Source organism: Enterobacter cloacae complex sp. SHL009 (genome assembly GCF_049237205.1).
Lineage (GTDB): Bacteria > Pseudomonadota > Gammaproteobacteria > Enterobacterales > Enterobacteriaceae > Enterobacter > Enterobacter cloacae_M.
Map to the genome: position 1 here is coordinate 56,099 of NZ_JBMKIW010000003.1, position 56,595 is coordinate 112,693.

General features: G+C 56.0%; 55 protein-coding genes and 2 pseudogenes (1 of these 57 running past the window's edge). 22 read left to right on the plus strand and 35 right to left on the minus strand.

Annotated elements, in window-relative coordinates:
- Positions 1-9: 9 nt before the first annotated feature.
- The 16 genes and pseudogenes from ACOTZC_RS09000 to ACOTZC_RS09075 all read right to left on the minus strand — a co-directional run bounded on the left by ACOTZC_RS09000 (position 10) and on the right by ACOTZC_RS09075 (position 11,628).
- Positions 10-423 carry a hypothetical protein gene (locus ACOTZC_RS09000; protein WP_421635727.1) on the minus strand — a complete coding sequence of 138 codons (414 nt, stop codon included), beginning with the start codon at positions 421-423 and terminating at the stop codon, positions 10-12.
- A gap of 43 nt (positions 424-466) precedes the next feature.
- Positions 467-712, minus strand: a pseudogene (locus ACOTZC_RS09005) (hypothetical protein); the annotation flags it as partial.
- 312 nt (positions 713-1,024) lie between these two features.
- Entirely contained in the window at positions 1,025-1,543 is a 519-nt protein-coding gene (locus ACOTZC_RS09010) for a hypothetical protein (protein WP_421635728.1), read from the minus strand.
- Positions 1,540-2,076, minus strand: a complete 537-nt coding sequence (locus ACOTZC_RS09015; protein WP_421635768.1) for a lysozyme — start codon at positions 2,074-2,076, stop codon at positions 1,540-1,542. Before ACOTZC_RS09015 ends, ACOTZC_RS09010 begins: the two co-directional genes overlap by 4 nt.
- Positions 2,076-2,291, minus strand: coding sequence for a class II holin family protein (locus ACOTZC_RS09020; RefSeq protein WP_000286102.1), 216 nt, complete (start codon positions 2,289-2,291; stop codon positions 2,076-2,078). The genes ACOTZC_RS09015 and ACOTZC_RS09020 overlap by 1 nt, the downstream gene beginning before the upstream one ends.
- A 70-nt stretch (positions 2,292-2,361) precedes the next feature.
- Complete coding sequence (locus tag ACOTZC_RS09025) at positions 2,362-3,414, minus strand: DNA methyltransferase (protein ID WP_421635729.1); 1,053 nt, start codon at positions 3,412-3,414, stop codon at positions 2,362-2,364.
- Positions 3,415-3,584: 170 nt separating this feature from the next.
- Positions 3,585-4,187, minus strand: coding sequence for a hypothetical protein (locus tag ACOTZC_RS09030; RefSeq protein WP_349391373.1), 603 nt, complete (start codon positions 4,185-4,187; stop codon positions 3,585-3,587).
- Positions 4,188-4,334: 147 nt separating this feature from the next.
- Complete coding sequence (locus tag ACOTZC_RS09035) at positions 4,335-5,027, minus strand: bacteriophage antitermination protein Q (RefSeq protein ID WP_421635730.1); 693 nt, start codon at positions 5,025-5,027, stop codon at positions 4,335-4,337.
- Between the two features lie 21 nt (positions 5,028-5,048).
- Positions 5,049-6,110 (minus strand): DUF968 domain-containing protein, encoded by a 1,062-nt coding sequence (locus ACOTZC_RS09040; RefSeq protein WP_421635731.1) that lies wholly within the window; start codon positions 6,108-6,110, stop codon positions 5,049-5,051.
- Complete coding sequence (locus ACOTZC_RS09045; protein WP_421635732.1) at positions 6,107-6,799, minus strand: phage antirepressor KilAC domain-containing protein; 693 nt, start codon at positions 6,797-6,799, stop codon at positions 6,107-6,109. The genes ACOTZC_RS09040 and ACOTZC_RS09045 overlap by 4 nt, the downstream gene beginning before the upstream one ends.
- 14 nt (positions 6,800-6,813) lie before the next feature.
- Complete coding sequence (locus ACOTZC_RS09050) at positions 6,814-8,751, minus strand: DNA cytosine methyltransferase (protein ID WP_421635733.1); 1,938 nt, start codon at positions 8,749-8,751, stop codon at positions 6,814-6,816.
- Positions 8,744-9,631, minus strand: a complete 888-nt coding sequence (locus tag ACOTZC_RS09055) for a phage N-6-adenine-methyltransferase (protein ID WP_349391369.1) — start codon at positions 9,629-9,631, stop codon at positions 8,744-8,746. Before ACOTZC_RS09055 ends, ACOTZC_RS09050 begins: the two co-directional genes overlap by 8 nt.
- A complete protein-coding gene (locus tag ACOTZC_RS09060) occupies positions 9,628-10,482 on the minus strand; it encodes a conserved phage C-terminal domain-containing protein (RefSeq protein ID WP_421635734.1) in 855 nt (284 codons plus the stop codon). Before ACOTZC_RS09060 ends, ACOTZC_RS09055 begins: the two co-directional genes overlap by 4 nt.
- Positions 10,472-10,651: a DUF4222 domain-containing protein gene (locus tag ACOTZC_RS09065; RefSeq protein WP_058662305.1), complete on the minus strand. Its 180-nt coding sequence runs from the start codon at positions 10,649-10,651 to the stop codon at positions 10,472-10,474. The genes ACOTZC_RS09060 and ACOTZC_RS09065 overlap by 11 nt, the downstream gene beginning before the upstream one ends.
- Before the next feature lie 172 nt (positions 10,652-10,823).
- Positions 10,824-11,372 (minus strand): YmfL family putative regulatory protein, encoded by a 549-nt coding sequence (locus tag ACOTZC_RS09070; protein WP_349391367.1) that lies wholly within the window; start codon positions 11,370-11,372, stop codon positions 10,824-10,826.
- Positions 11,365-11,628 carry a helix-turn-helix domain-containing protein gene (locus ACOTZC_RS09075; RefSeq protein WP_192986517.1) on the minus strand — a complete coding sequence of 88 codons (264 nt, stop codon included), beginning with the start codon at positions 11,626-11,628 and terminating at the stop codon, positions 11,365-11,367. Before ACOTZC_RS09075 ends, ACOTZC_RS09070 begins: the two co-directional genes overlap by 8 nt.
- A gap of 97 nt (positions 11,629-11,725) precedes the next feature.
- On the opposite strand from ACOTZC_RS09075, the gene ACOTZC_RS09080 reads away from it, so the two are divergent.
- From ACOTZC_RS09080 to ACOTZC_RS09120, 9 genes are all read left to right on the plus strand, one after another.
- Complete coding sequence (locus ACOTZC_RS09080; RefSeq protein ID WP_032623258.1) at positions 11,726-12,421, plus strand: XRE family transcriptional regulator; 696 nt, start codon at positions 11,726-11,728, stop codon at positions 12,419-12,421.
- A gap of 718 nt (positions 12,422-13,139) precedes the next feature.
- Positions 13,140-13,511 carry a hypothetical protein gene (locus tag ACOTZC_RS09085; RefSeq protein WP_016247397.1) on the plus strand — a complete coding sequence of 124 codons (372 nt, stop codon included), beginning with the start codon at positions 13,140-13,142 and terminating at the stop codon, positions 13,509-13,511.
- 53 nt (positions 13,512-13,564) lie between these two features.
- Complete coding sequence (locus ACOTZC_RS09090) at positions 13,565-14,395, plus strand: YfdQ family protein (protein WP_252050816.1); 831 nt, start codon at positions 13,565-13,567, stop codon at positions 14,393-14,395.
- Between the two features lie 135 nt (positions 14,396-14,530).
- Positions 14,531-15,070, plus strand: coding sequence for an HD family hydrolase (locus ACOTZC_RS09095; RefSeq protein ID WP_252050817.1), 540 nt, complete (start codon positions 14,531-14,533; stop codon positions 15,068-15,070).
- Positions 15,058-15,255: a hypothetical protein gene (locus ACOTZC_RS09100; RefSeq protein ID WP_016247400.1), complete on the plus strand. Its 198-nt coding sequence runs from the start codon at positions 15,058-15,060 to the stop codon at positions 15,253-15,255. The genes ACOTZC_RS09095 and ACOTZC_RS09100 overlap by 13 nt, the downstream gene beginning before the upstream one ends.
- Positions 15,252-15,503 (plus strand): hypothetical protein, encoded by a 252-nt coding sequence (locus ACOTZC_RS09105; RefSeq protein ID WP_045892052.1) that lies wholly within the window; start codon positions 15,252-15,254, stop codon positions 15,501-15,503. Before ACOTZC_RS09100 ends, ACOTZC_RS09105 begins: the two co-directional genes overlap by 4 nt.
- A gap of 34 nt (positions 15,504-15,537) precedes the next feature.
- Positions 15,538-16,110 (plus strand): 3'-5' exonuclease, encoded by a 573-nt coding sequence (locus ACOTZC_RS09110; RefSeq protein ID WP_252050818.1) that lies wholly within the window; start codon positions 15,538-15,540, stop codon positions 16,108-16,110.
- Between the two features lie 34 nt (positions 16,111-16,144).
- Complete coding sequence (locus tag ACOTZC_RS09115; RefSeq protein ID WP_049106569.1) at positions 16,145-16,351, plus strand: hypothetical protein; 207 nt, start codon at positions 16,145-16,147, stop codon at positions 16,349-16,351.
- Positions 16,312-17,475 carry a site-specific integrase gene (locus ACOTZC_RS09120; protein ID WP_287820117.1) on the plus strand — a complete coding sequence of 388 codons (1,164 nt, stop codon included), beginning with the start codon at positions 16,312-16,314 and terminating at the stop codon, positions 17,473-17,475. Before ACOTZC_RS09115 ends, ACOTZC_RS09120 begins: the two co-directional genes overlap by 40 nt.
- 13 nt (positions 17,476-17,488) lie before the next feature.
- Here ACOTZC_RS09120 and ACOTZC_RS09125 read toward each other — a convergent pair whose 3' ends face one another.
- The 3 genes from ACOTZC_RS09125 to ACOTZC_RS09135 are packed head-to-tail and all read right to left on the minus strand — an operon-like array spanning position 17,489 to position 19,404.
- A complete protein-coding gene (locus tag ACOTZC_RS09125) occupies positions 17,489-18,145 on the minus strand; it encodes a hypothetical protein (RefSeq protein ID WP_252050820.1) in 657 nt (218 codons plus the stop codon).
- A 1-nt stretch (position 18,146) separates the two neighbouring features.
- Positions 18,147-18,488, minus strand: coding sequence for an STAS-like domain-containing protein (locus ACOTZC_RS09130; protein WP_252050821.1), 342 nt, complete (start codon positions 18,486-18,488; stop codon positions 18,147-18,149).
- The gene (locus ACOTZC_RS09135; RefSeq protein WP_252050822.1) at positions 18,481-19,404 is read right to left on the minus strand and encodes a hypothetical protein; all 924 of its coding nucleotides are present in this window, start codon (positions 19,402-19,404) and stop codon (positions 18,481-18,483) included. Before ACOTZC_RS09135 ends, ACOTZC_RS09130 begins: the two co-directional genes overlap by 8 nt.
- A 608-nt stretch (positions 19,405-20,012) precedes the next feature.
- Here ACOTZC_RS09135 and ACOTZC_RS09140 point away from each other — a divergent pair.
- A complete protein-coding gene (locus ACOTZC_RS09140) occupies positions 20,013-20,369 on the plus strand; it encodes a hypothetical protein (protein ID WP_023333137.1) in 357 nt (118 codons plus the stop codon).
- Positions 20,370-20,474: 105 nt separating this feature from the next.
- Complete coding sequence (locus tag ACOTZC_RS09145; RefSeq protein ID WP_248169887.1) at positions 20,475-21,035, plus strand: YceI family protein; 561 nt, start codon at positions 20,475-20,477, stop codon at positions 21,033-21,035.
- Here the strand turns inward: ACOTZC_RS09145 and ACOTZC_RS09150 are convergent.
- The 3 genes from ACOTZC_RS09150 to ACOTZC_RS09160 are packed head-to-tail and all read right to left on the minus strand — an operon-like array spanning position 21,027 to position 22,880.
- Entirely contained in the window at positions 21,027-21,818 is a 792-nt protein-coding gene (locus ACOTZC_RS09150) for an anti-sigma factor family protein (RefSeq protein WP_421635735.1), read from the minus strand. The genes ACOTZC_RS09145 and ACOTZC_RS09150 overlap by 9 nt on opposite strands.
- Positions 21,815-22,345 carry an RNA polymerase sigma factor gene (locus ACOTZC_RS09155; RefSeq protein WP_080337280.1) on the minus strand — a complete coding sequence of 177 codons (531 nt, stop codon included), beginning with the start codon at positions 22,343-22,345 and terminating at the stop codon, positions 21,815-21,817. Before ACOTZC_RS09155 ends, ACOTZC_RS09150 begins: the two co-directional genes overlap by 4 nt.
- 7 nt (positions 22,346-22,352) lie before the next feature.
- On the minus strand, positions 22,353-22,880 hold the full coding sequence (locus tag ACOTZC_RS09160) for a tetratricopeptide repeat protein (RefSeq protein WP_023294382.1): 528 nt from the start codon (positions 22,878-22,880) through the stop codon (positions 22,353-22,355).
- A gap of 760 nt (positions 22,881-23,640) precedes the next feature.
- Here ACOTZC_RS09160 and ACOTZC_RS09165 point away from each other — a divergent pair.
- The 4 genes from ACOTZC_RS09165 (at position 23,641) to ACOTZC_RS09180 (ending at position 39,468) form a co-directional block, all read left to right on the plus strand.
- A complete protein-coding gene (locus ACOTZC_RS09165; RefSeq protein ID WP_421635736.1) occupies positions 23,641-34,608 on the plus strand; it encodes a BapA/Bap/LapF family large adhesin in 10,968 nt (3,655 codons plus the stop codon).
- An 81-nt stretch (positions 34,609-34,689) separates the two neighbouring features.
- Positions 34,690-36,093: a TolC family outer membrane protein gene (locus ACOTZC_RS09170; RefSeq protein WP_059445672.1), complete on the plus strand. Its 1,404-nt coding sequence runs from the start codon at positions 34,690-34,692 to the stop codon at positions 36,091-36,093.
- Positions 36,090-38,288: a type I secretion system permease/ATPase gene (locus tag ACOTZC_RS09175; RefSeq protein WP_047173844.1), complete on the plus strand. Its 2,199-nt coding sequence runs from the start codon at positions 36,090-36,092 to the stop codon at positions 38,286-38,288. Before ACOTZC_RS09170 ends, ACOTZC_RS09175 begins: the two co-directional genes overlap by 4 nt.
- 10 nt (positions 38,289-38,298) lie before the next feature.
- Entirely contained in the window at positions 38,299-39,468 is a 1,170-nt protein-coding gene (locus ACOTZC_RS09180) for an HlyD family efflux transporter periplasmic adaptor subunit (RefSeq protein WP_316961381.1), read from the plus strand.
- A gap of 90 nt (positions 39,469-39,558) precedes the next feature.
- Here the strand turns inward: ACOTZC_RS09180 and ACOTZC_RS09185 are convergent, their stop codons facing one another.
- Positions 39,559-40,263: a helix-turn-helix domain-containing protein gene (locus ACOTZC_RS09185; RefSeq protein WP_239631213.1), complete on the minus strand. Its 705-nt coding sequence runs from the start codon at positions 40,261-40,263 to the stop codon at positions 39,559-39,561.
- Between the two features lie 96 nt (positions 40,264-40,359).
- Between ACOTZC_RS09185 and ACOTZC_RS09190 the strand changes: the two genes are divergently transcribed.
- The gene (locus ACOTZC_RS09190; protein ID WP_322408175.1) at positions 40,360-40,779 is read left to right on the plus strand and encodes a nuclear transport factor 2 family protein; all 420 of its coding nucleotides are present in this window, start codon (positions 40,360-40,362) and stop codon (positions 40,777-40,779) included.
- 2 nt (positions 40,780-40,781) lie between these two features.
- Here ACOTZC_RS09190 and ACOTZC_RS09195 read toward each other — a convergent pair whose 3' ends face one another.
- From ACOTZC_RS09195 to ACOTZC_RS09205, 3 genes are all read right to left on the minus strand, one after another.
- Positions 40,782-41,300, minus strand: coding sequence for a DUF6622 family protein (locus ACOTZC_RS09195; protein ID WP_163354235.1), 519 nt, complete (start codon positions 41,298-41,300; stop codon positions 40,782-40,784).
- 85 nt (positions 41,301-41,385) lie between these two features.
- Positions 41,386-42,567 carry a PLP-dependent aminotransferase family protein gene (locus ACOTZC_RS09200; RefSeq protein WP_045404689.1) on the minus strand — a complete coding sequence of 394 codons (1,182 nt, stop codon included), beginning with the start codon at positions 42,565-42,567 and terminating at the stop codon, positions 41,386-41,388.
- Positions 42,568-42,586: 19 nt separating this feature from the next.
- Positions 42,587-43,474: a LysR family transcriptional regulator gene (locus ACOTZC_RS09205; protein WP_126303012.1), complete on the minus strand. Its 888-nt coding sequence runs from the start codon at positions 43,472-43,474 to the stop codon at positions 42,587-42,589.
- Between the two features lie 97 nt (positions 43,475-43,571).
- On the opposite strand from ACOTZC_RS09205, the gene ACOTZC_RS09210 reads away from it, so the two are divergent.
- Complete coding sequence (locus ACOTZC_RS09210; RefSeq protein ID WP_126303013.1) at positions 43,572-44,174, plus strand: short chain dehydrogenase; 603 nt, start codon at positions 43,572-43,574, stop codon at positions 44,172-44,174.
- Here the strand turns inward: ACOTZC_RS09210 and ACOTZC_RS09215 are convergent.
- The 7 genes and pseudogenes from ACOTZC_RS09215 to ACOTZC_RS09245 form a co-directional block, all read right to left on the minus strand.
- Positions 44,168-44,903 (minus strand): annotated as a pseudogene (locus ACOTZC_RS09215) (class I SAM-dependent methyltransferase). The gene ACOTZC_RS09210 and the pseudogene ACOTZC_RS09215 overlap by 7 nt on opposite strands.
- 136 nt (positions 44,904-45,039) lie before the next feature.
- Positions 45,040-46,419 (minus strand): amidohydrolase family protein, encoded by a 1,380-nt coding sequence (locus ACOTZC_RS09220; RefSeq protein WP_047173848.1) that lies wholly within the window; start codon positions 46,417-46,419, stop codon positions 45,040-45,042.
- A gap of 1 nt (position 46,420) precedes the next feature.
- Positions 46,421-47,377, minus strand: a complete 957-nt coding sequence (locus ACOTZC_RS09225) for a carbamate kinase family protein (protein WP_126303015.1) — start codon at positions 47,375-47,377, stop codon at positions 46,421-46,423.
- A gap of 117 nt (positions 47,378-47,494) precedes the next feature.
- Entirely contained in the window at positions 47,495-49,039 is a 1,545-nt protein-coding gene (locus ACOTZC_RS09230; RefSeq protein WP_063927674.1) for a hypothetical protein, read from the minus strand.
- 11 nt (positions 49,040-49,050) lie between these two features.
- A complete protein-coding gene (locus ACOTZC_RS09235; protein WP_174259557.1) occupies positions 49,051-50,466 on the minus strand; it encodes a DUF1116 domain-containing protein in 1,416 nt (471 codons plus the stop codon).
- Positions 50,466-52,007 carry an acyl-CoA synthetase FdrA gene (gene fdrA / locus ACOTZC_RS09240; protein ID WP_163354232.1) on the minus strand — a complete coding sequence of 514 codons (1,542 nt, stop codon included), beginning with the start codon at positions 52,005-52,007 and terminating at the stop codon, positions 50,466-50,468. The genes ACOTZC_RS09235 and fdrA overlap by 1 nt, the downstream gene beginning before the upstream one ends.
- A 106-nt stretch (positions 52,008-52,113) precedes the next feature.
- Complete coding sequence (locus tag ACOTZC_RS09245) at positions 52,114-52,719, minus strand: ankyrin repeat domain-containing protein (RefSeq protein ID WP_039263421.1); 606 nt, start codon at positions 52,717-52,719, stop codon at positions 52,114-52,116.
- 320 nt (positions 52,720-53,039) lie between these two features.
- Between ACOTZC_RS09245 and ACOTZC_RS09250 the strand changes: the two genes are divergently transcribed.
- Complete coding sequence (locus ACOTZC_RS09250) at positions 53,040-53,969, plus strand: LysR substrate-binding domain-containing protein (protein WP_033146353.1); 930 nt, start codon at positions 53,040-53,042, stop codon at positions 53,967-53,969.
- Here ACOTZC_RS09250 and ACOTZC_RS09255 read toward each other — a convergent pair.
- A complete protein-coding gene (locus tag ACOTZC_RS09255) occupies positions 53,966-54,124 on the minus strand; it encodes a YqaE/Pmp3 family membrane protein (RefSeq protein WP_023308917.1) in 159 nt (52 codons plus the stop codon). The genes ACOTZC_RS09250 and ACOTZC_RS09255 overlap by 4 nt on opposite strands.
- 179 nt (positions 54,125-54,303) lie before the next feature.
- Here ACOTZC_RS09255 and ACOTZC_RS09260 point away from each other — a divergent pair, with 179 nt between their 5' ends.
- From ACOTZC_RS09260 to ACOTZC_RS09270, 3 genes are all read left to right on the plus strand, one after another.
- The gene (locus tag ACOTZC_RS09260) at positions 54,304-54,603 is read left to right on the plus strand and encodes an ArsR/SmtB family transcription factor (RefSeq protein ID WP_023308918.1); all 300 of its coding nucleotides are present in this window, start codon (positions 54,304-54,306) and stop codon (positions 54,601-54,603) included.
- 9 nt (positions 54,604-54,612) lie between these two features.
- The gene (locus tag ACOTZC_RS09265) at positions 54,613-55,134 is read left to right on the plus strand and encodes a rhodanese family protein (protein ID WP_059347771.1); all 522 of its coding nucleotides are present in this window, start codon (positions 54,613-54,615) and stop codon (positions 55,132-55,134) included.
- Between the two features lie 79 nt (positions 55,135-55,213).
- Positions 55,214-55,393: a hypothetical protein gene (locus tag ACOTZC_RS09270; RefSeq protein ID WP_023308920.1), complete on the plus strand. Its 180-nt coding sequence runs from the start codon at positions 55,214-55,216 to the stop codon at positions 55,391-55,393.
- 38 nt (positions 55,394-55,431) lie between these two features.
- Here ACOTZC_RS09270 and stpA read toward each other — a convergent pair whose 3' ends face one another.
- Positions 55,432-55,836, minus strand: coding sequence for a DNA-binding protein StpA (gene stpA, locus ACOTZC_RS09275; RefSeq protein WP_032660403.1), 405 nt, complete (start codon positions 55,834-55,836; stop codon positions 55,432-55,434).
- Between the two features lie 496 nt (positions 55,837-56,332).
- On the opposite strand from stpA, the gene alaE reads away from it, so the two are divergent.
- Positions 56,333-56,595: the 5' portion of an L-alanine exporter AlaE gene (alaE, locus tag ACOTZC_RS09280; RefSeq protein ID WP_045404708.1), read on the plus strand. Its footprint extends 187 nt past the window's final position; the window shows 263 of its 450 coding nt (coding positions 1-263); its start codon is at positions 56,333-56,335; the stop codon falls past the right edge of the window.

Consider the following 56,595-nt stretch of genomic DNA (forward strand, 5'->3'; position numbering starts at 1 on the left):
TAATAACATTTATTTTCTAAACACAAATTTCTCGTTTGCAATTCCCATACAGGCAGCTCCCAATTCTTCACTATGTAATTTTCCGTTTAAGTATTTATTTGTGTTGTTATAAATAATTCCCCAGCATTCATTTACTACTGGGTTCGTTATCAACCCTTCGGTGTTAAACCAAGCGTAGCTACATATCCCAAGCAGATCCCTTAGTTTTTTACAATCAGCATCGTATTTTTGCAATTCATGAATAAACATTATTTCAGGCATTTGTGTTAGTTGATAAGCGTAATCGCCGACCGCCTTTTTGAATTCTAACTTCACCTTCAATTCATCTTGCTTTTTCCATCGAAATATTGCCCAAGCTGCAATTACTGCCGTGATGGCAGTAAAGATTGCTGAGACCCCAGACCAAAATGTTTGCCATTCCATAATCTACCCTCGAAATTAATTTGGGTGATTATACTATGAAATATTACCCTTGACCTTTTCTCTCAGCTCTATCTACTTCGATTTGCTTAATCCCGTGAAGTTGATTGTTGCCTTTCTCAATGACTGCGAGCAGTGGTCTAATCCAGAGTATGGCCTGGCAGTACGTCATTGAGCTGGCGGCAGCGGTACGATCATCGGCTGCGTCAGTTCCGTCGGTATCGGCGTGCATGGCGCTGGAACGCAAACGGTGCGCGTATTCGAGCCACCCACCAGCATTGCTAACAGGCAGCTTTACGTGGTTACGTAAATATCATGCTGGACCTAAGAAAGTTCTCAATAGCTTCCGCTTACGCTTGTTGATTTCTTGTTAAGTGCCACGCTATTCAAGACTCTGATGTGGAGAATGCCAACTCCAGGGAAACATCGATAAAAAGAGCAAGTGAAACTGAGACTCTGGTAGCCCTCCATGTGAGGGCATTTTTTTATCATTGCCGCGCTTCGCTTGTTAAATATTGAGTCTTTTCTAGAATTTAAAGGTGCTTTGCTATGTCAGGTAAAGCCGTCGTTCAGAAATACCCGTGTGCTCAAGGACGAGCCATCCCTAGTTTTTCCTTTCCAGCTCTATCTGCCTTATACCAGCCAGGTTGTTGTTGCCCTTTTCAATTACGGCCAACAGCGGCTTAATCCAGAGCACAGCCTGGCAGTACGTTATTGAGCCGGCGGCAGCGGTACTATCATCGGCTGCGTCAGGTCTGTCGGTATCGGGGTGCATTGCGCTGGAACGTAAACGGTGCGCGTATTCGAGCAGCCCACCAGCAATGTCAGCAGGAACAGGCAGATCACAGGTTTTTTCACGGCGGAGAATCTCCCGGTATTCGATGACGGTTTCTTCGGTGCTGGTGTCGATCAGGGAGTTAAGCTTATTGGCATGTTCTGCAACCTGATTGAACCGATTGAAGTTGAATGCCTGGGTGGCGATCACCTGTCCCTGCAAAGAGTTGTCACTTCGCAGAACGTCGTTATCGCTCTGAAGGTTACTGGCGTCAGAGCAACTCTTAACGAGGGCGACCGAAAGGACAGCAATAACGGCAACACCGATGAGACTTGGATTAATTTTCATTGGTCCAGCCCCCAGCATGCCAGCGCACTTTCTTGATCACGCCGCTCGACCTGCCCATAGCAGCCATTCTTCTGGCCTTTGGTTAGTCGGCAATCACGGCCACCGTCTTTAATCCACCAGCGAATAGCTTCACAGGCCCCTTTCCGGTCACCAGCATTGATGCGCTTATAGAACGTCGAAGGAAAGCATTTACCAGGCCCGATGTTATACGGGCAGAAGGATGCGATACCCACCTTCTGCGGCTCTGTCAGAGGCACTTTGATATTGCTATCAACCCAGGCTAATGCCTTATCGCGTTCAATAGCGTTAACCTTCCTGCATTGTTCCTCAGTGGTCGTCATGCCTTTAACAACACGCCTGCCATCGATAACGGTCACGCCGTGACATAAAGACCAGACCCCACCCGGGTCAACAACGGCCACCAGCGCATTGCCTTCTTTCTCGCTGATGAATTGGTCGAAAATGAGTGGAGCAGATGCACCCGACGCGATTAACGCCAGCACTGCTGCGCTGAGCTTTGCTTTGTTCGACATCATTCACCCCGCGCAGCTTTGCGGCGATCCGCTTTGATTTGGAAGTACAGACTCGTTAACCACGTCAGCAAACCAAACATGAGGCTACCGAGCACACCAATGGCCGCCCATTGAGATGGGGAGACTTTATCGAGGAGCTGAAGCAACCAGTATCCGGTCCCCCCTCCCGATGCGCCGTATGCAATACCCGTCGTGATTTTTTCCATTCGATACATGCTCTCACCTCGCTACGTTGCGGGTGTCCAGTTGAGGTAATAAAAAGGGCCGCGATAGCGACCCAAGCTTTTATTCCCCTGCCAGTTGCCTTACCTCACTTACCGTCTGGTTGAAACGTTCCTCTTCCAGTTCTACGCCGATAGCCTGGCGGCCCAGTTCAATGGCTGCTTTAACTGTTGATCCCGAGCCCATAAAGAAATCAGCTACCACATCGCCGGGCCTGCTGCTGGCGTTGATGATTTGCCGCAACATATCAGCGGGTTTTTCGCACGGGTGTTTACCTGGATAGAACTGGACTGGTTTATGGGTCCATACGTCCGTATATGGCACGGCAGCTGTCACAGAGAAATGCCGCCGAAGTGATTTGTACTCTTCGAGCAGCTCTGAATATTTGCGATTCAACGAATGCCACAGAGCCACCAGCTGGTGGTGCGGTGTTGCCAGTTCGCCGTTCTGGTGCTTTTCGATGGCTACCTGCGTGAAAAGGGACTGAAGTTTCCGGTAGTCTGATTCATTCGGTAATTGCCACTGGCTACCGCTGAACCAGTGGGACACCATGTTCTTCTTTCCAGTCGCATCGGCTATTTGTTTTGAGGATATGCCAAGCGCTTCACGTGCATCCCGGAAATATGAAATTAGTGGAGTCATTACATGCTGCTTCAGCTCGCTTCTCTTCTCAGCGTACCCGTCGCTCTTTGGTTTATACGGCCCCTGGTAATGCTCAGCGAAGAGGATGCGCTCTGTTGCAGGGAAGTAAGAGCGCAGGCTTTCTTTATTACAGCCATTCCAGCGGCCCGACGGTTTAGCCCAGATGATGTGGTTCAGGATATTGAACCGCTCACGCATCATGATCTCAATGTCTGCCGCCAGGCGGTGACCGGAGAAAAGATAAAGACTGCCAGCAGGTTTAAGCACTCGCCAGAATTGTGCGAGGCACATATCAAGCCAGCGAAGATAATCCTCATCCCCTTTCCATTGATTGTCCCAGCCGTTGGGTTTCACTTTGAAGTACGGCGGATCCGTGACTATCAGATCAACGGAGTTATCAGGGAGAGTGGCGATGTATTGCAGGCTATCAGTGTTGACCAACTCAACACTGTTTATAATTACAGTATTTTTCATAGATCCGTAAGCGTAACTCTGATAGGCTCACTATGCTTTTGCGCTAAAGCAGTGGGCCTTGGTTAGCTTGTGACCTGAAAGCATGAGCTAATGGCTGGTTGGGTGCTACAACACCTACCAGCCGCCCATTTCACAGCAAGAACACCTCACGTTAGAGGCACATTGATGATTTATATATTTTTGGTCACTGACTTCCATTCTGAATCAATACAACTTATTGTCGCTTTGATTAACTCCTTTATTACTTCATCTGTACCATAATACTCAACATTACTAATCGATAATTCTATATCCTCAGTAACTTGATCAATTAGACTTCTAACTCTTGAAAACTGTGGTTTCTCATCAATCATTAGCAATAAATGATAACGGCACAAATCAAGGTCATAAGCCAACTTATCAAGGGCCACCCTTCTTTCTATACTCATAGTAGCTATTGACAGTTTATGCCCATAAATATCTGGCTTTAACATCAATGACAATTTTTCTAAATCTGCTAGAAAAGTGGACATTCTAGTTCTTAGTTCATTAGTAAATGTTTGCTTATCGATAATCATTTGCTGTTGTAGCATTTGTTTTCTGTTAGCTTTAATAGCATACCAAGCGACAAATGCTGATAAACACCCGGCAACTAATGTACCTGAAGCAGTTGCTATTGCCCCAATGTAATCTGGCGATGTTTCGACAAAAATATGTGGAATTTTTTGAATAATTAAATTAGAAGACTCCAGTAAATCACTGGACATGAATTTGAATGGTATACCTTGCCACATATAGCCCCCTTTTTTGACAGGCTATAATAACAAAAACCCGCTACTCAGCGGGTCATTAAAATTTTGGCAACGTATCAAATTAGCCTCAAATATGGCTCATTTTGTTGCATTTTGCAAGCCTAATTGAGGGAGTTAGTGAAAGTTATCTCACATTTTCGCCACTTTCAGTTCTTGGTACTCTTCGTACCGTGACAAAATTTCACTTAGTGCCTCACTGTCCATTTCAGCAAACGACGCTTTGAAAGCCGCCCAATGTCCTGAATACACTCTGAGCCAGGTTGAACGCTCAACACTGACCATGCGCGCCAGAGCTGCACCAGCATACTCCTGATAGGTATCGTTATTACGCGAGGCAGCAACTTCTTGCGCCGCAAGCCAGACAAGCCCTATCAGTTTTTTAGTGACACGGTCCTGGATTTTTTTGCCACTATGCTGACGCTGAAACTCTTGCCATACGTGTTGGCACATTAACCTTTGGTACCGGAAAGCAAGGTCATGCCCATAGCAGTACCGCACCCATGCCTGCAAATGCTCACCCAGACCATTGACCGATCGACGCCATGCTGAACAAGCGAACTCCGTATCCTTAATAGGCGGTAAAGGTCGGCGACGGCTCCTTGTCTCAAGAACATAAAGTGGTGTGGCCATCGTTTTCACAACCTTGGATCCACAACCTTCCCCACCCTCCATAACGATTTCAGGATGGCGCCGGGGGTATTTGTTCTTATCTGCTGGTGGATGCTCACTGAACGCCTGCAGCTGTCCTTTTGTCGATCCTGATAAATCCGCCAGCGCGCGGCGCAGTTCAATCCGCGTAAATTCCAGTTCTTGTAAATTCATTATGCTCAGCGCTCCATACAATTACGCTTTTGTTATTACGCCGATCGCCAGCGCTCGATTCATAAACCGGAATAGCAGCTCCAGCTGGGTACCGTGTTTTTTCTCGAACGCTGCAACATCAGCATGTAATTTGTCGTGACACTCTCTGCACAGAGGGATCACGAACAAATCGTGGGCTTTAGTGGCGGTACCGCCCATGCCGTGACCAATGACATGGTGTGGATCATCCGCTGGCCGCCGGCAACCTTCACAGGGCTGGGTTTTAACCCACCGCGTATAGTCCTCATTCACCCACCTGCGGTGTTTTGGGCGCAACATGAATGATTCAGGGGATTCAGGATCCGCATGCAGAGCCAGAACCTTTGGCTGGTCATAGGCCACTTCCTGATTCGCTCCATGCTTTAATTTCGCAGCCGTGACCGCAGGGGTGACCTTCTTCTGCAAAATGCTTTTTGCGGGGGGCATCGGCACAATGTCACTTTCTCGATATACGGATAAAAACGGCTCGTCCGGTAAGTGAAGCGCACGCTGGGCCATCCTTTCCGTGATTGAATCAGCAATGCCTGAATAAACGGCCCACCAGCACAATTCACCGAGGGATAATTCACGCTCGTTGTTAAAGCCAAGCGATGACAGGATGGAACTGATCAGCCAGTTAATGAGGTTACGCCGGGCCAGTTCTGCCAGCGCCGCGGTGGTTTGATCGCGCAGCTGGTTATCGCAATGCCAACAGAGCAATATTGATCCAGGGGGATGTCGCATCGTTACCAGCTCATGATGGTGATAATCAGTGTGCGGGTACTGGCATTCCTTCACGTTACGCTCTAACCAGGATTCCAACGCGTTCAAACCGCCTGCTGCACGGATAACTCTCTCGTCGGTGAAGAATCCCTCGAGGGACTTATCTTCTGCCAGCGGCTGCCTGGCATCAGGGACGAGCCCCGACGGAAGTCCAGCCATGCTTCTTGGCTGAGGCTCCACCAGCACACGCCCCTGTTGAAACAGAGACATCAGTTCGCTGCCCGGCTTTAACACCACTAGGCCAAGGCGCGGAACAGTCTCGGCTGTAAACAGTCCTCTCACGCGGCATGCCCCTTAGCGATGTGTGCCGTCCACAGGCCGCCGATCCACTCGATGCCTTTGGGTGTAAAACGTGCCTGGCTAAAGGCGTAGTTTGTTTCACTCGTGGTGCCAGTTTTCACTTCAAACCGCCCGGCAGCAATGTGCTGGTGCCGCGGTGTCAGCACTCCACTGAGCCGGTACAAAATGCCGCTCTCAATGAGGAACAAGCGGAAATCGGTCTCTTTGGCCTGCAACAGCTTTGCCACCTGGCGGAAAGACATTGAGCCTTTAGCAGTACAATACCGATCGACAAACTCAACTTTCGGCGCGGCAGCGGCTAACTGCTGGGCCATTTGTTCTCTCTGCTCGGCCAGATCCGCGGCGAGACGTAATGCCTCCGGCAATGTTTGCGGGACACTTACGGCCTGACTGTTCTCCAGCTCTTGCCAGCGATCGACAACAGCGGCGGTAAATTCTGGCGACAGCCGGGCGACGATCACCAGAGAATCACGTTTGTTGAACCAATACTCCTCGTATGTTTGCCCGTTTTGCGGGTGTGTGTAGGGGGTGTGCGCCAACGGCGCGGTTAAAATACCAGCAGATGCAAGGCGCTCAGCTGAGCGCTTCACATCACCATGTTTGCTCTGCACCAGCCTGGCAATTTCACGGCTGGACATTGTCACAACACCCTTTGCGGTTAACTGATTCATGCTATTTCTCCATATCAGGCGGCTGCACCCGCCTTTTGATTTGCACATAATTCAAGAAGATTTGCTTCTACCAGCGCACGAGCGAACGGCGGCGGTACTGCGTTACCACAGCGCGCTACCTGCTTGTCTTTGGCGTAACGATTGCCGCGATAGTCCTGATCGATAACGTAGCCGTCAGGGAAGCCCTGCGCCTTATAAAGCTCATGCGGTTGCAGCATGCGCATTCCGATATCGACGATCTGGTACTTAACCCCCTCGATCGTCACCAGCCATTCATCCTCGCTATCACCGCAGTAGGTTTCGAGGAATGTCCGGACCTCGCCAACGTGCTGGCCACCAGCGGTAATCGTCGGCATAGGTGTATCCATGGTCTGACCGTCGCGGCAGGTTCCGCGCAGCTTCACCAGGTGCGACGCAACTACCGCGTGGTGATCAACAGTAGTGACTGAGTGGGCAGGCTCATCCATACCAACACCCGGCCCCGTGTAATTCCCACCATAGTGCTTTGCCAGGAACGAGCTCACCGTTGCAAACTTATTACCACCAGCAGTGACCGTGCCGAGCGGGTTATTAAGTTGAAGAACTCGCGGTTCTTGCCCTGGGCGTTCGCCGTATCCCATCTGAATCAGTGTTGGGGTTACCAGCTGCGACTTACCGCCACCGCCAGCAGTAATCGTTGCGCTCGGCTCGTCTGCCCTGTGCCCAATACTGGCTCCAAACTGGCGGGCGATGACCGGCGCAACCACACACGCGCGGGACTGCTTGAGGATTGTATGAGCGGGTTTATCCAGCGGGCGCGGCTTAGCCTGGTACTCACTGCCGCCGTTGCCTGCCAGGAACGGTGTCAGGGCGGCCTCAACTACGCCAAGCGCATGCCCATTCCCGCCCGGGCGCGCCGACGTCCCAGCGGTGACAGTTGGTACCGGCTCGGTTAATGGCTGCCCGGTGGCTCCGGTGCGGAATTTAGTCAGGTGCGGCACCGCCAGCGCATAGCCGTGGGTTTTCGTGATGGTTTGTAATGGAGCCTCGAGCTCCTGCCCACGGAAACAATCATATTTGCCGTGTGACGTGGTATGGTTGCACTTAACGATAAACGGCGAAGCACTCTCGATAACGAAACGCTGGATACCGCGCGCGATACGTTTGAGCGTATTTTCCGCCAGCGGCTTTTTGCGATCGAAGATGGACCTGGCCGGGATATTCCAGTCAATACACTCCGCCGCGGTACGCCATGGCGCCAGCTTGCCGCTTTGTACTTCCAGTGATTTTGGATCCCCATGAGTCGCTACAGGCCAATGAATCTTGCGGCCGTCACAGCGCATGACCATGAAGAAACGCTTTCTGATCGTCGGCGCGCCGTAGTCACATGCGCGCAGCTCCCGATAATCAACCTCATAACCAAGCCCGACGATCAGCTGTTGCGCCTGCTGACCATGCGGCTCAATGGCAAGGAATTCACAAACCTCAGCCAGTGCAGGGTGATTCGCCGCGATCCCCGTCGACAGCATGCCGACAAATGCCTCGAATGTTTCACCAGCACGCTCAGGATCCGGCCGTAATTCTTCATCAAGCAGCGGGCCCCATGTCTTAAATTCTTCGACGTTCTCCAGCATCATGACGCGGGGACGTACCGCCAGCGCCCAGCGCAAGACAATCCACGCCAGCCCGCGAATCTCTTTCTTAACTGGCTTAGCGCCCTTTGCTTTGGAAAAGTGGCGGCAGTCAGGGCTAAACCAGGCCAGACCGACAGGTTTACCGCTGGTGGCTGCGATTGGGTCAACTTCAAACACCGACTCGCAATAATGCAGCGTGTCCGGGTGGTTCGTCTTATGCATCGCAATAGCGTTTTCGTCGTGGTTAATAGCGATATCGACGCTACGCCCGATCGCCAGCTCAATGCCGGTACTCGCGCCGCCGCCACCAGCAAAGTTATCAACGATGATCTCACGCATTGGCGGCCCCCTGCATGCTGCTAACCAAACCACCAGCGATAGTGATGATTTCGGTGGTAGACATCCGCTCAAGCCAGAGCTGATTGATATTTGCCTTCAACTTGTTTTGCTGACCCAGCGCCAGAGAATCCGCGCCCTCTACCTGACTAAATACCAGACCAACTTCAAGCGGCCAGATGCGCGATTCTTCCTCAGGAAGATCAACAGGAGCAGGTGTGGCTTCTTTCGATGTTGCAGTTGGAGAAAATTTTGCCGCGGCAAAGTTTGCCAGTGCCATCGCGGCGCGCCCTTTTTCTTCCAACTCGGTGCGATTGATGTAACTGAAGCGCTCACCGCGCCATGTCTTGTCGAACACCACAATTGCACCAGCAAAGAATGCGCTGGTAGGCTGCTGCTTTTCATCCAGGGGAACGAACCATTCAGGAAGCTCGAAACCAATTCGGCCACGAATAAATGTGACGTGATCTGCCTCTTCAGGCCACCACGTCTCACTCGTCGCAGACTTAATGAGAAAAACGTACCGACCGCCCTTTTCTCGCATTGCCATAGCATGGTTAATGATGTGGGTCATCCCGGTGACAGCCTGCTTTTGATGGTACTGAGAGCGACTGTACGGCGGGTTGCCAAATGCTGCACCACCGAGTTCTTTCAGTCGTTCTGACCAATCCTGCGACAGGGCATTATCTTCAGCCGTGTACCATGCTGGGCACTTCGCGTTGCTGTCGTCGGCAAAAAGGTCCAGCACCAGAGGGCCGAACATTGCATTGATACCCCAAAACAACAGATCCGGTGTGCGCCATTGATCGCCGACCTCTTTCAACCTGTGGGCTGGTCTTGAACGCAGTTCAGCCAGCGCGCGGCAGTATTTATTTTCCGTCATCCTCTGAACCCCTCTGGAATCTTGGTATCAACCGGGCCGAACTTCATCGGATCGTGTTTCTTTTCACCCCAGCTTTCACGCGGTGGACGCCCTTTCTTGTCCCAACGGATCCCGCTTTGCAGATAACCCTCAAACTTTTTCGGGCCAAATAGCGTTTCAGGCCGCATGTACTGGTACTGCACGTCATTGCCGTTCCAGTGCTCATGCTTAAGGTCAATCACCAGCTGTAAGTCGCCAACGCTGTAACCTTCACGCAAACGAGCACGGATGTTTTCCAGAGAAGTTTTTGATTTTTGGTATCGTGAGCCGCTAACCAGGTTCAGATGATTCAAAACCAGGATGGCGTTATCGGTAATCATGACTTCAGGGTCTGGTTGCGACGCAACCGGACAAGAAGGTTTTTTAACTGATGGATCAGTAGTTGTATTTACTGACGGATCCCCCCCAGATTCTGACGGGTGAAAACCGCCTTTCTCATCGTTTTTTGATGCCTCAGATTTTGACGCGTCGGTTTTTGAGGCATCAGATTTTGATGCGTCAGAATCTGACAGGTGAGAAAAGGCTGCAGCCTGTAATTTCGCTACATTGAGCTGGTAAACGTTTGATGCATTGCGGTTGCCTTTACGGCGCTGCTGGCGGGTTAACCAACCATCTTTTTCCAGCTGAGATATGGCAGTGCGAACCGTGCTCTCACCAGCGCCAATCTGGCGCGCGATGGTAGCAATGGAGGGCCAGCTAACCCCTTCATCACTGCTGAAGTCTGCCAGACGCGCCATGATGGCAACGCTGGACAGCTTCATGCCAGAAGCGGCACAAGCGTCCCAAACGTAACCCGTTAATTTAGTGCTCATGGTCGTCCTTTAACTCTGTAAACTTGCGCTTGAATTGTTCAAGCGGGCTGAAACATTCGTGGTTATAACCATCCCGCAGGTAGATAACTCGTTGAGTCTCTGGCTCCCACCTGATAACCCGAACGGGGATCCCTCTGTGGTCTTTGAACTTTCGGTTAACTTCGCGCATAAGCGTTTCGCCTTCCTGTAGTAAACCCCCACAATTGCGACCGCCCGACTGTGGTTACATGGCACCCAGCGGTTTGCTATTCTGCGCTCATACCGAAACAACGGAGCGCCCGGTACCGGGATCATCCTGAGTTGCGGTAAACGGTTAAAAGCCGTTAAACTGGTCATGCGGATTACTTCTCCATACAAGATTTGTCTGCCACGACGCCCGGAGCTGCACACTCGCGGGCGTCACCTTTTTCCGGCGCACAAAACACACGGAAAAGCAGCGTCAAATGCTCCTGCCACTTAGCCATCACCTGATAGCTGTTCTCTTCAATCTGGGCGCGTTCTTGAGCATCAATAACGCCATCAGCGGTAGCTTTACGAACGTATTGCGAATGCCTGCCGATCCATTCCACTGACTCCATAAGACGCTGGTTGATATCACCGTTCTCTATTTCTTCAACGTCAGCCAATGGCACGAAAACACCGTTCGAGTGACGTGCAATAGCGTTCGCTATGTGGTTTGAACGACCAGCACGTTGAAGCACCATCGCCCAACCGAGCGGGAAGATCTGATCGCCATCGGTACGCAGCCGGTTAAACAGCGCGTTCTCGGTTACACCCAACCACTCAGCAGCTTCTGAATATCCGCCAGGTAACTCGGTAATCGTTTTTTTGATTGCGGCCACCAGCCAGGCTGGCTGCTTATCAACTTTCCATTCCGGTTCATTACCCACGGCTTTCCCCTTTTTCCTGTGGTACCGATGCTGCCCCGGTTTCTGTAGCCTGCGTATAACGGTGCGGGTACAAGATTTGGAGCTCATCAATTTGGCCCGAATAAAACTTCACAAGCCTTTCAGCTACATCGAGTGATGCGATTTGTTGACCCCTTTCAATTCGGCTTAGGTTGGCTGGATCAATGTCCACCACGTTTGCCACATGAGAGAGAGTAAAACCTTGCGATTTTCGCAAATTTCTTAACGGTGATTGCATAAAGCCCCCTTTAATTGCGTATTACGCATATTAATGTGTAGTTACGACTTGCGCAAGTTGCTTTGCATATCACGCAAAAACAACCTGTAATGGACGCATGAACATAGGAAACCGCATTAGAGAATTACGCCTCGAAAAGGGCATGAAAATTTCAGATCTTGCTGAAGCTGTAGGTATTGACGGTGCGAACGTCTCACGTGTAGAGACAGGAAAACAAAAGTCATTTACTGAACAATCGCTTAGCAAATATGCTACGGCACTTGGTGTTAGCGTGGCAGAACTCTTTACACCGTCTCCAAACGAAACTACTGTATGTAAATCCAGTGGTAAAAATCCGGCTTATGGAGAGGGTGACCCTGTGTTTAGAGTCGAGTTGCTCGATGTCAGCGCCAGTGCTGGTATGGGCCATATACAAGGTAGTGATGTTGTCGATGTCATCAGGTCCATTGAGTACAACAACGAAAGAGCTGCCGCATTATTTGGTGGGAGAACACCTGATACTGTCAAAGTGATAAACGTTCGTGGCGACAGCATGGCTGATACCATTGAACCAGGTGATTTGATATTCGTAGATATTTCGATCAATGAGTTTGATGGTGATGGGATTTATGTCTTTGGTTTCGATGATAAAATTTACGTCAAAAGATTACAGATGATCCCCGATAAAATTCTTGTCATTTCTGATAACCCTAAATATCGGGAGTGGTCAGTGGATAAATCCAATGAAGACAGATTTTACGTTTTCGGCAAGGTAATGATCAGCCAGTCGCAGTCAGTTAAACGGCACGGATAACATACCCTAAGAACAAATAACCGCCTACACGGCGGTTTTTTTACGCCCTTTCAATTGCGTTTTACGCATTATATTTCTTGCGCATTTCGCAAATATCTTTTATCTTCATTTTCATCAACAGCGAACAGGCAGGAAGCCCACGAAGTAGCCGCAGGTGGCGTATGAATGACCGGATGATTCGCAAATGGCTTACCACCGCGCCTGATGTGGTTAAAAGCAGGCCAAAGCAATAAGAAGTGATCCCTGTTCTGGCTGCTCACTTTCCCCTTGAGGGTGACAGCCAGCTTTTTAAGGGCACAACGTGAAAGCGCACTCCTTCTCTCTTTCACTGCGGGGGCAGGTTTGTTACCGAAAGAGTGCGCTTTCAGTTGTGGTAATGCGGCTCTGCACACGTGACGAGGCCAACAAGTTTTTATTTCAACATTTGAAATGAATACGTTTCTTGAGGTGTAGCGTCGCCGGTTCTGGCCGGTCCGGCAGGTGGAGGCACCACCGCCACAACAACTTCATTGCTGTGTGTAGTCTTTGCCCATCACATCGGTGGGCACCTTTTTTACACAAGAGACAAGGGCATCACCGGGCGACGGGCTCATAACCCAATCCACCCGGGCGCGAGGGAAGTGGCCTGTCTACCCATAACAATCGCGCGGGTGCCCTTCTCTGTTGTGTATGGAGAAGTTCCACTGGCGGTGGCAGCCGCCTTTCAGAGGGTTAAACCATGAGTAATGACCGCATGACCGTAGTGCCCGATTTCCTGGGCGAACTGGATGCCGGCGTGTTCATGAACAAGATCGCGGCGGCTTTAAACACTACCGCGCTTGGCGTTCTGAACAACGGTACCAAAGGCAAAGTAGTCCTCACCTTTGATATTGAACGTATGGGTAACTCCGTCGAAGAGAAGCGCGTCAAGATCAAGCACAAGCTGAACTACGTCACCCCAACCCCGCGCGGTAAAGCCTCCGAAGAAGACACCACCGAAACACCAATGTGGGTTAACAAAGGCGGCAAGCTGACAATCCTGCAGGAAGATCAGGGGCAGCTATTCGGGATCAACGGCGGCGTTGACGGAAAGCTTAAAGCGGCACAGTGATCTGCAGCAGACAAATCACTGACATCCGATTTACCACATATTAAGGAAATTTTATGTCCCAAATTTTAGACGGCAATGCCCTGCAGCAAGTGAAAGACCTAGTTCTTTCTGGTTACCACCTGGATGCAGCAAAAGTTACGGCATGCCCGACTGCCCTGCTTCCTGAAGGTGTTAATGTTGAAAGCCTCGAGCGTTTCGAACTGGAGCGTTTTCGCTTCCGTGGCGCCATGACCACAACCAGCATTCCTGACTTTGTGCGTTACGCAGCAGGCTACGCCAACGAAGCTGAACCAGCGCGATGCTTTATCGATGCTGACAACATGACCGCACGCTCCGTGTTCAATATCGGTACTCTGGCTAACCCTGGCCATGCTGATAACGTCGCATCTATCACCCTCAAAAAGACAGCGCCATTCCGAGCCCTACTTCAGGTAAATGGCGATCGACTGGGCCAGAAGGAAATTGCTGAATGGCTGGAGGACTGGGCCGACTTCCTGAGCGCATTTGATGCCGACGGGAATGTGTTGTCCATCGCGCAGGCAGCTGGTGCCGTTCGTCGCGTCAATATCAAACAAGTCTCGGAAGCAGCTCATGAAGACGAAGATTTTGGCGGCAGAAAGTCCCTGATGCAGAGCGTTGAAGCCAGCAGTAAAGACGTGATGCCTGTCGCCTTCGAGTTCAAATGCGTGCCATATGAAGGCCTGGGCGAACGCCGCTTTAGCCTGCGTAACAGCCTGCTTAAAAGCGGTGAACCGGTGTTTGTACTCCGCATCGTTCAACTGGAAGCCCGGGAAGAAGCTATCGCCAACGAGTTCCGTGACCTGCTGATCGAGAAGTTCACCGACAAGCCGGTTGAAACCTTTATCGGTAACTTTAAAGCGTAATTTCTCTGCATTAAATCCCCGGCGCCGCGGGGATTTATTGAAGCGTAATTCCCTTTATTAATCGCCAATGGCGAGGGATTCGTACAACCCAAAACTGGCGCAGGTGCAGCTGCCAAATATGGAGAAGAAAATACGATGAGTTATATCCAGACACTTTCAGGTAAGAAATTCGATTACCTCAATTCAACCACTGACGACGTAGAGATCGATGATATTGCGACCGCACTTTCCCACATCTGCCGCTTCAGTGGTCATCTGCCGGAATTTTACAGCGTGGCCCAGCACTCGGTACTGTGCAGCCAAATTGTGCCGCCAGAGTTAGCCTTTGAAGCCCTGATGCATGACGCAGCTGAAGCCTATTGCCAGGACATCCCTGCCCCCCTGAAAGCATTGCTTCCAGATTACCGTCGCATTGAAGAGGGGGTAGAACAGCTGATCCGGGCCAAATTCAGCATCACCCCTGATATGTCAGCGGTGGTGAAATACGCCGATCTGGTGATGCTTGCCACGGAGCGCCGCGATCTGGATATCGACGACGGCTCACTCTGGCCTTGCCTCGAAGGTATTCCGGCCAGCGACATTATCCAGATCGTTCCTCTTCGCCCAGGCCAGGCATATGGCTTGTTCATTAACCGTTTCAATGAGCTTACGGAATCACGCGCATGCCTCGCATGAAGATAAAAGAACTTGTTGCCGCAGCCCATGCTGCGGCGGGCAAACTGCCACCAGCAGAAGCCTCTCTGATGCGTGAGGTAGCCACTCGCCTGGACGTTACATTTGCAGCCTTGACGGAATCGATGGACCAGCGAATGAGCCTTGACGCCGAAATTAACCATCTTCGTCAGGAGTCCGTCCAATGACCACCAACAAATATGCGACTCTGCGCGGCACAATCGCCAGAGCCAAACGCCACGACTGTCAGAAAGTCGTGATGCGCGTGACGTTAGCAGAAGAACTTCTCGAGCAGTTGTCAAAAGCAGAGGAGCGGATCGCGGAGCTGGAAGCCATATTGGCATGTGATAGGTGCGGGACAATATGTACTCGTCCTGACGGGGCTCATTATTGCCACATCAGCGACAACGCCGACTCGCGCTACAGCCCCCAGTGAATCAAAAGCCAAGATGTAACAATGGAGAAAGAAATTGAACGACTTAATGATTGACCTCGAATCAATGGGAAAAAAGCCAAACGCGCCGATCGTCTCAATTGGTGCCGTCTTTTTTAACCCTCATACAGGTGAACTTGGCCAAGAATTCTATACGGCCGTCTCGCTTGAAAGCGCAATGGATCAGGGTGCGGTACCGGACGGAGATACTATTCTTTGGTGGCTCAAACAAAGCTCGGAAGCGCGCTCAGCTATTTGTGTTGATGATGCGCTGCCTATCACTGATGCACTGTCGGAACTGAGCCATTTCATTCACCGGCACGCAGATAATCCAAAATACATGAAGGTATGGGGTAACGGTGCCACCTTTGACAATGTGATTCTGCGTGGAGCTTACGAACGCGCCGGCCGCATTTGCCCTTGGGCCTTTTGGAACGATCACGATGTGCGCACTATTGTTACGCTCGGTCGCAGTGTCGGTTTCGATCCGAAGCGTGACATGCCTTTTATTGGCAATGTGCACAATGCCCTAGCTGATGCGCGACACCAAGCAAAATATGTATCAGCAATTTGGCAGAAACTGATCCCTACCACCAGCGACAAATTTTAATTACTCGGGTGCAGCCGAGTTAATGGAGAAGTATATGCTGAGCCTCGATTGTGTTCCCATCTCAACTTATTGCAAAGAGACTGGCGAAACCCCTGATGCTATTAATAAGCGCATACAGCGCGGTGTGTGGCGTGAAGGGGTTCAGGTGCTAAAGGTCGAAGGCGTTAAGGAAAGATGGATTGATCTTAGTGAGGTTGCAAAATGGGCACGACAGAATCGCCTAAACTCCCACGCGGCGTAACCATCAGGAAACATCGCAACGGTGAAACCATAAATATTACCTTCACTTATAAAGGGGTAAAATGCCGTGAGCCCCTTTCTAATCTGGACGTAACTCCAAAAAACATTAAGTACGCCGAGCGCACACTCGGAGAAATATATAACAAGATCGAGAGGGGGACTTTCGTTTATGCGGAATACTTTCCTCGTTCTAACCGGTTAAGAATTTTTGGCAACGCTGCCGCCGGTAAAACTGTGAAGATGTACTTGGACGAATATTTGGTGATATGCGAAACGAGGAAACTGTCCCCTTCAACAATTGGCGGATATAAGAAATGCCGAAGCGCGCTGTCAGCACTTCATATTTTTCCTGCAAGTGAGTTGACGCCAGCTGCATTGAAGACATGGATCCAGAGCCAGAAAACCACATTAAAGACTATTCGAAACCAGCTGTCATTCCTGCGTTCTGCTTTGGATGAGGCGGTGACGGATGGTATTCTTCAGATTAACCCTGTATCACTAGTGACAGCCTCACGTTACCAAAGTGATAAATCAGAGGCAGAAAGTAGTTATGTGGTAGATCCTTTGACGCCAACAGAAGTTGACGCATTGCTCTCAGCAGCTGGCAATAAGCAGTGGGAGAACCTTTTCCGGTTCGCTATACAAACCGGGCTGCGTAGTTCTGAGTTGTGTGCTCTTCGTTGGCGTGATATCGACTTTGCAGGCAGGACAGCACACGTTCAAAATGCCAGTGTAGTTGGTGTCATTAAAGCAACAAAAACAAAAGCAGGCACAAGGAAAGTAGAACTGACTGAAGAAGCATTGGCGGCTCTGGACAGCCAGAAACTGTTCACTTTTATGAAAGGTGAAATGATATTCGAAGACCCAAAAAGGAACAAACCTTGGGCCAGTGCTGATGCAATTAGAAAAAAAGCATGGGTTCCAACATTACGTAAGGCTGGTATTCGTTATAGAAACCCATATCAGACTAGGCATACGTTCGCCACCAGACATATCAGTCAAGGAGCTAACCTGTTTTGGCTTGCGGGACAAATGGGGCATAAGGGACCGGAAATGCTGTTCCGCCATTACGGAAAATACCTGGCTGAGTATGATGGAAGGACATCGATAGAAAAAAAATCTTAAACACAAGCGGCAATTATTGCCGCTCATAAAGCCCTTGATACCATTTATCAATATCATCATCTAATTTTCTTATTTTATCGCATATTGAAAATGGCATTCGAGGAGGATAATTTCTTTGAAATTCATCGTACAAGTGCATCATAAAATCAGTGCAAGCACTTGCAACCTCTTGAGCACGTGTCACCCTGTAAGTTTTACTGTATACAAATGATTTCTCATATTCCATAGTGGCTTTAATGAGAACTTGAGTGAAAAATGAGTCAGATATTACAAATCCCCTGCTACGCAAAAAGTCAATGTACTTATTTATTTGTATCGACTTCCCATGAATAGCAGTCATGAATAATTTTGCGCTGGGTGTGGATAAACCCGTGGGAGACTCTAACCTTTTCTTTTTAAAAGGATTAGAATTCGCTGCTCTTTTAAAAGGGTTCGCACTTGGAGAAACAGATTTATTAACCCAATATTCGAGGGATAAATCTGAAACTTCATTTAAAATTTTAGCAATAGCATCTATTATTGACTTTGACTCGGAACGAGTAGCAATTTTTAACGAGTTATTGTAAGTAACGAACCAACCTATAAAGACAAGAATTATACTTACAACACTGAACATCCATGCAAAAGTAGACACCCCCGAAAGGGTGTCCTTAAGTTCAACCAGGCTCAAATCAACTCCTTTGTAAGGATTGTTTCTCAGGACTAGCCATATCAATAAATTTTATTATCTGTTCTTTATAGAATGGCAAATCACTTTTGATAATCAATTTTGCTTTGATGTCAGCTTTGGGAACACCTTCCTTCCTTACTAACCCACCAAAAGCCTCTTCCAAGAAGGATGAACCGACGCCATGGTTGATCCCCGTAAAGTCTACGACGACCTCACGGTCTCCTGACTTCAGTGCAGGAACCAAGTAATCTCTACGGAATCGCTCAGCGCTGTTTGGGCTGTCCGAAAGGTAACGCCCAAATGGCATCTTTGAGAAATCCCTCGCAATGACGATGTTAACCATCTTCTCCTCTCCTCGGAACCAATGACCATTCGATCAAAGTCCCCGGCATGTACTCAGGTATCAACTCGCACTTGGGAACCTCATGCACTGAATTATAGCTGTATTTGACGTTCCCCGTGAAGACTAAGAGTGACTCAGAGTCAGCACAACCTGAACCTATAGGTCTCTTTATATCCTCTGAACCGTTGCCTCGTCCAGCGTTAACATAGCGGGACTGGCCAAGTGTAAGAGCTGTAGACACTGATGTTAAATTGTCGTACCCCCTAAAGAGAGGTGATGCAGAGGTAAAGGAGTCGTGTATACCGAGACCGAGATCGTAAATTATGCAAACAATTTTATTAATTTCAGCGTTATACCAACAGCATTGCCACCATCGCTTGCCCTCCATATCATTTATGACACTTGAAAACGATGGATGTTCGTAGGCATGATGAGAAACATTCAACATAGCTTCACTTAAAGCCGAGGAAACTAAGAGATACTGGTCAAAGGTCAATAAAGCTTTGTCATCCAGAACATTTAACGTGTTCGCCCAGTGTATGAATGGTTCGACTGCTGATTGGAAAAATCTCTTTTCCTCACATAGTTGTTCCAACTTAGCAGAAGTGTTTGCTGTCAAAGCGACGGAAAGACCTGTTCCAACAATGTACCGGTGACCTGCTGGGTTCTGGTTCTTTTTTGGCCATATGAATCTGATAAAATTACTGTTCTTTTTAACAAAATAAGCTCGGCTTATAACCGCGAAAAGCCTGACACTAGCGGCCGCACCAGCATACTCAACATCTGTGAAATCTAAAATTATGTCCACTCGACCTGAAGATATGGCGTTGTCAAGGAAACTCAAAAAATTCAGTGTTGCGCGACGATCCGCATCCGTATAAATACACAATCGCTTAGGTACTTTTAGAGTCGTCATGGGAGATCCTTAGCCCAAATATTCTGAAGCACGACAATTTTATTGTGTTAGATAAAGGACACAAAAGGTACTACGAAACGACGTTGAAATGCACTTAAAATGCACGCAGCGTATAATAATGAAAAAATACCTTTTAAAAACAATGCAATAACATAGTTTTGGGCGCGGGTTCAACTCCCGCCAGCTCCACCAAAATTCTCCATCGGTGATTACCAGAGTCATCCGATGAAGTCCTAAGAGCCCGCACGGCGCAAGCCCTGCGGGCTTTTTTGTGCCCCATTCCAACAGTTCCATCCATCCCTTTGACAAACATCAACCCCCTTCCCCCTTCTCCTGTGCAAAATTACCCACACCACCCAGCGCTACGGAATAGCCGCTCAACCCGGAAGGAACCCCACCATGTACAGACCCATAACCGTTATTATCTTCATTCTCCTGACCCTCGCCGCCCTTGCTGAAATAGGCTTTGTATCCTTTGGATAACCCTCAGGCGAAATATCCCTCATCAGGGCACATTGATCTCATTACAGTTTTTTCCTAAAGCCATCCCGTTTCGCCTGTGCCATGCTGAATCACGCTCATAACCGATAACGTTAAATGAGGATATTATGAAAAAAACAATTATCGCATTATCTGCCGTTCTGCTGGCTTCCCCAGTATTTGCTGCGACCACACATGCAACTGACGATACCGTCGCGGCGGCGAACGCAAACGCCAACGAGGCGAAGCAAAAACTGCACGAAGAGCAGAACAAAGGTGAAGAGCTGAAGCTGAAACAGAAGCATGCTGCGGAAGGTAAAAGCGAGAGCCTGGGCAGCAAGGTCAGCGAAGATTCCCAGAAAGCCTGGCATAAAACCAAAGAAGGCACCGAGAAAGGGTGGGATGCCACCAAAGAAGGCGCGGAGAAAGGCTGGAACAAAACCAAAGAAGGTGCCAGCGAGCTGGAAAAGAAAGTCACTGAGTAAGTATTTATACTCACACAAAGGTCGCGCTTGCGGCCTTTTTTATTTCTTCGAATACAATTAGCACCTCGGGCGTTTACGCATTGCGCACTTATCGGAGAAACCACGATGTATCGCCTTTTGGCCTTTCTGACCGTTCTGCTGTTATGTCCTTCCCTGCATGCTGCCCCGAAGAGCTACATCATCGACACCAACAACACCACCATTCGGCTATCCTGGCATGCCTTCGGCGGCATCCTCTCCTGGGCGACGTTCAGCGGCGTGACGGGCGCCGTGACGCTCAATCCGGAAAATGACGTCGACGACCATATTCACGTCACCATTCCCGTAGCGACTCTCGTAGCCTCAAACAAGCTGCTCACCTGGCAGCTGAAAAGCGACATGTTTTTTGAATCCGAGCGCTACCCGACTATCGAGTTCATCAGCTCTCGCGTGGTCACCCAGGGCGACGGGCGGTTCAGGGTGTTCGGCACGCTGACCGTGCGAAACATTGCCCGCCCGGTGATCCTGGAGGCCGTCGTGATAGACCCGCACGCGCAGGCCCTTACGCTGGATGCCACGACGGCGATCTCGCGCGCGTCCTACGGGATGGATAAGTTTGCGCTGGTCGTGGACGATCGTATTGCCATCGCCATTGCGATTAAGACAAACGACGTGCCGTCATCCTGAGATGAGCCGCTGTAGCTGCTCCGCGTTTCCCCGCAGGTGAGACGGCGGGTTTCGGCCAATCAGGACAAACTGGTAGCCCGCCTCCTGCCACCACGCCAGGTTCATGCCGTGCCGCTGCTCCTGGCGCAGAGAGGCCATCGTCTTCTCATCTACAGGAGAGATACAGAGCGCCATCGGGCCGTAGTCGGCGTTGATCCAGGCAATCTGCGCGATCGAGGTGGTTTCATAGCGCAGCATTCGCACCATTTTCAGCTCTGCTCCCTGCAGGACAAGCTGCGACATGCGCAGCTTGATGCCGATGTCCTGCGCGGCCCGTTCCAGCCCGCGCAGCAGGACCGGCGTTGCGCTGTCCATATCCAGCAGCGTCTCGACGCTGTACAGGGACATATATTGCGCTTCGAGGTCGCGAATATGGGCATTCTCATCCGCTGGCGCGGAAGCGGGCCGAAGCAGATAGCCCAGCCCGGATCCGACCATCAAAAAGCTGACCGATGCGGCAATCAGCGCCCGCCTGCTGACGCCAGCCGGCGTGGAGGATTGTGGATCGGGAAGCGCCGCCAGACGCGCCTGCATTGTCTCCAGAGGTGCCTCATCCAGCAGGGGGGCAAACGCCCCGGCGAAATCCTGGCTGCTTTTCATCAGTTCGGCGGTTCGCCCGGAGAGGCGTTCGTCCCTTTTCAACTGTTCTTCAAATTGCTGCGCGTTGGCGCGGCACATCTCGCCATCTATCCATGCCACGATAGCGTCGTCGTTATAGGGCGGTGCAAAACGGTGCGAGTTCAAGAGCGTTTCTCCTTTACCGGAGGCAGTGCGTCAGCGGACCTGGCAAGCCGAGCCCGCGCCGTCGCCAGCCGGCTCATTACGGTACCGATAGGCACCGCCAGGGTCTCCGCCGCCTCCTGGTAGGTAAAGCCTTCGACATAAACCAAAAATACCGCGTTGCGCTGGGCTTCAGGCAGCGCGTTAACGCGCTGCATCACCTTCATGTAATGCAGGCGCGTCTCATCCTGTTCGCGGGTATCCGGCGCCAGAAGCTCGTCGCTGGCCACAAATCCCTGCCCCTGACGCACGTGTCGGGCCCGAAGCTCAGAGATCCAGATAGAGTGCAGTATCGCGAACAACCACCTGTCGATGCGCGTGCCCGGCGTATACTGGCTGCTCCGTTCAAGCGCACGCACGCAGGTGGACTGAACCAGCTCTTCGGCGATATCCCTGTTTCGCGACAGCACCAGCCCATAGCGCCAGAGACGCGGCAGGTGTGCGGCTAACTGTTGACGAACCTCACTGGTAGCGATGTCTTTTCCCTCCACGAGAAAATCAGGATTCCGGATGTCCGTTGATAGCGGCCTGCAGGTCACGGTACTCCTCGCAGGACTGGCCACAAATACCGGCAATCACCTTCAGCTGTTCTTTCGCGAGGTCAGGACGTCCTTTTACCATCCACGCTTCACCGAGATATTCCCGGGCTTTGGCATAATCCGGAGCGATAGCCAGCGCGCGCTGGTAGTAACCAATCCCTTCGTCCGTGCGGCCAAGCTTGCGCGTGGCGAACCCGCGATAGTTCCACGCTTCAGCCGTATTGCCATTTTTCAGCGAATCAAGCAGGTTGAGCGCCGCCTGGTACTCGCCTTTCTTCGCGAGATGGTACGCATAGTTGGTTTTGTCCTGGTCGCTGAGGCTGCTGCTCTTGTCCGGCACGCATTTCTGGGTGGCGCTGTCATACACCTGTCCGGAAGGACAATCGGGCGTTTTGCTCTCGGTACTATTATTGCCCATTGCCAGCGCCAGGGGGGACAGCAGGGAAAAAATCAGCACCGGGATCAAACGAAACGAGGTCGTGTTCATATAAAGCTCCAGGGTAAAAAGGGAGTGACGTCAGTAAACGCCCGACTGACGCTTTTTATTCATTCTCCCCGTAATTTTTTTGTTGTCGCAAAATCATGCTGATGTCGTAGCCCCAATGGAAATTAATCAGGTTATTTTACCCTTTCCTTAACGCTATTATTTTCGCGTGATAGCAGAATTTTAACCTCGCATAAGAATATATTTCTTCGTACAGGTGATATAATATATCTTATATCAAAAACGTCACCCTAACTTAAATGCATATTAAGCGCGCTTAAACAATAACGTTTTATAGTATATTAAAAATGTCTCCTACCAATTATCATACTGCGTAAATCATATTTAAAAGCAACATCGCAAGACAAAATTAAAATCATAAAAAACAAATAGTTAAACTAGTTAAATTATTAACAAACCCAATGTATTAATGCCCTCTTCATTGTTTTGGTACTTATTTACGAAAGCTTAATTTGCACAACCATCGTTTTCTGTCTATATCATTTTTATATTCTTGAAAATAATTCCTCTATTAATTACAGGGTTTTATAAGACACAAAACACCCATAAAAACTGTTCTGTTTATAAGTCATTAGATTCGCTCTGATGTTGCCACTCTGAATTCTGGCGGGCATCGTGCGCGCTAAAAACAACGGTCAGTGCTGCTTGATAACAGCGACTGCGCCGGGGGCGCCCTTTACCTTCTGCAGAGATGGCTCGTCTTGCTAGCCATTCATGATACATCTGCTGGAGTAATGCCTAAATGAGCCAAATCTCTGTTATATCGAAACTTACTGGCGTGGAAACGACCACGGAAGGCACACAGGTTACGCTGAGCCATTCCTCTATCGTTGAGCTTCATGTAGAGCGAGCCGATGTCTCCCACTTCGCGCGAAGTGGTAACGATCTGGTGGTGACACTGCACTCAGGGGAAGTGATCACCCTTAAAAATTTCTATGTCACCGACGCGCAGGGCGTGAGCCAACTGGTGCTCCAGGAGAGTGACGGTGCGTTATGGTGGATTGAAGATCCCACCGGGGCCGCCACGTACGAATCCATCGCGTCCACGGACGCCTTGCTGGCCGCATCCGGGAGTGATGCAGGTGGTGCCGCCATCTGGCCATGGGCTCTGGGCGGCATTGTCGCAGCGGGCGGCATCGCGGCGGCGGCAAGCACCGGTGGTGGCGGCGGCGGTGGAGATGACGGCAATAATAATAGCCCCAACCCCAACACACCCGTCGATCCTGCCGATCCGGATACAACGCCGCCGAACGCGCCTTCCGGCCTTAAGTTCTCTTCAGACGGTAAAACCGTCACCGGTACCGCCGAACCCGGCAGTACCATCACGCTGAAAGACGCGAACGGGAATGTTATTGGATCAGGAAAAACGGGCAGCGACGGCAGCTTTACCGTCTCTCTCGGCACACCGTTGACCAACGGCGAGCAGGTGACTGCCACCGCGACGGATAACGCCGGGAATACCAGCCCGGGCACAACGCTCAACGCACCGGACACCACCGCGCCCGATGCGCCAGCAATCACCAGCGTAACGGACGATGTTGCTCCGCAGACGGGGGCCGTCAGCAGCGGCGGCAGCACCAACGATCAGCGTCCGCAGCTTACCGGTACCGGCGAAGCGGGATCGACCGTGACGATTTATGACGGCGGAGTCGCTATTGGTACGGCGGTCGTCGCCAGCAACGGCACCTGGACCTTTACCCCGTCGGTTGACCTGAGTGAAAGCACTCATCAGATTACCGTGCGGGCAACCGACGCCGCGGGCAACACCGGGCCTGCCTCACCGGTGTTTACCCTGACGGTGGATCTTACTCCGCCGGACGCGCCGACCGCGATTGTGCTGACTGACGATACGGGCGTTATCAGGGGAACCATCACGTCGGGCGCGCTTACCGATGCTTCACTGCCGCTCCTGGCGGGAACCGGCGAGCCCGGCGGAACCATCACCATTTACGATAACGGCGTGGTGGTTGGCACCACAACGGTTCAGCCCAACGGCACCTGGAGCGTCACGCCGAACGGCCCGCTCCCGGACGGGACACACTCCATAACCGTCACTGAAACTGATGCCGCCGGAAACCTGAGTACGGCCTCAGAGCCTGTCATTTTCACCGTGGACACCACGCCGCCGTCTGCCCCGGGTAATCTCGTGGTGTCGAATGATGGCGGCACCATCAGCGGCATCGCGGAAGCTGGCAGCACGGTGACCATCCGTGAAGGCGATATCACCCTTGGCACGGTGGTTGCCGACAGCCAGGGTAACTTCAGCCTGACGCTGACCCCGCCAAAAGTTAACGGTGAAATCCTGACCGCTGACGCCACAGACACGGCGGGCAACACGGGACCAACAACCTCCGCGGCGTCACCGGATATTACCTCGCCGCAGATGCCAGTTATCGTGTCGGTGATTGATGACGTGCAGGCCACCACCGGCCCCGTGGACCAGAATGGCCTCACTAACGACACGACGCCGACGCTCACCGGCACAGCTGAACCGGGTTCAACCGTTACTATCCGTCTGAACGGAACTGATATTGGCACAGTGCTAACCGACAGCAACGGCCAGTGGTCTTATACGCCCACCACGCCGCTTGTCGAGGGCACTCACACTTTTACCGCCGTTGCTACCGATACGGCGGGTAACACCAGCCTTCCGTCGGAGGGCTTCACCCTGACCGTCGATATTACTCCGCCACCGGCAGCGACTATCGCTACAGTGACCGATGATGTCGGCGGCGTTCAGGGTCCGCTTAGCAGCGGCGATACCACGGATGACACCAAACCGCTGCTGCAGGGCACCGCCCCGGCTGATGCGGTAATCACCGTCTATGACGGCGCAACCCTGCTCGGCACCGCCACCCTTGACGGCAGCGGCGGCTGGAGCTTTACGCCAACAACTCCACTCACCGACGGCCTGCATTCGCTGACGGTTCACGCCACGGATGCCGCAGGCAATACCAGTATCTCCAGCCCGTTCGCACTGGTAGTGGACACCACGCCACCGCTTGCTCCGGGTAATCTCGTGGTGTCGAATGATGGCGGCACCATCAGCGGCATCGCAGAAGCTGGCAGCACGGTGACCATTCGTGAAGGCAACGTCATCCTTGGCACAGCTGTTGCCGACAGTCAGGGTAACTTCAGCCTGACGCTGACCCCACCAAAAGTTAACAGTGAAATCCTGACCGCTGACGCTACCGACACGGCCGGCAACACCAGTCCAACCACCTCCGCGGCAGCACCGGATATTACCCCACCGCAGACGCCAGTTATCGTGTCGGTGATTGATGACGTGCAGGCCACCACCGGTCCCGTGGGCCAGAACGGCCTCACCAATGACCGAGCCCCGACCGTGAACGGAACGGGCGAAGCGGGCTCGACCATCACGATTTATAACGGCAGCGATGTCCTCGGTACGGTGGTTGTATCCTCCTCCGGCCAGTGGAGCTTTACGCCGCCCTCACCGCTGACCGATGGCACGTACGTGCTGACGGCAACGGCGACGGATCCCGCCGGTAACCCGAGCGGGTTATCAGACTCGTGGACAATTAACGTCGACGGGACGGCGCCTGGCGCCCCGGTGATTTCACAAGTCGTGGACGATGTTCCTGGGCGTACCGGCTCGCTCGATATTAATGAGACCACCAACGATGCCACCCCGACGCTCAGCGGTACCGCCGAACCAAACGCGACGGTCACCCTCCGCGTGGACGGTGTTGCTATTGGTACGACCGTCGCCAATGGCCTTGGCGTGTGGATCTTTACCCCAGACACCCCGATCGCTGAAGGTCCACATACCCTGACCGCCGTCGCAACTGACGCGGCGGGCAACACCAGCCCCGTCTCCAACACCTGGACTCTGACGATTGACAGCGTCGCGCCTGCCGCCCCGGTCATTACCCAGGTGCTGGACGATGTGCCGGAGCGCCTCGGCGCGCTCAATTCTGGCGACAGTACCAACGACACCACGCCAACGCTCAACGGCACGGCTGAACCGGGCTCAACCGTCACCATTCGCCAGGACGGCGTCGATGTCGCAACGATTGTGATCGACAGCAGCGGCACGTGGACCTATACCCCGACCACGCAGCTTGTTAACGGCACCTATACCTTTACCGCCGTCACCACCGATGGCGCGGGTAACACCAGCCAGCCGTCAAGCGGATTCACCCTGACCGTCGATACCACGCCGCCAGCGGCGGCCACCATCGCCACCGTAACCGATGACACCGGCGGCGTTCAGGGCACGCTTAGCAGCGGCGATACCACGGATGACACCACGCCGCTGCTGCAGGGCACCGCCCCGGCTGATGCGGTGATCACCGTCTATGACGGTGCCACCCTGCTCGGCACCGCCACCCTTGACGGCAGCGGCGGCTGGAGCTTTACCCCCGTTATCCCGCTCACCGACGGCCCACATACGCTGACGGTGCATGCCACGGATGCCGCGGGCAATACCACCATCTCAACGCCGTTTGAACTGACGGTAGATACCGTTCCGCCAGCCACGCCGGACATCCCGGCAATCACCGTCAATCCTGACGGAACAGAAACACCGTTGAACCCGGGCGAAACTACTCGCGACACCACGCCGACCCTGAGCGGTACCGGCACGGCGGGCGATACCGTGACGATCTACAACAACGGCGTCAAAATCGGCGACGCCGTCGTGGACAACACCGGCAACTGGACCTGGACGCCATCAACCCCGCTGCCTGGCGGCACCTATGACATTACCCTGACCGTTACCAACGTGGACGGCACGGGCAACGAAAGCGCCCCGTCCCAGCCGGTCACCATCACCATTGATACCGATGCGCCAACAGCACCAGCAGCACCGGTGATTACCGACAGCGTCAGCCAGATAACCGGCCCCGTTCCCGATGGCGGAATCACCAACGATCCGCGCCCGGTCCTGAGCGGCACCGGCACGCCGAACGACGTCATCAACATCACTGATACCGTTAACGGCACACCGACCGTCGTGGGCACCGTCACGGTAGACAGCAGCGGCAACTGGAGCTGGCGTCCTGACAGTAATATTGGAGAGGGCAGCCACGTCTATACCGCCACCGCCACCGATGAGGCGGGCAACGTCTCTGACCCGTCTACAGCGATTACGATCATCGTGGACACCCTGGCGCCGGATACGCCGGTGATTAGTGCAGTGGGCGGTGAGCCTAACGGTGGCTACATCACGGATACCACACCGACAGTGGGCGGAACCGGCGTCAACGGTGAGACGGTGATCGTCTACAACAACGGCGTCGAAGTGGGCCGTGTCGTGGTGGCTAACGGGGAATGGAGCCTGACGCTTCCAACGCAAACGGACGGTCCGCTGAATATCACCGTTGCGGGTGTGGATGCGGCTGGCAACCTTAGCGCGCCGAGTTCGGTCTTTACCGTCACCCTCGATACCGTTGCGCCAGAGATCCCCGTCATTAGTACTGTAGCTGACAGCCAGCTGTCTAATAACGTGCTCTACACGAAGGACGGCACGCCAACCCTTACCGGGACCGGTGAACCCGGCACCACCGTTATCGTTTCCGTAGACGGCACGCCATCTACAGTGCTGGTGACGGTCCAGCCGGGCGGCACCTGGAGCTGGACTGCCGACACGACGCTGCCGGATGGTCCTCATACGTTCACAGTCTCTTCCAGCGATCCAGCGGGTAACTCCTCCGGTGATTCAGCACCGCTGAGCGTGACGGTGGATACCGCCGCGCCTGCCGACCCGATCAACATGGCACTGGCTCAGGAAGGAACGCCGCTGACCGGTAACGCCGAGGCAGGAAGTACCATTACCGTGAAAGACAGCGGTGGGACCGTCATTGGTAGCGGCGTTGCCGCCAGCGACGGCAGCTTCTCGATTGCGCTGAGTCCGGCGCAGCTGGATCCGACCACGCTGACCGTGACCGCCACCGATGCCGCAGGAAATGCCAGCCCTGGCGCATCCTTTATCGTTACCGATTCACCGCTCGACCCGCCACAGGTGCCCGTCATCACGGCGATTGTCGATGACGCGGATCCGATCACCGGCGATGTGAAAGGCAAAACTACCAACGACACCACGCCAACGCTTACCGGTACGGCCGAAGCGGGCAGCCTGATAACCATCTATCAGGACGGTAGCGCGACGCCATTGACAACGGTGACCGCTGACGGCAGCGGCAACTGGAGCTATACTCCAGCCGCGCTTGGCGAGGGGCTGCACACCTTTGAGGTGACTGCGACCCTCAACGGCCAGACCAGCGGCCGCTCTCCGGCAGCCAGCGTCACCGTCGACCTTACCGCACCGGGCACGCCAGCTATCGGCGCGGTGATTGACGACGTCGGTCCGGGCACCGGCCCGCTGACCAGCGGCCAGATCACCAACGACAACCAGCCGACCCTCACCGGCACCGGCGCGGTGGGCGATACCATCTCCATCTACAACAACGGCGTGCTGCTGGGCAGCGTGGAGGTCGGCAACACCGGCACCTGGAGCTACACCACGCCCGTTCTTGCAGAGGGTAATAACGTCCTGACCATCCGCGAGACCGATCCGGCGGGGAACCAGAGCGGTCCTTCGGCGGGCTTCACCGTCGTGGTGGACTCCGTTTCCGCCACGCCGGTTATCACCAACGTCACGGATAACGTCGGTAACGCCGCCACCACGGTAGTTAGCGGCAGCGAAACGAACGACGCCACGCCAACCCTTTCGGGGACAGCGGATGCAAACAGCGTGGTGACCATTTTCGACGGCGGCACCCAGATTGCCGTGGTGACGGCTGACGGCACCGGCGCATGGACGTTTACCCCTGATACCGCACTCGGCGAAGGCTCGCACAGCTTCACCGTCCGGGCGACCGACCCGCTGGGCAACGTCAGCGCAATCTCAGCCCCATGGAGCGTGGTGGTTGACCTGACGGCGCCGACGGTTCCAACGCTGGATACGGTGAGTGATAACGTCCCTGGCGGCGTCACGGGCAACCTGACCAGCGGGCAGGCGACCAACGACAACACCCCGACGATTAGCGGCACCGGACAGGCAGGTAGCACCATCTACATCATGAATAACGGTACGCAGTTGGGTACGGCGATTGTCGACGGAACCGGCAACTGGTCCTTCACCCCGACCACGCCGCTGGACGACGGCAGCTACTCCCTGCGCGCATACGCAACGGATGCCGCGGGCAACGCCTCGGCGAACTCGTCGGTCTTCGCCTTCACCGTCGATACCGCAGGCCCCGGCGTGCCGGTGGTGACCAGCGTGATTGACGATGTCGCACCGACCACGGGGACGCTCACGTCGGGTAACAGCACTAACGACGCGCGTCCGACCTTCAACGGTACGGGCGACGTGGGTTCTACGGTGCACGTGATTGTTGATGGCAACGAAATTGGCACCGCCGTGGTCAATGCCCAGGGCAGCTGGACCTTCACGCCGGGTACCGATCTGCCCGACGGACCGCATGCCATTACCTTCAACGCTACCGACGCGGCGGGCAACGTGGGCACAGCAACGGCACCGTTTAACCTGACGGTGGATACGGGCGTACCGTCGGCGCCGGTCATTTCGACCGCGGGTGACAATGTGGGCAGCATTCAAACCCCGCTCTCTTCCGGGCAGAGCACCGACGACACCACGCCGACGCTGAACGGCACCGCGACCGCGAACGCCACGGTCACCGTGTATGAGAACGGCCAGCCGGTCGGCACCGTTCAGGCGGACGATACCGGCGCATGGAGCTTTACGCCGTCAACGCCGCTGGCCAGCGGCAGCCATACCTGGACCGCCACGGTCACCGATGCAGCGGGCAACGTCAGCCCGACCTCGCCGGGCTTTACCCTGATTGTTGATACCGCGGCACCGAACGCGCCGGTTATCAGCCAGGCGATAGACGACGTGGGCAGCATCACCGGCCCGCTCACGTCCGGGCAAACAACCGACGATACCGTTCCGCGCCTTGTCGGGACCAGCGAACCGTTTGCCACCGTGAACATCTATGAGGGAACAACCCTTGTCGGAACAGGCACCGCGGATGGCAACGGAAGCTGGAGTATCTTGCTCAACACCACGCTGACAGCGGGCGCGCACAGCTTCACCGCGCAGGCAACGGATGCGGCAGGCAACACCAGCGTGTCCTCCACCAGCTTCAGCCTCACCGTCGACACCGCGCCGCCTGCGCTGCCGGTGCTGACCAGCATTCTGGATGACGTGGGCAATGCGGCGACGCCGGTGGCGAACGGCGGGTTCACCAACGACGCTCAGCCAACCCTCAGCGGCACGGCGGAAGCCGGGTCAACGGTGAAAATCTTCGATAACGGCGTACAAATCGGCAGCGTGACGGCGACCGGCGGGGCGTGGAGCTTTACGCCATCCCCGGCGCTGAGCAACGGTCCGCACAATTTAACCTTTACCGCCACCGATGCGGTGGGCAACGCGAGCGCGCCTACCGCCGGGTATGTAATTAACGTCGATACCCTCGCGCCGGGCGCACCGGTCATCAGCTCGGTCATTGATGATGTCGGCAGCGTCACCGGGCCGGTGACCGGAACAAATCCGACCAACGACACGCGCCCAACGCTGAGCGGAACCGCCGAAGCGAATGCCACGGTGCGGATCTACGATGGCATCACGCTGGTGGGCACGGTGACCGCCGACGGCAGCGGAAACTGGACCCTGCCGCAAACCACCACGCTGACGCAAGGAACGCATAACTTCACCGCCACGGCCACCGATGCGGCGGGCAACACCAGCGTGGCGTCAGCCGTGACGACGATTATCGTCGATACGACCGCCCCAACGGCGCCAACCGGAACCTTCAACGCCGACGGTAGCGTCCTGACCGGAACTGCGGAAGCAGGCAGCACCGTCGCGATCCGCCTTGCGGACGGCTCGACGGTGACCGCCATTGCGGACAGCAACGGCACCTACACCTACACTTTCATTAACAAACAGACCGAAGGCCAGACGCTGCAGATCACCGCCACCGATGCCGCGGGCAACACCTCGCTGCCGGGCTCCGCCCTTGCGCCGGTGGTGCCGCTCTCCGCCAGCAATAACGTCGAAGAGCTGAACCTCAGCACCACGGCAACCGTGACCAACAGCCAGTACAGCGATTACGGCTTCCTGCTGGTTGGCGCCGTCGGCAACGTCCTGACGCTGCTGGGCAATGATACGGCCCAGGTCAACTTCACGGTGGGCAGCGGCGGCAGCGCGGATATCGTGGTGAACGCCAACGCCACGGGAGCGGTGCTCTCTCTGCTCAACACCCTTGAGCTGGTGGTTCAGCATTACGTCAACGGCGCCTGGACCACCGTGGTGGACACCGGCCAACCGCAGTTTGCCGATCTCCTGACCCTCGGCGCAACCGGCGTCTCGCTGAACCTGACCGGGCTGGCTGACGGCGACTATCGCGTGCTCAGCTACAACACCAACCTGCTGGCAACCGGCTCCTACACCAGCCTTGACGTGGCGGTGAAAGAGACCGGTCCGGGTACGGTCACGGGCGATACCAGCCTCAACGGCAACGTGATCCTCGATACGGACCCGACCGCCGGCAGCGACAACGCGCCGGCCGGAACCACTATCTCCGCGGTCACTAACGCCCAGGGCATCACCACCAGCGTGAACGCCGACGGCACGGTGATCCAGGGCCAGTACGGTACGCTGACCATTAACCGCGACGGCAGCTACACCTACAGCCTGACCGACACCAGCGCCGCGGTCATTGGCCGGACGGAGAGCTTCACCTACACCATTACCCATAACGGCGTCAGCGCGTCAGCAAACCTGGTGCTGTCTCTGGGTGCCGGTACGGTAATCAACGGCATTGTGGCGGTGGACGACACGGCCTCGCTGACCTTTGACACCACCGTGAGCGAGATTAATAACGGCGCCTCGTCTCAGAACGGTTTTACCCTGGTGGGCATTAATCTCGGCAGCACGCTGGGGCTTAACCTGCTGGACGACATGACCAACCCGATTATCTACAACGTCGAGGAAGGCACGACCCGCACCATGACCATCCAGGCCTCCGTGGGCGGCGTGGCGCTGGCGTCGGTATTCGATCTTTACGTCTATAAGTTCAACAACGCCACCCAGACCTTCGAGCAGGTTCGCGTCGAGTCGGGCTGGCTTCGCGCCCCGCTGCTGGGGGGCTCCTCATCTCAGCTGACGCTGAATCTGCCGGCCGGGGAGTACCTGTTCTTACTCAATACCGCATCGGGGATCGCCGTCCTGACGGGCTACACGCTGAGCGTTCTGCAGGATCATGTCTACAGCGTGGCGAGCATCAGCGAAACCACCACGGGCGACGTGCTGGCGAATGACCCTGTTCCGGCGGGCACGGTGGTCACCGAAGTGAACGGCGTGGCGGTCAACAGCAGTGGAACAACCGATATTCAGGGGGAATACGGCACGCTGACCATCAATTCGTCCGGCCAGTACACCTACACCCTGAGAAGCGGCGTGGGGGCGGACCATATCAGCACGCCTGACACCTTCGTCTACACCGTTACCGCGCCTGACGGCTCGAAGGATACGGCATCGCTCAACATCACCCCAACAGCCCAGGCGATGGATGCGGTGAACGATGTCAGCGCCACGATGGACCTCACCTCGGTGCACCACACGTCGGTCTACTCGGATACCACCGTGGGCACCGCCAGCTGGACGACGGCGCTGCTCTCGTCAACCCAGGGCTCCGGCAGCGGAACCTTCGTGGTCGACGCGAACACCGCGCTGCACAACGCGTCGCTGCACTTTAACGTGGCCTCGCTGCTGTCGCTGGGCGGACTGACGGTGAACTGGTCCATCAGTGACGGATCGGGCGTGATCCGCAGCGGTTCCTTCAGCGGCGCCTCGCTGCTGGGCGGCAGTATCGACGTTCCGCTGACCGGGCTGGATCTCAACGCCGGGACCTATACGCTGAACTTTACCGGTAGCGTACCGGGGCTGAGCGTCGGGACCATCACCATCACCCCAAGCGTGAACGGCACCACCTACTCGCTGAGTGATTTTGACGTCACCGGCAGCCACACCGTCAACGGCAATATCTTTGACGGCACCGACTCTGGCGGCGTGCTGGATCAGCTCCACTCGGTGGATACCCGCCTGAGCGTGACCGGGTACAACGGCGTGACCACCACGCTGGATCCATATACCGGCAGCGCAACGGTGAACATCACCGGCCATTACGGCATCCTGGCGATCGGCGCTGACGGTCATTACACCTATACCCTCAACAGCGGGGTATCGCTCTCAACCATGACGTCGAAGGAGACCTTCAACTACACCCTGACCGATGCCAACGGCAACACGGATACCGCCACGCTGACCATCAATATGGCACCGCAGTTCATCAGCTCGGAGCATAACGACGCCATCACCGGTACGGCCTACGGCGATACGCTGATTTATCAGGTGCTGAACAGTACGGTGGGAAATGCCACGGCGGGCAACGTCAGCAGCACCGCGGGCGATCACTGGACCGGCTTCTCGCTGGCGCAGGGGGACAAAATCGACATCGGCGATCTGCTGGTGGGCTGGGATGGTAATACCGCCTCGTTGGGGAATTATATCCATGTCACACAAAGCGGTAGCAACACTGTGATCTCAATCGACCGTGATGGTGCAGGGTCCACCTACACTAATACTGCACTCGTTACGCTTGATAACGTTCAGACCACATACGACGAGCTTGTTAACCAGCAACACATCATTACCTGATAGCACCTGCAAGAGATGACCCGGGCGCACAGCGCCCGGGCATAAATAATAAAGACATACTCTTTTTAATAGGGACATGACATGGGAATGAAGATGCCTCACTGGTGGCTCTCGTGCTGCCTGATATCTATGCCCGCTCTCTGCGCAAACCCGGCGGCAATCATTAATACCGGGCAGCTTCGCGAAACGCAGGAACTACCCTCGCTCAATGGCCGCGTTGCCCCTGCGGCCGGCAAAGCCGCACCCGGTTCATTGCAGCTTGGCGATGCCGTTAACCGCGCCGTCACCTGGCACCCGGCGATCGGCGAAGCCGTGGGAAAACTCTATGAACAGAGCGAAGAGGTGGACGTCGCTAAATCAAAATACTATCCGCAGATTAATGCCGGCGTGGACAACGGCTATTCCCATGACGGCGACCAGAACGGCTTTACCCCATCGCTGGTGCTCTCTCTCTCACAGATGCTCTACGACTTTGGCAAAGTGGCCAGCCAGGTGCGCGCCGAGAGCGCGGGCGTTGCCCAGCAGCAGGCCAACGTGCTGGTGAGTATCGACACTATTGCCCACGATACCGCCATCGCCATGGTGCAGGTGCAAACCTTACAGCAGATGGTCGACACCGCTAAAGAACAGCTCGACGCCCTCTCCTCGATTGGCACGCTGACCCGCCAGCGTAACGACGAAGGGGCCACGTCGCTCTCTGACGTGGTGCAGACCGATGCGCGCATTGAAGGCGCGCGCGCCCAGCTGATGCAGTACCAGGCCAGCCTGGACAGCGCCCGCGCCACGCTGATGAGCTTTCTCGGCTGGAACAGCCTGAACGCAATCAGCAATGACTTTCCGCAAAAGCTGGGCCGGAGCTGCGACATCGCCGAGCCGGATGACCGTCTGGTGCCCGCGGTACTTGCCGCCTGGGCGCAGGCTAACGTCGCCCAGGCGAACCTCGACTACGCCGACGCGCAGATGACGCCAACCGTCTCGCTGGAGCCGGAGGTGCGTCACTATATGAACGATCGCTACGCGGGGAGTGAAACCCGGGATCGCACCCAGTATTCCGCCTGGGTAAAAGTGCAGATGCCGCTCTATCAGGGCGGCGGCCTCACCGCCCGGCGTAACGCTGCCGGACACGCGGTGGAAGCGGCGCAGTCCACCATTCAGCGTACGCGTCTTGACGTCCGCCAGAAGCTGCTGGAAGCCCGCAGCCAGGTGATGAGCCTGCAAAGCACGCTGCAAATCCAGGGCCGCCAGGAAGCCCTCAGCGCACGCACCCGCGAACTGTACCAGCAGCAGTATCTCGATCTCGGTTCGCGCCCGCTGCTCGACGTGCTCAACGCCGAGCAGGAGGTCTATCAGGCTCGCTTCACCCAGCAGCAGACCCTCGGTCAGCTGCACCAGCTGCAGCTCAACTGCCTGTATAACACCGGGCAGCTGCGTCATGCGTTCGATCTTGATAACCGCACCATCCAGACCGTGGAGATCCAGCCATGAAGCAGCGCGAAATCCCGCAGGGTGAAAACATGACGGATGAGGCGCTGGCGCAGTGGGCGCAGGCCTTTGGTTTTGTCGCCACGCGCTACCGCGTCGCCTGCTCGCCCGGCTCGCTCATCGCGGGCGCGCCGTGGCTGAAAGGCAAACCGATGGTGCCCGCACTGACCCAGCTTGCCCGCGAAGCGGGGCTGTCGTTTCAGCTCCTTACCGACGATCGGCAGGCGATCAACAGCTGGCGTCTGCCGGTAGTGGTGGCGATGAACGACGGCAGGATCGGCGTGATCGAGCATTTCGACGGGGAGGATACGCTGGAGGTCAGCTTTTTCGACGATGAGACCTATACCAACCGGCTGTCGATGACGGCGATGCTGCCCGCTATCCGCCACGTTATTGCCCTGCGTCCACTCGCCGCGCTGAAGGACAGCCGCGTGGACGCCTATATCTCAAAATACCGTCCGGACTGGCTCTACCGGCTGGTGATGCGCGACCTGCGCCCCTACAGCTGGGTCATGCTGGCCGCCCTCTTTATCAACGTGCTGTCGCTCTCCGGGATTGTCTTTTCCATGCAGGTCTATGACCGGGTGATCCCCGCCCAGTCCTATCCGACGCTTTACGTCCTGACCATCGGGGTGCTGATTGCCACCCTGTTTGGCTTTGTGCTGCGCGTGGCGCGCGGGCACATTATGGATCTGCTCGGCAAGCGCTCGGACATGCGCGTTTCAGATCGCGTCTTCGGCCACGCGCTGCGGCTGCGCAACAGCGCGATCCCCCGCTCCACCGGCAGCTTTATCTCTCAGCTGCGCGAGCTGGAGCAAATCCGCGAGATGGTCACCTCGTCCACCATCTCGACGATTGTTGATCTGCCCTTCTTTTTACTGTTCGTGGTGGTACTGGCGATCATCGCCCCGCAGCTGGCGTGGATCGCCCCGGTCGCGGCGGTGATCATGGTCCTGCCCGGCCTGCTGCTGCAGAAGAAGCTGGCGGAGCTGGCGAAGCAGTCGGCCCATGAATCGACCCTGCGCAACGCGGTGCTGGTGGAGAGCGTGCAGGGTCTGGAGGACATCAAGCTGATGCAGGCGGAAAACCGCTTTTTGCAACAGTGGAACAGCTATATCCAGATCACCGCGGAATCCGGCCTGCGCACCCGCGAGCTGACGCAGAACCTGATCAGCTGGGGGATGACCATTCAGAGCCTGGTCTACGCCGGGGTGATTGTGGTCGGCGCCCCGATGGTGATCGACGGCACCCTGACTACCGGCTCGGTGGTTGCCGCGTCGATGCTGGCCTCCCGCATGATCGCCCCGATGGCGACGCTGTGCGGCGTGCTGGCGCGCTGGCAGCAGGTCAAAGCGGCAAAAGAGGGGCTGGACAGCATCATGCAGCTTCCCACCGAAAACCAGCGCGAGGAGACGCCGATCCGCCAGGACGTGCTGCGCGGACACTACCTCTTCGAGCAGGCGCAGTTCCGCTATCAGCCGGACGATCCGCGCATGGCGCTGCGCATTAACCGGCTGGAGATCCGGCCGGGAGAAAAAGTGGCGATCCTCGGGCGCAACGGCGCGGGCAAATCGACCCTGCTGCAGGCCATGGCGGGCGGGATGGATCTGGCGGCCGGCGAGCTGCGGCTTGATAACTTCAGCCTGCCGCATCTCGACGTCGCCGACGTCCGGCGCAACGTCGGCTTTATGACCCAGAACGCGCGGCTGTTTTACGGCACCCTGCGCGAAAACATCACCCTCGGCATGCCGCGCGCCACTGACGAAGAGATTTTCGAGGCGCTGGAGCTGACCGGCGCGGCAGGCTTCGTGCAGAAGCTGCCCAAGGGGCTGGACTACCCGATCATGGAAAACGGCGTGGGGTTATCCGGCGGGCAACGCCAGTCGATTCTGCTGGCGCGGATGCTGCTGCGCGATCCGAATATTGTGCTGATGGATGAACCCACCGCGTCGCTGGACGAGCACACCGAGCGGGAATTCATCCAGCGTCTGGGCGACTGGCTCGGGCATCGCACCCTGATTGTCGCCACGCATCGCGTACCGGTGCTGGAACTGGTGGAGCGCGTCGTGGTGTTGAAAGAGGGAATGCTGGTGATGGACGCGCCAAAGGCACAGGCGCTGAACAACAGCCGTATGCAGCAGCAACAGCAGCAGGCAGCAACCGGACGGGAGTGGAAAAATGAAAATCAGTCAGCGTGACGTGGCGGCAATGGACGATCTGGATAACGCCCTCGACTCCGAAAGCGGCTACACCGGCGCGCGTCGGATCGTGATCTTCTCGCTGCTGATGTTTATGGTGCTGGGCGTCTGGGCGTGGTTTGGCGTGCTGGATGAGGTATCAACCGGCTCGGGTAAAGTGATCCCCAGCTCGCGCGAGCAGGTTCTACAGTCTCTCGACGGCGGGATCCTCACCGAGCTGAACGTCCACGAGGGCGATCAGGTGCAGGCCGGACAGGTGCTGGCGCGGCTCGATCCGACGCGTTCCGAATCGAACGTCGGCGAAAGCGCGGCGCGCTACCGGGCCTCACTGGCCTCCAGCGCCCGCCTGTACGCCGAGGTAAACGATCTCCCGCTGAAGTTCCCTCCTTCGCTGGCAAAGTGGCCGGATCTGATTGCTGACGAAACGCGCCTCTACAACTCACGCCGCGCGCAGCTGGAAGATACCCAGCGGGAGCTGCGCGCCGCGTTAGATCTCGCCAACAAGGAGCTGGCCATCACCCAGCGGCTGGTCAAAACCGGCGCCGCCAGCCACGTGGAGGTGCTGCGCCTGCAGCGGCAGAAAAGCGATCTGGAGCTGAAGCTCACCGACGTACGCTCGCAGTATTACGTTCAGGCCCGGGAGGCGTTATCCAAGGCCAACGCCGAGGTGGATATGGTTTCAGCGATCCTCAAAGGCCGCCAGGATTCCGTGACCCGTCTGACGGTAAAATCCCCGGTACGCGGGATCGTGAAAAACATCAAGGTCACCACCATCGGCGGGGTGATCCCGCCCAACGGCGAGCTGATGGAGATTGTGCCGGTGGACGATCACCTGCTGATCGAAACCCGCCTGTCGCCGCGCGATATCGCCTTTATCCACCCGAACCAGGAGGCGCTGGTTAAAATCACCGCCTACGATTACGCCATTTACGGTGGCCTGCACGGGGTCGTCGAAACGATCTCTCCGGACACCATCCAGGACGAGGCCAAGCCGGAAGTGTTCTATTACCGGGTGTTTATCCGCACCAGCCAGGATTACCTGGTGAATAAGGCGGGCAGGCACTTCTCGATTGTGCCGGGGATGATTGCGACGGTGGACATTAAGACCGGCGAGAAAACGGTGCTGGATTATCTGATCAAGCCGTTTAACCGTGCGAAAGAGGCGCTGCGGGAGCGGTAGTCAATCGCCGGGTGGCGGCTTCACCTTAGGACGGGGTTTTCTCCCTCTCCCCGTGGGAGAGGGTTGGGGTGAGGGCATCAGACCGCGAAATCAAACCCACTGCCCCGGCGTTTTACCGGTCCATGCTCTGAAAACCTCAATAAATGCGCTGACGCTGCTGTAGCCGCAGGACAGCGCAATCCACCCTACCGGCTTCCCCGCCGCTAGCCACTCCATTGCCCGCATGACGCGCGCCAGCTGCCGCCAGTTAACAAAGTTCATTCCGGTCTGGGCGCTAAACCGACGGTTGAACGTACGTACGCTCATCCCAGCATGAACAGCATGGCTCTCGACCGTCTGGTTATCATCGACAAACTGCAGCAAATGGCTGACCACTTTCTTCAGACGCGGATCCGTCGGCACGGGCAGAGAAAAACGAGCCTGGGGCGTCAGGGCAAGCTCATCCAGCAGCAAAGTCAGCTTTCGCGGATCGCACTCGCTCTCTGCATCGCATAAACGGGAAAATAGTGCATGGGTGAGATCGTCGGGCTCGAACAGCGCGGGCGCATCGGGAAGCATTGCGCACCCGGCGGGGTCAAGAAAGATAGCGCAGCCTTCTATCGCACTTTCGGAAAAAGCGGCGTGCTGCCGATCCGGAGGGATCCAGCCGATGTGTTTTGCCGGTACGACCGAACGCGCCTGCTGCGTCTCAATGACCAGCAGCCCCGTTGCAATGCGCCACAGCTGGCCGGTGCGATGACTGTGCCAGGGCGTTCGGTACCCGCCGGGATGAAGGAGCGTTTCAACACTGACCATATCATTTTGACCGAAAATCGTTATTCTTTGGCGTATTAGAGAAACTGCGACTTCGGCTGTCAAGGATAATGGTGATTCACCATATAAGGAGCCCGCATGAGCATTATCACGTCCCTGATAGCCCACACCGACAACGCCGCGCAGCGCGAAAAGATGGCCTGCCTGTTAACCCGCTTATTCAACGGCGATATCGATCCGGCAGAGGTATTTACGTCCGATTACCAGCAGTTTACAGACGGTCACGCGCTAGACTACCGGGGTTTTGTCCAGCATCTGAGCCACGTCAGCTTGCAGATCCGCGCGATCGCCTTTACCGTGGTGGAGATAGCCTGTCATGACGAACTTCTGGCTGACCGGCATATCGTGACGGTCACGTATCCTGATGGTCGTCAGGCAGAGATCGAGGTTTACCTGTTTGCCGCGCTGCGTGAAGGGAAAATCTGGCGGATCCATGAAGTCACGCGAGCACTCAGCGGTGATGCCTCAGATCGCACGCTGGCTCACGCGACAGAATAACGTCACTCCACCGGGCGCGCTTCGGTTCGGTTATACACCCCAACATAGCGCGCAAACTTTCCGAGAAACACACCGGCAAACACGCCGCCGGAGACGATCGCCAGCGCGCTCATGGCGGGCTGCTGCATCGTCTGGGGAGAGACCGCACTCATCACGCCCAGCACATATTTAACGCCGAACGCCAGCATCATAAACGGCAGCGCGGTGTAGTCTGCCTGACGGTAAAGGCTGCGCGGCGCATCTGCGCGGGTGATAACCGCCTGCTTAATCAGGAAATACCCCAGCGCGGCCCCGGCGAGGATCCCCGCCGTCCACAATGCGACAGTTCCGGGCGTCAGCGTGCGGTAGACCACCAGATCGTAGATATCCCAGATTAGAAATATTGCCGGAATGATGGCAAGCCTCTCCAGCGTAACGGTGGCGGGCCTGCGGGCTTTAATGCCGCGAGAGATAAGGAAGATAAACAGCACCCACACCCAGGCGGGCGTGTGCGTAACGACACCGAACAGAAATTCAAACATGGCGATTTCCATGGACGATCGCGGCTCGTGCCGCCCTGAACGCGTATTGCGCATAACGGCAGGAAAGCCATTATGCGCAGGTCTTTTACAGCGATTTTTTCAGGCGTTGAACCGCTTCCTTCAGCTCTTCATCCGTTGGCGTGACAAACGACATACGCAGCGTTGAATGGTCTGGCTCATTGCAGTAGAAAAACTCGCCCGGCACAAATACTACGCCGTTACTTAACGTTTTTTCCAGCCAGCGAGTGGTATTACTCCCATTTTTCATAGTCGCCCACAGGAACATGCCGCCCTTCGGCTTGTGGAACGACATCACATCACCCAGCTCGGCCTCCAGCTCCGTTGCGAACGTCTGGTATTTCTGGCGATAGGCTTCGCGGATCGTTTTAATCTGATCGGGCAGACGACCGGTTTTCAGGTATTCATACGTCATCAGCTGCGACAGCGTGCTGGTGTGCAGGTCGGTGGTTTGCTTAAGGTTTACTACTGCGCGCTTCAGCCATTCCGGCACCAGCACCCAGCCCACGCGGGTTCCTGGAGCAAGAATTTTGGAGAAGGTCGAGGTATACACCACGTTCTCTTCGTTGCCGATATCTTTGGCATGGGCAATTAACGGGCGGAAAACTTCATCGGTATAATTAATTTCGCTGTACGGATCGTCTTCAATAATGACGAAGTCATAGCGCTTCGATAATTCCACCAGCTGTTTGCGACGCGCCTCAGAGAGGGTTACCCCGCCAGGGTTGCCAAACGTCGGAACAATATAGACCGCTTTGATGGTTTTCTTCGCCGCCAGCGCTTCAAGCTCGTCGACCTTCATGCCGTCACCATCGGTGCCAACGGATTCAAAATTCGCCTGCGCCAGACCGAAGACCTGCAGCGCGGCAAGATAGGTTGGACGCTCAACCACAACGGTATCGCCCGGGTTGATTAATGCACGCGCCAGCACGTCGAGGGACTGCTGTGAACCGGAAGTAATAACGACATCATCGGCCTTACAGGCGATACCGCGCCCCTCGCAGATGCGCTGAATTTCTTCCCGCAGCCCCGGTACACCTTCGGTCAGACCATACTGAAAGGCCTCACCAAAATGCTGTGATAATACGGCATCAGCGGCAATTTTCAGCCCTTCGTGATCGAACAGGGCCGGATTAGGAATCCCCCCACCCAGCGAAATGACGCCGGCCATTTTGCTATGTTTTAATAATTCACGGATGGCAGATGATTGCAGGCCCTGCGCGCTGCTGGCGAGTTTATTCACAGACATTCTTTGCATACCTTCTTTTTTATAGTGTGCCCAATCTTAGCAGAATATGGGCGATAAATTCCGTTAGCTTAGGGAGAGGTCGTAAATCCTGACGCCACAGCAAATGCACGGGTCTCGGCGCCGGAATATACGCCTCCAGCACGCGCACCAGCCTGCCGCTTTCCAGATCTTCCGCCACCAGCACCTCCGGTTGCAGCAATAGCCCCGCCCCGGCTCTCGCGGCCATCCGCAGCCCGTAGCCGTCGTTGCATCTCAAGACCGCATCCCGCTTCCAGCGCACCTCGCCTTCGACGCCCGGCAGCCGCCACTCGTTGCGTGCGGTCCACACGCTGTGGGATAAGCAGAGATGATCCACCAGATCGGCAGGGGTTTGCGGCGTACCGTAGCGCGCAAGGTAGTCCGGCGCGGCGCAGATCACCATCCGGTAAGGGCAGAGGTATTTCGCCACCAGATCGTCGTTGTGAATATCGCCAATGCGAATGGCCAGATCGATGCCCTCCTCCACCAGATCCACCATACGGTTGGTGAGATCCAGCTCTATGCGCACCTCCGGGTAGCGTTGTAAAAAAGAGGCCGTAAGCGGCGCGATGGCGCTGCCGCCAAACGAGGTGGGTGCGGTCACGCGCAGGGTGCCGGACGGCGCGGCACGCAGGCGTTCCACCGCGCTTTCGGCAATTGCCACCTGCTCCAGCACCCGCTTCGCCTCGTCGAAATAGACCCGCCCGGCGTCGGTCAGGCTCTGGCGCCGCGTGTTACGCTCCAGCAGGCGGGTGCCGAGCTGTGATTCCAGCAGCGCAACGTATTTCCCCACCATTACCGCCGACATCTCCAGCCGAGCCGCCGCACTGGTAAAACTGCCGCTTTCAACCACGGCAATAAAGGTCTCCATGCTGCGAAGCTTATCCATATTCCAAACTCCTGGTTAGTAATCTTCTAACTTTAGACCAGTTTATCTGCATTTTTATTTATTAAAGAATGAAGGCTCACAACATAAGGAGTCGGCTATGAAAATCGTGATTATTGGTGCCAGCGGTACGGTCGGTCGTGCGGTAACGGAAGAGCTGAGTCGTCGCCACGAGGTCATCCGCGTCGGCCGCACGCAGGGCGACGAGCAGGTGGATATCACCTCGCAGGCGAGCGTCCAGGCGCTGTTTGAGAAAATCGGCCCGGTTGACGCGATTGTGTCCGCCAGCGGCGGCCTTTACTTTGGCCCGCTCGCGACCATGAAGGACAGCGACTTCAACCAGGGCCTGCAGGACAAGCTGCTGGGACAGGTGCGCCTGACGCTGACCGGCCAGCATTATCTGAACGAAGGCGGCTCTATTACGCTGATAAGCGGCATCGTGGCGCACGAGCCAATTGCCCAGGGCGTAAATGCCACCACGGTGAATGCGGCGCTGGAAGGGTTTGTCCGCGCTGCAGCCTGCGAGCTACCGCGCGGGATCCGCATCAACCTGATTAGCCCGACGGTACTCACCGAATCCGTCGAAACCTACGACGGCTTCTTCCCGGGCTTTGAGAGCGTTCCCGCCGCGACCGTGGCGCAGGCCTATCGCCGCAGCGTGGAAGGCGTGCAGAGCGGGCGGGTGTATAAGGTGGGCTACTGAGCCTTACGGGCGGCGATCAGCACCAGCATTGGGCGCTCCGCCTCTTCGGCCAGCGCGGGCCAGGCGTCAATCTGCGCCTGCGCTGGCCCCCACTCGTTGACGTCGCTTATCGTTAATCCGGCCCCGATCAGCGCGTTAAGCGTGGTGCCGAGCGTGCGGTGGTATTTCACCACCCCGTCTGCCAGCCAGTTGCTGACGCGTTTGCCTTCATCCTGATAATGATTAACGCCCCAGTACCGCTCACCGTTATCGTCGGTCAGCCAGCCCTGACGGGTGGCGCAGGTGTATATCGGGTGCTCCATCGAAAAGACCAGGCTGCCGCCGGGCTTGAGCGCGCGCTGAACCCTGGCGAATAGCGTATCCAGTTCCGGCAGGTAGTGCAGCGCCAGCGAGCTATAGACCAGATCGAGGCTGCTCTCGTTGAGCTTAAGAGATTCCAGATCGCTACGCTGATAGTGAATCTGTGGGTCAGCGGTAAGCTCCGCTGCGCGGGCGAGCATCTTTTCTGAGATATCGACCCCCGTGACGTCAGCAGCGCCCAGCTCGCGCGCCGCGCGGCAGAACCAGCCGTAGCCGCAGCCGAGATCGACAACCGATTTGCCGGTTAAATCCGGCAGCATGGCCTTAAGCGCGGGCCACTCCGGCGCGCCGTCCAGACCCTGCACCGAGCGTGGAAGCTGGGCGTAGCCTTCAAAAAAACGCCGGATTGTCGTAGATGTTTTGTGCCATGGCAGATCCCTCTTTAAGAATGTGCATAGCAGTATACTGCATTGTCGGGTGGCGGCTTCGCCTTACCCAACCTATGGAAGTGCGGCCTGAAGCCCTCACCCCACCCCTCTCCCACAGGGAGAGGGAGAAATGCACCTCAACCCACCGAGCCCCAGACAAGGTTGCCCTTATGGAACGTCGCGGTGCGCGGCGAAATGCGCGCCACGGCCTCGGCGGAGCAGGAGGCATCCACCAGCACAAAGCTGGCGTCGTCCTGCGCTTTCGGCCACACGCGCTCGCCTTTGTCATTCAGCGGCAGCACGTCGCCGGTGGCAATGCCGAGCGCGCGGGAGAGCGTCTGCTCGTTCGGGCGGATGTACAGCTGAGCGTATAGATTCGCCTTCTCCAGCATGTCCCCCAGACCGTACGGCGACCAGTGGTCGATGACGCTGTCGGTCCCCGTCATCACGAACACACCCTTCTCGCGCAGCTGCTTCAGCGGCATATGCAGGGTGCCAATCGGCACGGTGGAGGCGATGGTCACCCGCTGCGCCGCCATGCGGGTGGCGATCTCATCCACCTGCTGCTCGTTGAGCGTCGCCAGCGCAAAGGCGTGGCTGATGGTCAGCTTGCCCTTCAGCTCCGGCGTTTTCTCCACGGTCTCGACCATGTAATTCACCGCCGCCACGCCCGCCGGGCTGGTTTCATGCAGGTGGATATCCACACCTTTGTCGTAGTCCAGCGCAATCTGGAACATGGCGTCGAGGGATTTCTCCATTGCGCCGTCGACGTTGGTTGGGTCCAGCCCGCCCACGTAGTGCGCCCCGGCCTGCATCGCCTCGCGCATCAGCTTTTCGGAGTTCGACAGCAGCAGCCCGTGCTGCGGAAAAGCGACAATTTCGCAGTCAAAGCCGGGCTTACGGCGCGATAAAACCGCCTGCAGGTTTTCCAGATTCTTCAGACCGGAGGTCGGCTCGATATTGCAGTGGCTGCGAGCGATGGTGGAGCCTTTCGACTGGATCAGATCGATCAGCTTTTCCGCGCGCTCCTGGGTGTAGGGCTGCAGCTCAGGCAACAGCTTCTGTTCCAGGCGAATCATATCCTGAATCGTGGTGCCCGCCGGGCGGTTGAGCGATCGCCACGGGCCACCGTAGAAGGTTTTATCCAGGTGGATGTGCATGTCGCGCATTGCCGGGAGCATCAGCTTGTTGCCCGCATCGTAGTGCGGCAGCGTGGCGTCGGCGTGGCGCTTGTTGTCGCGCAGGGCGACGATCTTCCCGTCCTTGATCTCCAGCGTTTTCAGCTCGGTACGGGTGCTCGTCGCCACGCCACCGTCGAAGTTAAAGCCGGCTTCGAGCAGCACGTTGTCCAGATAGTAATGTTTCGCGGTGATCGTCATCGGTTTACCCGTCTCGCAGGTTGGCTTTGCGGAGTCGGCAGCATACGCGACGGATCCGGTCGCGCCAAACAGCGCGCAGGCGGTGACCATTTTGCCGCTCTGGCTAATAAATTCGCGGCGGCTTTTATTTTCACTCATCTTATCTTCCTTCATTAATAATATGGGTACCGGTTTCCCCGCGCAGCGCGGCGGGCAGGCAGTCCGGCGAGGTGATAATCACGCGCTTGCCGCCGTGGTGTAAAAACGCCAGCGAGGCGACGATTTTGGGCAGCATGCTGCCCGCCGGGAAGTGGCCTTCGTCCATGTAGCGCGTCATCTCTGCTACGTCGACGGTCTCCAGCGCCTGCTGATTTGGCTTGCCGAAGTTGATGCACACCTTTTCCACGCCGGTAGTTATCACCAGCACGTCGGCGCAAATCTCACGGGCCAGCAGCGCGGTGGAGAGATCTTTATCGATCACCGCGTCGACGCTCTGGTAATCGCCCTGCTCAGTGCGCACCACGGGAATACCGCCGCCGCCCGCGCCGATGACCACAAAGCCTTTTTGCGTCAGGGCTTTGATCGCATCCGCCTCGACAATCCGAAGCGGCTGCGGTGAAGCCACCACGCGACGGTAGCCACGGCCTGAATCCTCGACAAAATGCCAGTCCGGGTGTGCGCGCTTCAGCTCGTCGCGCTGCGCCTCGCTGAAGAAAGCACCGATAGGTTTCGTCGGGTGCGTAAAACCCGGATCGTTTTTATCCACTTCTACCTGGGTAACGACCGTGACCGCCTTTTGCTCCCCGCGCGCGGCCAGGCGATTGTTGAGCGCCTGCTGGATCAGGTAGCCAATCCCGCCCTGGGTGTCCGCCACGCAGTTTGCCAGCGGCGTCAGCGGCAGCCCTTCCCGCTCGTGGGCGATTTCGGCGCGGCGCAGATCCAGCCCCACCTGGGGGCCATTGCCGTGCGTGAGCACAATGTCATAGTCGGAGGCCAGCATTTCGAGCACCGACTCTGCCACCGCTTTCACCGCCTGCGCCTGATGTTCAACCGACTGGCTGGCGTTGTCTTTGATAATGCTGTTGCCGCCGATGGCGACGACCATAAGCTCTTTCATTTTGTTTCCTTTCGAAGGTGCGTTCTGGTGCCTTCACCCAGGCCTTCTCCCACAGGGAGGGGGATTAACGTTCCCTCTCCCTGTGGGAGAGGGTTAGGGTGAGGGCATCAGGCATTATCAGGATTCAGAAACCGTTGCCGCCGCGCTCGCCGCTTCGCGGCTATCAAGCACATGCTTCACCACAAACATGCCGCCCATCATCAGATACGCGGTGACGAACATCAGCGAACTGCCCTCGGCAAAGCCCACCACCGGGGCGTGGATCACCCCAAACAGCGCCAGCAGTGCACCACCCGCAGCGGCGACAGCCCCGCGCAGCGGTTTGTTGATGATGGCGAAGATGGCGATACAGCCCCACAGCATGCTGGCGAGCGGCGCGCCGTTGCCGAGATGCACCAGGCCTTCGTAATAAATTCCTTTGCTGTGCAGCACGTCGGTGCCGATCTTCGCCGCGCTGGTGCCCGCCGCCCCCATCACGCTGTTCATCATGGTCAGCGCCCAGTTGGCGATCCACGGGAACAGGCAGATGAAGATCACCGGCACCTCCACTTTGGGCGTTTCCCTCACAACCTGGTTGGCGGTGACGACGCCGATAAACACCAGAATCGGCACGATGGCGGTCATCGGAATGATGGCGAGCATAAATGCCCCCAGCCCGAACAGCGGCACGATGAACATGGTCACGCCGGAGGCCAGCGTGTAGCCGATGCTGGCCCCCATCGCTTTCCAGCCGGGGTGGCCGACGTAAACCGTCACCGGGAACGGGTTCCCCATCAGGCAGCCGAGCATCGACGCCAGACCGTTCGCCAGCATCACCTTGCGCGTCGGGTACGCATCTCCCGCCGCGTGGGCGCTTTCGATGTTCTCCAGGTCAAAGATGTAGTTCGCCAGCCCCAGCGGCACGGCAGAGGCCAGATACGGCAGCGCGTGCGGCAGGCCCTGCATGAAGCTGTCCACGTGCACTTCCGGCGGATTAAAGCCGAAGGATGACATAGACGCTTTAATCGCTTCCGGGCTTTGCAGACCGGAGATCCACGCCAGTGCCGTACCGGCTATCAGCAGCAGCAGGCCGGTCGGGATACGGGCGAAAATCGGCTTTTTACCGAACCAGTTGATGAAGATCAGCAGCAGCACGATAAACGACACGGTCGGCGCTTCGAACGCCTGCAGCATCGGGTTCATCGCCAGCAGCAGCAGGCCCAAACCGGAGAGGCACGACAGCAGCACGGTACGCGGGATCATCTTGCGGATGGTTTCCCCTAAAAACGAACCGCCCGCGAGGATCATCGCCTCCACGAAGCACCACACCAGGCCAATCTGGATCGCGAAGTCCGCATCGCCGGTCTGCTGATAAACCGGCATCAGGACCAGGAAGGTCACGGTAAAAATCGACGGCGCGCTCGGGCCGGACGGCAGCGCGGTCACGTCCGTTCGTCCGGTGGCGCGCGCCATCTGCATGCCGAACCAGGCGTAGCAAATACTCGCCACCAGCACCGCCAGCCCGAAGGCTGGCGCGATGCGTCCATAAACAATCTCCTTCGGGATGCCGACGACAAAAATGAGCAGCCCCATCATGGTCAGCAAATTGGTCAGGTTGTTGGTCATCAACCCGAAATACGCCGCCCAGTCACCTCTTTTCCATTCCAGCTTCATGTTTTTCATGGATGCATGCCTTATAAAAAGTAGCGATCGCGGAAGGTCAACAGCGCCTTTTCAAAACAGCTAAACGGCGGGTGAACGATGCCCGCCCCAATCATGCCGATGCCCGCGTCTTTGTGGGCAATGGCGGTGTTAATCACCGGCAGAATGCCGCTGCCCGCGACTTTGGTGATGTCGATGGCGGTTGGGATGCCCATAAACGAGAGCAGCGGAATGGTGACGTTCGGGTTTTCGCCGAGGGTGATTTCGCGCATCTGACGGGAGAAGTCGATAGCTTCATCCACCGTCCCGCCCACCAGCGCAACAATCGCCGGGGCCGTCGCCATCGCAAAACCGCCGATGCCGTAGGTTTCGGTGATGGCACTGTCGCCGATGTCCAGCCCGGAGTCTTCCGGCTTATAGCCCGCGAACATCGGGCCGATCACCTGCTGCGCCGGGCCGGTGAACCACTGCCCCGGCAGGCCGGAAACGCGCAGGCCGAACTCGTATCCGTTACGCGCCATGGTGGTGACGACGGTGCTGTACTCAATGCCGTGCGCGGCGTCCAGCGCGGCCTTACACATCGCCATCCAGGTCGGGCCGGAGAAGTAGTCGCTGCTGGCGACAAACTCGAACACCTCGCGCTGCTGCGCCACCGGATAACCCGCCTGAATCAGCCCCGGCGTCAGCGCCTGAATAAGAAGCGTGGTGCCCGCGTTGTTGCGGTTGTGGCACTCGTCGCCCATGTGCAGCGCCTGAGCCAGCATCAGGCGCAGGTCGATTTCGCCGACGATCTTCATCGCGTCGCGCAGCATCGGGCCGAGCACGTCGCGCATCCAGTTCAGACGGTCGATCACGCTCTGGTCGTTAGCGCCCATGCGCAGGATCTTCGCCATCTGCTCGCTGAGGTTGGTGAACGCGCGGTTGCCGTAGGTTTTGTTTTCAACGATGTGCATAAACATCGATGCGGAGGTGACGCCCGCCATCGAGCCCACGCAGTCGTGCTCGTGGCACGGCGAGAAGGTAATATCTCCGGAGGCAGCGAGCCTTGCCGCATCGTCCAGATCTTTCGCCAGCCCTTCAAACACCAGCGCCCCGGTGACCGCACCCTTCATCGCCCCGCACATGTTCTCCCAGGCGACAGGCGGACCGGCGTGCAGAATGGTGGTGCGGGTCATGCCCGGCACCACGTTAATGGCCTGGTCATAGCCCACCAGCACCGGATGGGACTGAATAATGCGCTCAAGAGCGATGCGGTTGGCGGCGGCAATTTTCTCCGCCAGCGGTTTTTCCGCCAGCTGGTCGAGCGCTTCAACGACCTGCATATTGCCCTGCCCCGGCGGCGTCCAGTCGAGCTGGGTCACGGGAACGTGCTGTTTTTTGAGGTCGTCGCTGAACATCGCAATGCCGACGTTAATCACGTTCAGCGGCTGGTTGAATAAGGTCGTCATTATGCTTTCTCCCCTTTGCAGACAAATTCGCGTGCCAGTAATCCGGTGTTGGTACTGCTGCTGGCCAAGATGACGCCTGCGTCGGTCAGCAACTGGCACTGCTGCGCCAGCGACTGCGGATCCTGGTCGGTGCCGAGCACGTAGCCGAGAATTTCCAGAGGACGGTTATCGGCCTTCGCGATCGCCTGCGCCTCTTTGATAGCGTCGATCATCACGCCGACCGGATCCTCATGCGCGCCGAAGCCCAGCACGAAGTCCATCACGATGACGCCCACCTCCGGATCGCGCGCCTCCTGCAGCAGGCGGCTGATGCGGTTGGTCGGGTCGATCATGGGGTGCGGCTTGCCGTTGGTGAAGTCGTCGTCGCCAAAGTCGAGGAAGGTGTGGGCTTTACTGACATTGACGTCGCCCAGGCGCTTAGACGGATCGGGCTGGATGTTACTGTAAACGTCGTCGAATTTCGCAAGCGCCGCGAACATCGCCTCGTCGCACAGGGTTCCGCCGCAGAACAGGCCGCGAATGTACTTCTGCTGCGGCGTCAGGCGAGTGCGCACCTCTTCAATCAACGGCCAGTTGAGCGGATGCAGATCGAGGGACTCTTTTTTGATGCCGGTGAGCAGGACCGCCTTCAGGGCCGCCTCTTTGGTGCCGCGCGCAAACTGCAGGCCGTCTTCATCGGCGGGCGGTTCGCTGCGGCCGAGGAAGCAGACAACCACCGGCTTGCGGCAGGCGCGCGCGCGGGCCAGCACCTTCTCCGCCACGGCAGGGGCCGGCGGCTTGGAGATCAGCGCGATGACCTGGGTCGCGTCGTCCGCTTCCAGCATGTCGATGGCGTCGAGCATCATCAGGCCGCCGATTTTCTCGCTGAGATCGCGTCCGCCGGTGCCAATCAGCTGCGACACGCCGCCGCCGAATTCGTGAATGCGCACGCTCAGCTCCTGGCTGCCGGTGCCGGATGCGCCGACGATTCCAATCGGTCCGCGGCGCACCGCGTTGGCAAAGCACAGTCCCGCGCCGTTGATAATGGCGGTGCCGCAGTCCGGCCCCATCATCAGCAGACCTTTCTTATGCGCCAGCTGCTTCAGCGCCAGCTCGTCGTCGAGCGACACGTTATCGGAAAACAGCATCACGTTGAGATCGTTTTCCAGCGCCTGGCGCGCTTCGCGGGCAGCGAAGGTGCCGTTGACGGAAATCACCGCGAGGTTGCTCTCCGGGCGATGAGTTTTGGCGCTGGCAATCGTGGCGTAGCGCGCTTCATGGGTGCCGCCGCTCTCTTTACGCGTGAACAGCGCTTCGATGGCCGCCAGCGTTTCATCATTCGCCGCGTCGCCTTTAATTACGATCATCAGGTCGCCGTTTTTGGCTTCCGCTAATTCCGGCGTTATTAGCCCGAGGTTTTTTAATACGCCTTTGTTCATTTCCGTCGCCATCGCGACAAACGCCTGCTCGACGCCCGGTAATTTATTGGCTTTGGTGGAAACAGACATTAATGAGACGGAGTCAAAATATGTGTTCTTTTTTATGACGATTTTTGTGGGCATTATTTTCTCCTGAACGCGGATAAAAGGGGACCGCCGTCGTGCAAAATGCACGTCGGTAAAAATGCGTTTTAATTAGCGGCCAGCCGGAAAAAGCTGGCCGAATGCGTTATGCGCCCGCCGCCAGCAGCAGGTCAGCTATTGCATCGAAGCCTTTTTCCCGCGCCAGTTCGAGCGGGGTTTTACCGTATTTATCGGTCATGTGCGGGTTCGCGCCGTGATCCAACAGCAGCTTCACGATCTCCTGCTGCTTAGCGCCGCCGTCGTTAAGCACGATCGCTTCCAGCAGCGGCGTCCAGCCGACAAAGTTGGTGTGGTTGACGTTGATATCCGTTTTCTCCAGCAGCTCGCGAACGATCTCCACGTGCCCTTTTTCACTGGCTGGCGTAATGCCCACGCCGCCAAAGCGCGTCAGGCGGTCGAGATCCGGATTTGCCGGAAGGACAAGGCGCAGCAGGGTGATATCGTTGGTCAGGCAGCTAATGAGGAAGGGGTTAAAGCAGGTCTGATCCTGTTTATCAATATCCGCCCCGGCGGCAATTAATAACGCCACGCAGTCATAATGCTTTTTCAGGCTGGCAATAATAACGGCGGTTCTTTTCTGACGGTTGGTGGCGTTAATATCCACGCCTTTCTCCAGACAGGCTTTTAGCGCATCGCTATTGCCCTCTTCTGCCGCCAGCAGAAATTCAGTAACGAGTTCGTTCGCAGACATATTCAGACTCCCGATGTTTTTATTTCTGTTGACCTGAGAATAGCAACAGCCTGGTCATAAAAGAATCCGCTTAAAAATGATTCATCGACAGTCAATTCATTGTTGAGGTAAATTCAATAAACCGGTCAAAACGTGCGTCTGTGCAACCTTTTTCTTATGTTTCCCCGCTTTTTAGCGCTTCTGGCTGCATTATGCTTATGTCTTACGAAGCCTTACCGCATGCGGCTTTCGACAAAGAGTCAGAACTGTGATCGGCTTCAAATGCGTTGTAACGACGCTGTTAAAATATGTTCAAAACTGATGGCTGAAGGAAGTGAGATATGAATTCCATCTTTACCGAGGAAAACCTGCTGGCCTTTACTACCGCCGCACGCTTCGGCAGCTTCAGCAAAGCCGCCGCTGAACTGGGCGTGACGACCTCTGCTATCAGTTACACCATTAAGCGCATGGAGACCGGGCTGGACGTAGTGCTGTTTGTCCGCAGCACGCGCAGCATCGAGCTGACCGAGTCCGGGTTTTACTTTTACCGTAAGGCCACCGACCTGCTTAACGACTTTCACGCCATCAAGCGCGGGATTGACACCATTTCTCAGGGCATTGAGGCGCGGGTGCGCATCTGTATCAACCAGCTTTTGTATACCCCACGCCACACGGCGCGGCTGCTGCAGGTGCTAAAAAAGCAGTTTCCCACCTGTCAGATCACCGTGACCACCGAGGTCTACAACGGCGTCTGGGACTCCATCATCAATAACCAGGCCAACATCGCGATTGGCGCGCCGGACACGCTGCTGGACGGTGGCGGGATTGATTACACCGAGATCGGCGCCATTCGCTGGGTGTTTGCCATCGCGCCGGAACATCCGCTGGCATTCACCCCGGAGCCAATAGCGGAAAGCCAGCTGCGCCTGTATCCCAACATCATGGTGGAAGATACCGCGCACACCATTAACAAAAAGGTCGGCTGGCTGCTGCACGGGCAGGAGGCGATTCTGGTCCCGGACTTTAACACCAAATGTCAGTGTCAGATCCTGGGCGAAGGGATTGGCTTTTTGCCGGAATACATGGTCCGCGAGGCGGTAGACGCGGGGCTGCTGGTCACCCGACGGATTAACAACCCGCGTCAGGATTCGCGCATGCTGCTCGCCACGCAGCATGCCGCAACCGGCCAGGTCACGCGGTGGATCAAGCAGCAGTTTGGTCCAGCGGGGGTACTGACCGATATCTATAGCGATTTACTGTGGCGCGCCTAGCTTTTGCTTTGTACCCAAAACGCGTGAATGAGGCCGGGGAAGTAGCCCAGCAGCGTCAGAAGAATGTTGATAATAAACGCCCAGCCAAACCCTTTGCCCAACAGCACGCCCAGCGGCGGTATAAGGATCGTAAAAACAATACGCCAAAATCCCATATAAACACTCCGTTCAATCTAATCCATTGAAAATAATAAAGAGAATGCTGTAAGCATAGCCAGTTTATTCGTCTATACCAGTTCCGGGCCTCGCGTTTACCCTCTTTTACGCTTTTGACGCTGGTTTAATGCATCGAATTAGTTTAGCATTTACTTAATTAAGTAAATGCTAAACTATTATGACAGAACTCGAACAGCTTCAGGCCAGCGCCGGGCAGGCCGCCACACTCTTAAAAGCGATGAGCAACCCCCGTCGCCTGCTGATCCTCTGCACCCTATGCGGAGCGCCCGGCACCAGCGCGGGGGAGCTTGCGCGAGCCACGGGGCTAAGTCCTTCCGCCACGTCGCAGCATCTGGCGCGCATGCGTGAGGAAGGGCTTATCGACAGCACTCGCGACGCGCAGCGCATTCTCTATTCCATTAAAAACAATGCGGTACATCAGCTTATCAGCACCCTGAAAACCCTTTATTGCCCGTAAGGAGTCGCCATGTCACTTCCTCTTCTTTCACCGCGCCAGGCCAATGCCCGCGTCGCTGAAGGCGCAAAACTGATTGATATTCGTGATGCCGATGAGTACGCCCGCGAGCATATTCCCGCCGCGCGGTCCGTGCCGCTGGATACCTTACCCGGCGCGCTTAACGCGCAGGCGGGCGATACGGTGATTTTTCACTGCCAGTCCGGCGCCCGGACGTCGGGGAATGCCGACCGCCTTGCTCAGGCCGCCGCGCCCGCAGAGGCATTTGTGGTCGAGGGGGGCATTCAGGGCTGGAAGCAGGCCGGACTGCCGACCGTCGAAGACAAGTCCCAGCCGCTGCCGCTGATGCGTCAGGTGCAAATTGCCGCCGGGCTGTTAATACTCTGTGGCGTGGTGCTGGGCTATAGCGTCTCCAGCGGCTTTTTCCTGCTCAGCGGCTTTGTCGGAGCCGGTCTGCTGTTCGCCGGTGTGACGGGCTTTTGCGGCATGGCGCGACTGCTCAAGGTGATGCCCTGGAACCGGCGTACCTCATAAGCAGTAATCGGTGAAATACGCTGTACCCGGCGTCATGCGTGGGCTAAGGTGAAGATCGCTAAAACGATGAGGAGGTAATATGTTTTCTGTCGGTGATTATGTGCAACCGCGTAAAGGCGGCCCGAAACTGAAAGTGCTCGAAGTAAACGGTGACAGCATTGTGGCGGTCCAGGCCAGCAATGAGCAAGGCGAGAAATATACGCTGAAAGCCGCCGATGTGGCGCCTTATACCGAAGAAGGCGATTTCGGCGTCTGCTGAACAGTCAGCCGGGCGGCGTGTTCCGCCCGGCTCATTCGTTAGATCAGAAAATCATCCAGTGATTTACCGTCTGCCAGCGCGCTGGCGATAGGCTTCGGCGTGCGGCCCTGGCCGGTCCACGTTTTCTCTTCGCCGTTCTGGTCAATAAAGCGATATTTTGCTTCACGCGGCTTACGCTTTTTCGCTGGCTTACCCGTCTGCGCTAGTTCAGAACCAAGCAGGTCAGTCGGTGAAATACCATCAGCTTTCATCAGCTCCAGCAGGGCATTAATTTTTTCCTGCTGCTCAGCACGCTGCTGCTCTAATTCCGTCAGCTCGCTGCGTTTCTCTTCAGTAACGACCCTGACCTTTTCCAGCATTTCCTCAAGAACGTCCAGGGATAATTCACGCGCCATGGCGCGCAGGGTTCGGATATTATTAAGATTCTGTAACGTCAAAGACATATTATTTGAAAACCTTTTCTTTGGGGGGTAAATAGATAAATCGCCGACAGAATAATTCATTTGAGTTGAAATATCTACCCAAGGGTCCGTACGGGCATCAGTGTAAATATATTTAGAACTCACTGTTAATAATAGCGCAAGGTGCTGACAGGACATCGATGAATCCAATCACTCCATTAATATAAATGGCCAACTTTAATCCAAATTACAGCATACTGCGCCGCGTCAGGTGGAGGATTCCTGACTTTAGCCACTAACAAAACCAACTCATTGATTTTAATGCAATAACCATCAAACAAGACAGATTATAACGATCGGAACAAAAAACGAACAACTTTAGAGAATTTTGTGGACAAAAGGCGATTAAATAAAAATTTATCACTAGTTGTTAGTTCAAACGCAGAGATATACGCTATACACGTCAAACAAACCAACCTAAAGCACTAACCGCTGAAGGAAAATCGTTTCTTTTGTGTTCTTCTCAAGGAGTTCAGACATGTTCTCGCCGCAATCTCGCCTGCGCCACGCGGTGGCGGATACTTTCGCGATGGTTGTTTACTGTTCCGTCGTGAACATGCTGATCGAAATATTCCTCTCCGGAATGTCCTTCGAGCAGTCGTTTTCTTCTCGTCTGGTGGCGATCCCGGTCAATATTATTATTGCATGGCCTTACGGTTTATACCGCGATGCGGTAATGCGTTTCGCGCGTCGTATCAGCCCAGCAGGCTGGGTGAAAAACCTGGCGGACGTTCTGGCGTA

Bases quoted from the DNA above. Each gene is read 5' to 3' on its own strand.
- ACOTZC_RS09000 (WP_421635727.1), bottom strand. From the start codon at position 423: ATGGAATGGCAAACATTTTGGTCTGGGGTCTCAGCAATCTTTACTGCC.
- ACOTZC_RS09010 (WP_421635728.1), bottom strand. From the start codon at position 1,543: ATGAAAATTAATCCAAGTCTCATCGGTGTTGCCGTTATTGCTGTCCTT.
- ACOTZC_RS09015 (WP_421635768.1), bottom strand. From the start codon at position 2,076: ATGTCGAACAAAGCAAAGCTCAGCGCAGCAGTGCTGGCGTTAATCGCG.
- ACOTZC_RS09020 (WP_000286102.1), bottom strand. From the start codon at position 2,291: ATGTATCGAATGGAAAAAATCACGACGGGTATTGCATACGGCGCATCG.
- ACOTZC_RS09025 (WP_421635729.1), bottom strand. From the start codon at position 3,414: ATGAAAAATACTGTAATTATAAACAGTGTTGAGTTGGTCAACACTGAT.
- ACOTZC_RS09030 (WP_349391373.1), bottom strand. From the start codon at position 4,187: ATGTGGCAAGGTATACCATTCAAATTCATGTCCAGTGATTTACTGGAG.
- ACOTZC_RS09035 (WP_421635730.1), bottom strand. From the start codon at position 5,027: ATGAATTTACAAGAACTGGAATTTACGCGGATTGAACTGCGCCGCGCG.
- ACOTZC_RS09045 (WP_421635732.1), bottom strand. From the start codon at position 6,799: ATGAATCAGTTAACCGCAAAGGGTGTTGTGACAATGTCCAGCCGTGAA.
- ACOTZC_RS09050 (WP_421635733.1), bottom strand. From the start codon at position 8,751: ATGCGTGAGATCATCGTTGATAACTTTGCTGGTGGCGGCGGCGCGAGT.
- ACOTZC_RS09055 (WP_349391369.1), bottom strand. From the start codon at position 9,631: ATGACGGAAAATAAATACTGCCGCGCGCTGGCTGAACTGCGTTCAAGA.
- ACOTZC_RS09060 (WP_421635734.1), bottom strand. From the start codon at position 10,482: ATGAGCACTAAATTAACGGGTTACGTTTGGGACGCTTGTGCCGCTTCT.
- ACOTZC_RS09065 (WP_058662305.1), bottom strand. From the start codon at position 10,651: ATGCGCGAAGTTAACCGAAAGTTCAAAGACCACAGAGGGATCCCCGTT.
- ACOTZC_RS09075 (WP_192986517.1), bottom strand. From the start codon at position 11,628: ATGCAATCACCGTTAAGAAATTTGCGAAAATCGCAAGGTTTTACTCTC.
- ACOTZC_RS09080 (WP_032623258.1), top strand. From the start codon at position 11,726: ATGAACATAGGAAACCGCATTAGAGAATTACGCCTCGAAAAGGGCATG.
- ACOTZC_RS09085 (WP_016247397.1), top strand. From the start codon at position 13,140: ATGAGTAATGACCGCATGACCGTAGTGCCCGATTTCCTGGGCGAACTG.
- ACOTZC_RS09090 (WP_252050816.1), top strand. From the start codon at position 13,565: ATGTCCCAAATTTTAGACGGCAATGCCCTGCAGCAAGTGAAAGACCTA.
- ACOTZC_RS09095 (WP_252050817.1), top strand. From the start codon at position 14,531: ATGAGTTATATCCAGACACTTTCAGGTAAGAAATTCGATTACCTCAAT.
- ACOTZC_RS09100 (WP_016247400.1), top strand. From the start codon at position 15,058: ATGCCTCGCATGAAGATAAAAGAACTTGTTGCCGCAGCCCATGCTGCG.
- ACOTZC_RS09105 (WP_045892052.1), top strand. From the start codon at position 15,252: ATGACCACCAACAAATATGCGACTCTGCGCGGCACAATCGCCAGAGCC.
- ACOTZC_RS09115 (WP_049106569.1), top strand. From the start codon at position 16,145: ATGCTGAGCCTCGATTGTGTTCCCATCTCAACTTATTGCAAAGAGACT.
- ACOTZC_RS09120 (WP_287820117.1), top strand. From the start codon at position 16,312: ATGGGCACGACAGAATCGCCTAAACTCCCACGCGGCGTAACCATCAGG.
- ACOTZC_RS09130 (WP_252050821.1), bottom strand. From the start codon at position 18,488: ATGGTTAACATCGTCATTGCGAGGGATTTCTCAAAGATGCCATTTGGG.
- ACOTZC_RS09135 (WP_252050822.1), bottom strand. From the start codon at position 19,404: ATGACGACTCTAAAAGTACCTAAGCGATTGTGTATTTATACGGATGCG.
- ACOTZC_RS09140 (WP_023333137.1), top strand. From the start codon at position 20,013: ATGAAAAAAACAATTATCGCATTATCTGCCGTTCTGCTGGCTTCCCCA.
- ACOTZC_RS09145 (WP_248169887.1), top strand. From the start codon at position 20,475: ATGTATCGCCTTTTGGCCTTTCTGACCGTTCTGCTGTTATGTCCTTCC.
- ACOTZC_RS09160 (WP_023294382.1), bottom strand. From the start codon at position 22,880: ATGAACACGACCTCGTTTCGTTTGATCCCGGTGCTGATTTTTTCCCTG.
- ACOTZC_RS09165 (WP_421635736.1), top strand. From the start codon at position 23,641: ATGAGCCAAATCTCTGTTATATCGAAACTTACTGGCGTGGAAACGACC.
- ACOTZC_RS09170 (WP_059445672.1), top strand. From the start codon at position 34,690: ATGGGAATGAAGATGCCTCACTGGTGGCTCTCGTGCTGCCTGATATCT.
- ACOTZC_RS09175 (WP_047173844.1), top strand. From the start codon at position 36,090: ATGAAGCAGCGCGAAATCCCGCAGGGTGAAAACATGACGGATGAGGCG.
- ACOTZC_RS09180 (WP_316961381.1), top strand. From the start codon at position 38,299: ATGGACGATCTGGATAACGCCCTCGACTCCGAAAGCGGCTACACCGGC.
- ACOTZC_RS09185 (WP_239631213.1), bottom strand. From the start codon at position 40,263: ATGGTCAGTGTTGAAACGCTCCTTCATCCCGGCGGGTACCGAACGCCC.
- ACOTZC_RS09190 (WP_322408175.1), top strand. From the start codon at position 40,360: ATGAGCATTATCACGTCCCTGATAGCCCACACCGACAACGCCGCGCAG.
- ACOTZC_RS09195 (WP_163354235.1), bottom strand. From the start codon at position 41,300: ATGTTTGAATTTCTGTTCGGTGTCGTTACGCACACGCCCGCCTGGGTG.
- ACOTZC_RS09200 (WP_045404689.1), bottom strand. From the start codon at position 42,567: ATGTCTGTGAATAAACTCGCCAGCAGCGCGCAGGGCCTGCAATCATCT.
- ACOTZC_RS09205 (WP_126303012.1), bottom strand. From the start codon at position 43,474: ATGGATAAGCTTCGCAGCATGGAGACCTTTATTGCCGTGGTTGAAAGC.
- ACOTZC_RS09210 (WP_126303013.1), top strand. From the start codon at position 43,572: ATGAAAATCGTGATTATTGGTGCCAGCGGTACGGTCGGTCGTGCGGTA.
- ACOTZC_RS09220 (WP_047173848.1), bottom strand. From the start codon at position 46,419: ATGAGTGAAAATAAAAGCCGCCGCGAATTTATTAGCCAGAGCGGCAAA.
- ACOTZC_RS09225 (WP_126303015.1), bottom strand. From the start codon at position 47,377: ATGAAAGAGCTTATGGTCGTCGCCATCGGCGGCAACAGCATTATCAAA.
- ACOTZC_RS09230 (WP_063927674.1), bottom strand. From the start codon at position 49,039: ATGAAAAACATGAAGCTGGAATGGAAAAGAGGTGACTGGGCGGCGTAT.
- ACOTZC_RS09235 (WP_174259557.1), bottom strand. From the start codon at position 50,466: ATGACGACCTTATTCAACCAGCCGCTGAACGTGATTAACGTCGGCATT.
- fdrA (WP_163354232.1), bottom strand. From the start codon at position 52,007: ATGCCCACAAAAATCGTCATAAAAAAGAACACATATTTTGACTCCGTC.
- ACOTZC_RS09245 (WP_039263421.1), bottom strand. From the start codon at position 52,719: ATGTCTGCGAACGAACTCGTTACTGAATTTCTGCTGGCGGCAGAAGAG.
- ACOTZC_RS09250 (WP_033146353.1), top strand. From the start codon at position 53,040: ATGAATTCCATCTTTACCGAGGAAAACCTGCTGGCCTTTACTACCGCC.
- ACOTZC_RS09255 (WP_023308917.1), bottom strand. From the start codon at position 54,124: ATGGGATTTTGGCGTATTGTTTTTACGATCCTTATACCGCCGCTGGGC.
- ACOTZC_RS09260 (WP_023308918.1), top strand. From the start codon at position 54,304: ATGACAGAACTCGAACAGCTTCAGGCCAGCGCCGGGCAGGCCGCCACA.
- ACOTZC_RS09265 (WP_059347771.1), top strand. From the start codon at position 54,613: ATGTCACTTCCTCTTCTTTCACCGCGCCAGGCCAATGCCCGCGTCGCT.
- ACOTZC_RS09270 (WP_023308920.1), top strand. From the start codon at position 55,214: ATGTTTTCTGTCGGTGATTATGTGCAACCGCGTAAAGGCGGCCCGAAA.
- stpA (WP_032660403.1), bottom strand. From the start codon at position 55,836: ATGTCTTTGACGTTACAGAATCTTAATAATATCCGAACCCTGCGCGCC.